This is a genomic window from Cohnella sp. GCM10012308 (assembly GCF_042649185.1).
Classification (GTDB): domain Bacteria; phylum Bacillota; class Bacilli; order Paenibacillales; family Paenibacillaceae; genus Cohnella.
Genome location: NZ_JBHRYU010000017.1, coordinates 115,344 through 156,100 on the forward strand (window position 1 = coordinate 115,344; position 40,757 = coordinate 156,100).

Below are 40,757 nucleotides of genomic sequence, written 5' to 3' on the forward strand. Positions count from 1 at the left end.
CAGGCGCTGCTCATGCAAGCCTATCAGGAGGCGTTCGCGCCTTACGGCATCGCGGCCGCGCAAATTCTGCTCACGCGGCCGGATTTCAGCCAGCGGCAGCGCGCGCAAAACGCGCAGCGCACGATCGAGGAGTTGCTTCGGCAGGGCGTCGTGCCGATCATTAACGAAAACGACACCGTCGCCGTCGACGAAATCAAATTCGGGGAGAACGATTCCCTGTCCGCGCTCGTCGCGAACCTCGTCAAGGCGACTGGCCTGTATATTTTAACCGACATCGAAGGCTTGTTTACGGCTGACCCGCGCAAGGACGCCTCGGCCGTCCGCATCGACCGCGTGGAGGTCATCTCCGAGGATCTGTACCGCATCGCGGGCGGCGCCGGATCTTCTGTCGGCACGGGCGGCATGCGGTCCAAGATCGAGGCGGCGCGGATCGCCATGGGCGGCGGCGTGCCGACTTTCGTCGGACGTTCGACCGAGCCCGGCGATCTGTCCGCCGCGGTCGATGGCCAAGGCAGAGGCACCTACTTCGCGGCCTCCCTCCACTCTTTGCCCGCAAAAAAGCAGTGGATCGGCTTTTTGTCGGTGCCCCAGGGCCGCGTTTTCGTCGACCCCGGCGCCGAAGCGGCGCTCCTGAACGGGGGACGCAGTCTGCTGCCAGCCGGCGTCACGCATGTCGAGGGCGAATTCCACCCCGGAGACGTGGTTGAAGTCTTGAGCGGCGGACGGACGCTTGGGCGGGGCGTATCGAATTACGACGCTTGGCAGGTGACCGCGGTGGCCGGACTGTCGAGCGATGAAGCCGCCCGCCGCGTAGAGGTCGGGCGCATCGAGATCATACACAGAGACGAATGGGTCACGACTTACGTACCCAAGGAGGCGAAGGGATCATGAGCGAAGCAAGAAATAAAGCGATCGCGGCCGGTACGGCGACGGCTGCGCTGAACAACCTGACGACTGCGCAAAAAAACGAAGCGCTCGCCCTGATGGCGGACGCACTCGTAGCCGACCGGGACGAGATCATTGCGGGCAACGACCTCGATATTCAGCGCGGGCGGGCAGCCGGTACGTCGGAGTCGCTTCTCGACCGGCTGCGGCTCGACCACCAGCGCATCGAAGCGATCGCGCAGGGTCTGCGCGAGGTCATCGCCCTGCCCGACCCGGTCGGCGAGAAGATCGCCGAGTTCGAGCGTCCCAACGGCCTTCGGATCGAGCAGCTGCGCGTACCGATCGGCGTCGTGGGCATCATTTATGAAGCGAGGCCGAACGTCACTGTGGATGCCGCGGGTCTGTGCCTGAAGACCGGCAACGCGGTCGTGCTCCGCGGCGGATCCGCCGCCATCGAATCGAACAAACGAATCGTGGCGTCGCTGCGCGGGGCACTCCGCAACAGCGCCATTCCAGAGGACGCGCTGCAGCTCGTCGAGGATGCGAGCCGGGCTTCCGCCAACGAGATGCTGAAGCTGAACGGCCTGCTCGACGTCATCATTCCGCGCGGCGGCGCCGCGCTTATCCGCAACGTCGTCGAAAACGCCACCGTGCCCGTTATCGAGACCGGCGCCGGCATCTGCCACACCTACGTCGACGCGACGGCCGACTATGACATGGCCGAGGCGATCGCCTTGAACGCCAAGGTGCAGCGTCCTTCCGTCTGCAACTCGATGGAGACGCTGCTGATCCACGCCGACTTTGCCGGCAAGCATCTGGAGCGCCTCGCCGAGCGCTTCCGCCAGGCAAGCGTCGAGCTGCGCGCCGACGCCGCGGCAAGGGCCCGCGTAGCGTGGGCAAGCGAAGCGACGGACGAAGATTTTGCGACCGAATACAACGACTATATATTGAACGTACGCGTCGTCGGCGATCTTGACGAGGCGCTAGCGCATATCGCGCGCTTTGGCACGAAGCATTCCGAATGCATCGTGACCGAGAATCAGGCGAACGCCGACCGCTTCCTTCAAGAGGTCGACGCGGCCGCCGTCTATCACAATGCTTCGACCCGTTTCACGGACGGCTTCGAGTTCGGCTATGGCGCCGAGATCGGCATCAGCACCCAGAAGCTTCATGCGCGCGGACCGATGGGCCTGCCTGCGCTGACCTCGACCAAATATCGCATTCGAGGCAGCGGGCAAACGCGAGGATAATATTTTGCTCCATTAATTATTAAAGACGTTAAATAAAAGACGGGAGTCGAACGACGATGACTGCAACGCAAGACATACTCGCTCATTCTAAAATTTGTTTTTACGGCGCAGGCTCGATGGCGGAAGCCATTATCCGCGGACTCGTGGACACCGGCACTGCGCCGGCCGGCAACATCGCGGTTTTCAATCGTTCGAACGCAAGCAGGCTCGCAGAGCTGCACGGACGCTACGGCGTCCTGACCGCTGACAGCGAGGCTGCGAGACAAGACGCGCTGCTCACCTCGGACGTCATCGTGCTGGCGATGAAGCCGAAGGATGCAGCGGCTGCGCTGAAGGCGCTCGCGCCAACGCTGCGTACGGAGCAATTGATCGTCTCCCTCATCGCGGGATTGTCGATCGAGACGATTCGCGGGCTGACAAGCGCGAATCAGTCCGTCGTGCGCACGATGCCTAACACGTCTAGCAGCATCGGCCTTGGCGCGACCGGCATTGCCTTTTCCGAAGGCCTGGCCGAGGAAGCGCAGCGACTTGCCCTCGATATGTTCGGTGCGGTCGGCATCGCGCAAGTCGTCGAGGAGCGCCTGCTGGAGGCGGTGACCGCCGTCTCGGGCAGCGGCCCCGCTTATATCTATTTCGTCATGGAAGCGATGATCGCCGCGGGCGTCGCGCAAGGACTGACGCCGGAAGCCGCGCACGAGCTGACCGTGCAGACGGTTCGCGGCGCGGCGGACATGGTTAGGCTCACCGGCGAGCAGCCCTCCGAGCTGCGCCGCAAAGTCACCTCGCCAAACGGCACGACCCAAGCGGCCATCGAGACGCTGCAGCGGCTTGGCGTCGACGAAGCGTTCTCGGCCGCAATGGATCGCTGCGCGGGTCGCGCAGGCGAGCTCGGTCGCGCGATCGCCGAAGAGGCGCTGCGCGACTGAATACCGCCTAACGATATTTAACAGCAACTTACAGCAACTTTTAGCAGAAAGAAGGTATCGCGAAATGAGCGCCAACAAAAGCCAAGCCACCTATCGCTTATTCGACGACAAGGCGGACTTCGCCAAAAAAGCCGAAGGCATCGCCATCGGCCTGACGGTCGGCAGCTGGACCGAGCTGCCGGAGGTCGCCAAGCAACAAATGGAGAAGCATCTCGGACGCGTCGTCTCCGTCGAAGCGCATGAACCCGAGGGCGCCGGGCCGGGCGAACGCTACGCCGACATTACAATCGAGTATCCCGACGTCAACTTTAGCCGAGACATTCCCGCGCTGCTCGTGACCGTGTTCGGCAAGCTGTCGATGGACGGCCGCATCAAACTGACCGGCCTTAAGCCTTCCGCCAATTTTCTGTCCGCCTTCCCTGGACCTAAGCTAGGACTGGCCGGCGTGCGGGATTATTTGGGCGTTCAGGACCGCCCGCTGCTTATGAGCATTTTCAAATCCGTCATCGGATACGACCTGGACGGCTTGCGCGAGCAGTTTCTCCAGCAAGCGCTCGGCGGCGTCGATCTGATCAAAGACGACGAGATTTTGTTCGAAAATCCGCTCACCCCGCTGGAACGCCGCGTCGAAGCCTGCATGTCCGTCGCCCGCGAAGCGGAAAACGTCACCGGACAAAAATTGATCTACTTCGCCAACCTGACCGGGCCGACGTCCAAGCTGCGCGAAAACGCGCTGCGCGCCATCGATGCCGGCGTCAACGGCCTGCTCTTCAACGTGTTGGCCTATGGCTTCGACGCGCTGGCCGAGCTGGCTGCCGATCCTGCGGTCAGCGTCCCGATCGCGGCGCATCCGGCGATGGCCGGCGCTTACTATCCGTCGCCGCATCACGGAATCTCGGCCTCCGCACTGCTCGGCACGCTCATCCGTATCGCCGGCGCGGACCTGTCCCTCTTCCCTTCCCCTTACGGCTCCGTCGTTATGCCGAAGGCGGAGAACCTGGCGGTCCAGGACGCGCTCGTAAACGCCGAACTGCCCCAGAAGGCCGTCCTGCCGGTACCGTCCGCAGGCATCCATCCGGGACTTGTGCCGCTGATCGTCCACGACTTCGGACGGGATGTCGTCGTGAACGCGGGCGGCGGCGTCCACGGCCATCCGCTCGGCGCGGCCGCAGGCGGACAAGCCTTCCGTCAGGCGATCGACGCCGTGCTCGCCGGACAGGACCTTGAAGCGTATGCGTCCGGTGGCGGCGAGCGTGAGCAGCTGAAGCTCGCGATTGAGCGCTGGGGGGTTCGCCGACCTTGAGCAAGCGAACCTTCAACAAGCCGCCTGTTTTGTTTTGCGACTTCGACGGCACGATCACGATGAGCGACAATATCGTCGCCGTCATGAAGCAGTTCGATCCGCCGGGCTGGCAGCCGATCGTCGAGGATATCGTCGCGCTTCGCAAATCCGTGCGCCAGGGCGTCGGCGAGATGTTCGCCTTGATCCCCTCCGCTCAAAGGCAGGAGATCACGGATTATATTCTGTCCACGGCCGGTATCCGGCCAGGCTTCCAATCGCTGCTCGATTGGTGCAGGGCCAGCGGCGTCGAGTTTTACGTGACGAGCGGCGGCATCGACTTTTTCGTCTACCCGCTGCTCGCGCCTTTCGACATCCCGCATGATCATATTTATTGCAACGGCAGCAGCTTCGAGGGCGAGCGCATCGAGATTTTGTGGCCGCATGCCTGCGACGACGCTTGCGACAACGATTGCGGCATGTGCAAAACGACGGTCATCCGCCGTTTCCCGAAGGACCGGTATACGCGGATTCTCATCGGGGACAGCGTCACGGATTTTGCCGGAGCGAAGCTGGTCGACCTTGTGTTCTCCCGCTCCCATCTGACCGAACGCTGTGCCGAGCTCGGACTGCCGCATGTTCCATTCGAGACGTTCCACGACGTCGTCAAACATCTGGATGAAGGAGAATGGTAAGCATATGAGCGACATTTTACTTGAAGACAAGCAGCGGGTTTACCGCGAACTGGACACGGTCAAGTCGGACTTCGCCTCCCGGGGCTGGTTCCCCGGCACGAGTGGCAATCTGTCGATGCGTGTAGGCGGCTTCGAGCCGGACCAATTCGCATTCGCAGTAACGGCGAGCGGTAAAGACAAGGCCGCGTCGACGCCGGAGGACTTTTTGCTCGTCGATCAGACGGGCGCGCCGATCGAGGCTACGCGGCTCAAACCTTCTGCCGAAACGCTGATTCATTGCGAGATTTACCGCCAGACGGGCTGCGGCGCCATTTTTCATATTCATTCCGTATACAACAGCATCGTCTCCGAGTTGTTCTGGGAGCGCCGCGCCGTTCCTGTCGAAGGTGTCGAGCTGATCAAAGCCTTTAACATCTGGGACGAGGAAGCCGTCATCGAAGTGCCGATCGTCTCCAATTTCGCGGACATTCCGCGCATCGTGCCGGAGGTCAAGGAACGTCTCGACAAACGGATACCCGGCATTTTGCTGCGCAAGCACGGCATTTATGCCTGGGGCCGCGATGCGTTCGAGGCACGCAAGCATCTGGAGGCGTTCGAGTTTTTGTTCGAATACGTCTACCGGATGGCGCTGCTGAAGCGCTGATCACCCCTCCCGTCGCAAGCATGCAAAGAGCCCGCCTTCCTTAAATGGAAGCGCGGGCTTTTTAATTATCGTATGAAGTTCGCTCATGACCTGCCTACGAGCCGCAAGCCCCTGTCTTTTTCCCGTTCGAAGCCGTAAAAACGCGTGCCCTGGTACGTAAGCATGCCGGCATCCTGCTCCGCCAGCAAACCGTACTCGCCGCCGCTCAGCTTGAACTCGATGCGGGCGCCGTCCGGGAGCTCGAACGTTGCGTAATAGAAAGTATCCGACTGGTGATGGGAAATGCCGTCGTCGTGATGATGGCGATAATGGACGAGCGAGCGTTTGGAGACGACGCGGGAGGCGACGGACAACAGCGGCTGCTTGTTGTTGTGGCTCCATTCTCCGATGCTACGGACGCCGAAGATCGCGATGATGCCGAGTACCACGCAGAACAGAACCGGAAGAATGACCTGCAGTTCGCCCAAAATGTCCAAATCGATCCGCTCCTCTCAGTTCCTGTCGCCGGCCTAGCCGCTTATACCTATATGTACGCGGCTCGGTCCGAAAACTTAACTGAAAAAAAAGGAATCGTCTTGGCATCTTGGAAACAAGGCTATTAGGGCTTCGTGGACTTGATCTTGCTGACATGGCGGAAGCGGAGCGCCGACCAGACGACATCGATGGCCACGTTGCTGACGACGCGGTAATCGGTGCGGGTCTCCATGATCCGCCATAGAAGATCGCGGTTCAGATCCGTCACGACCTTGGCCGATTGCTTCGGGTAAGAGATCCAGCAGACGGCGTCCGGCTGCAGCAGCGGGATGATTTTCGGCAACGTTTTCAGCACGTCTTCGGTATTTTTGACGAACACGAGCACGAAGTCGAATCTGCCCTCCGCCTCCGTCTCGACGTCTACGCCGAGGTCGAAGCCTTCCGGCGCCCCATATACGAGCGCCCTCCCCGTTTTGTAATAAAGTTTTTGATAAAGCGGCTTTTCCATCGTCGCATACTCCTTCTTGTGTTCTAATCGATACTGCCTGCCTTCGGTCAGCGTCCGGTACGGAAGCGTTGGGCGTGCGCCCTCGCATCTTCGACGCTGCGAACCCGATTGCGGCTCCATTCAAGCAATATTCTGTCCATGTACCGAAAAGAAAGCTTGCCCGCAAATACGGATTCCTTGAGGGCGAACAGGATCAATTCCTCCGCGTACTTGTCCTGGTCGAGCCAGCCGGCGATCGTCTCCGCCTCCATCGGCGAGATCGGGCGCCCGAATTCCCGCTCGAATACCGCGAACAGGCTGACCGCTTCGGCATTCGGACCATCCTCCGGGGCGGAGCGGGCGCCGGCTGCCGTGGCCGCGGCACTCTGTGCGGAAAACGAGCCTTGCGGACCGGCAGCCCGCACAGGGGCTTCGCCCGATACGATCAGTTGGGCGACGGCCTGGAACAGGCCGGCCAGATTGTACCGCTCGGCCCGGATGCCCGATACCGGGTCGCTTACCTCGTCGATCGCGATCAAGCCGCGGCGGATGAGCTTCTGAAGCGACTCCCCGATGACGGCGCCGGAAGCCCCGAGCCGCTGCTGCAGCTCCTCCATCGTGGGAAAATCGTTTTGCTCCAGCTGCCTGAAGGCGATCACCTGAATAAGCAGCATGCATTCCGTATCGGACAGACCGAGCATCCGGTAGACGCGCAACAGCGCGTAAGGAATGCTGGCCGCGCCGTCCATGTAGGCTTCGGCCAGGCTTGCAGCCATGCCCCCGGCATCATTCATCGACTGCCGCCTCCTTGGCTGTCACGACGAGCCTGTAGGTGTCGCGCGCGATGAGGAGCTCTTCGTTCGTCGGTACGACGAGCACCTCGATCTTGGAGGCATCCTTCGAGATCCGCCGCGGATCGCCGGAGCGGACGCGGTTGCGCGCTTCGTCGAGCTCGATGCCAAGGAACGTCAGCCCCTCGCAGACCGCCTTGCGCAGCACGTCCGAGTTTTCGCCGACACCTGCCGTAAATAGAAGCACGTCGATGCCGTTCATCGCGGCCGCGTAGGCGCCGACGTACTTGCGGATGCGGTAGACATACATCTCGAACGCGGTCTTCGCAGGCTCGCTGCCTTCGTCCATCGCCTGCACGACTTCGCGCATATCGCTGCTGATGCCGGAGATCGCGATCAGACCGCTATGCTTGTTCAGCATGGAGTTAACCTCGGACAGCGTCAGCTCTTCTTTGTTCATCGCATACGGCACGATCGCAGGATCCAGGTCGCCGCTGCGCGTGCCCATCATGAGCCCCTCGAGCGGCGTCATGCCCATGCTCGTATCGAACGACTTGCCGCCCATTATCGCCGTGCAGCTCGCGCCGTTGCCGATATGGCAGCTGACGATCTTCAGCTCTTCGAGCGGCTTCTCCAAATATTCGGCAGCCCGCTTGCTCACGTAATCGTGCGACGTTCCGTGAAAGCCGTAACGCCGAATCTGATGTTTGCGGTAGAGCACCATCGGAATCGCGTACAAGTACGAGGTCTTGGGCATCGTCTGGTGAAAAGCCGTATCGAAGACGACCGCCTGCGGCACGTCGGGCAGGTTCGACTCGACGGCGAGAATGCCCATCATATGCGCCGGATTGTGCAGCGGCGCCAGGTCGAACAGCTTGCGGACCTCCAGCTTCACGTCAGCGTCGATGAGCACGGACTCGCTGAACGTCTCGCCCCCGTGAACGATCCGGTGGCCGACGGCCTGCACCTCGTCGATATTGCGCAGCACGCCGAACCGGCGGTGCGTCAGCATATCGAGCACCTTGCGCACCGCTGTCGTATGCTCGAGAATCTCGCTGACCTCGCGCACTTCCGGCTGCCCCTCGACCTCGTGCGTCAAGATCGACGACTCCATGCCGATCCGTTCCACGCGGCCTTTGGCGAGCACGTTTTCCGTTTTCATGTCGTACAGCTGATACTTCAGCGAGGAGCTCCCCGCATTAATGACGAGTACGTTCATGACCTGCGCTCACCGTCCTTCGTATACTGGAAGAAGCCTTGTCCCGACTTCACGCCGAGCTGTCCGGCGCGAACCTTCTTCTTCAGCAGGATCGACGGCCGATACTTGAGCTCGCCGTAGTCTCTGAACATCCGGTCGAGCGCCGCCCACACCGAGTCCAGGCCGAACCGGTCCGCCATCTCCAGCGGGCCGTATTGGAACTGGTACCCGATGCGCATCGCCGAATCGATATCCTCTGGCGAAGCGACGCCTTCCTGGAGCACGTTCAACGATTCGTTGATGAGCAGGCAGATCAGCCGCGTCGTCACGAAGCCGGGCGATTCGAACACCATGACGCCTTTTTTGGACAGATCCCGCTCGATGAATTCCTTCGTCCGCTCGAACGTCTCGTCCGACGTCTGCAAGCCCCGTACGATTTCTACCACGTCGATCCGGAACGCGGGATAGACGAAATGCATGCCGATCACCCGCTCGGGATGCTTGGTCACGCTGGCCAACTCGGTGAGGCTGAGCGTCGACGTATTGCTCGCCAGCACGCGGCCTTCGGGTATAATATCGTCCAGCTGCTGGAAAACGGACTTTTTGCTTTCCAGATCTTCGCTGATCGTCTCGATAATCAAATCGCACTGAGCCAGATGCTCCAGCGAGGGCTCGGCATGGATTCTGTTCAATATGAGTTTTTTCTCCGCCTGCGTTATAGCCCAACGCTCGATTTGACGGTCGAGGTTTTTTTCGAGCGCGAGCTGCGCCTGCTTCAGGCGCGCGCCGGAGCTGTCGGTCATATGCACGTCCAGCCCTTTGCCGGCCAGCATCTCCGCGATGCTCTGGCCCATCGTCCCTGCTCCTACAACGCCGATCGTCCGAAACATCCGCCGTTCCCCTTCCCCATTGCACGTTCTGCGTCCAACCTGACTTTCCCATATTAACATACCCGCTCTCCGACATAAACCGACGGAGCTTGCGGAATCCGGGAAGGGTTTGAGGCAGTTTTGCGTCGGGAATGTGACAAGCGCAAATAACGGTTCCTTGCGGTTCAGCCGGTCAGCTTCAATGCGTATGTCCGGAGCGTTCGGTCGCCCTGGTACCGGATTGCAAAACGTCCGCCAAACAAGCGAGCAACCGGTCGATCTCTTCCGCTGTCCCGACCGAAATACGCAGACAGCCGGGCAGCTCCCATCCGGATCCGCTCCGAACGATGACGCCCCGCCTCAGCAGCCCGTCGTAAATATAGGCTGCCCGGCGGCCGAAGTCCGCGAGCACAAAGTTGGACTGCGACGGCACGGAGCGAATGCCAAGACGCCCGAGTCCCTCGCGAAGTCGTATGCGGCCCGCCGCATTCGTACGCAGCGTCGCTTCAAGATGCGCTTCATCGTCCAAGGCGGCTGCCGCGGCGGCCTGAGCGAGCGCGTTGACGTTAAATGGCTCCTTGACGGCGAGCATATGGGCGATGACGTCCGTCGGTCCCGCGGCGAATCCCGCCCGTATGCCCGCGAGTCCGTAGGCCTTGGAAAAGGTCTGCAGCACGACGAGCCGCGCTCCCTCCCGCAGCAGCTCGAATCCGTCGGCATAATCCCGGGCATCCGCGAAATGCGAGTAGGCGGCGTCCAGCACAAGCAGGCATCCGTCCGGGAGCCGCGATCGCAAATGCGCAAGCTCCGTCTTCGTCATGTAGGTGCCGGTCGGATTGTTCGGCGAGCAAACGAAGACCAGCTTCGTGCGCGCATCCACCGCAGCCAACAGGTCGCGGGCCCGCAGCTCGTAGGAATCGGGTAACGGAACTGCGATCGTCTCCGCGTTCATCAGCCTCCCGCCAAAGACGTATTCGCTGAAAGACGGCGCGAACGTAACGATTCGCTCGCCTGGCTCGAGATAAGCTTCGCAGATCAATGTGATGAGCTCATCGGCGCCGTTAGCGACAATAAATTGGGACGGGAGAAGGGATAGCTTCGATGCCAGCTTGCTTCTCAAAAAAACCGCGCGATCGTCAGGGTACCGGTGAATGTCGGGCAGCATCTCGCGCATAGCCTGAAGGGCGAGCGGAGACGGGCCAAGCGGATTTTCGTTCGATGCCAGCTTAATGACCCGTTCGAGTCCGAATTCGGACTTGATATCGGAGATCGAACGTCCGGGTACGTAGGGCTGCATAGCTGCGATCACCGCGCGCGGGGACGGACTTCGCGCGTCTTTCCCATCATTTTCCTGGACGTCATTTCCTGCGGTCTGATTTAACGGCTTCATGCTTGGATCATCTCCTGAATGTTTAATAACGTTATATTATATTAACGCGTTAATATAGTAAAGCATTAACGTAAAATAAAACTGCAATTCGCAATTAGGCTTCGAATTGCAGTTTCTTTAAACCAATTCCCTATTTCACGCTGGTCTCGGCCGATTCGTCCACAAGCACGGTAGCAAGCTGTTTTTTCCAGCTGTCCAAATATTTGTCCTCCTTCGCCCATTGCGCCATAATCAGGGACTCGTTCGATTGAAGCGGAATGCGTAGCGGATCCTGATCTCCGCCCAGCATATGATAGGGATAGATCACCAGCTCATCGTCAAGCACGATGACGAGCATGTCCTCGTTGGGCGAGGAATAAGCATCCTTGGCGCCCGGCTCGATCTGGAGAATCTGGGACCAGGTCGGATAAAGCGTGTCGAATTTGTTGATCGAATCCGGCAGCGGGGTCGACAGCTCCGTCAGCGTCTTGTTGGCAAGCGGCGCGTAGGACTGCCCGGCCGTGTCTGCAGCCGCCGCTACCCAACTGCCGGTACGGCGGATAATCGACCACTGTTCAGTGCGCTGGTCGGACGCGGCATCCTTTTGGGCGACAGGCGTCTCGGTGGCCTCCGCGGTTTTCATCGCCTCTTCCAGCGAAATATGCGGCTCGGCTTCAGGCTCGAACGTCGCGCGCTGCGCGCTTGCAGCCAACTGGTCCATATCTTTAACCCACCGATAGACGCGATTGGGTGCATCCGACGGATTTTGCTCTACTGATACATATTTGTTGCCGACGAACAGCAGCCGCTCGGTGAGCGGCGCCGCGGACGATTCGCGAAGCGCCTTCAGGTCGGTCTTGGCGGCATCCTTGCCTGTCACCGGATAAGCGATCAGCTTCTGGGCGGTTGCCGCGCTGCCCGCGTCGGACGATACGGCTTCGATCTTCCAGAAGTTCTGGCCGTAAGGCATAACGATGCCGTCGCCCTGCGCCTCCAGCTCGAACTGCCCGTCCGTCGGCGCGATAAAGAGCGTGCGGTAACTGCTCGCGACGCTGCCGTCTTCGCTCTTAGGGTCTGCGCGAAGGCCGAGCAGCAGCGCGGAGTGGAGCTCCGCATTGGCGTCCGCGAACAACGGGGATTCGGTGCCGGCGGTCTGTCCGGCCATCTGCAGGTTGATCGTGCCGGCGGGTCCGCCGGAGCCGAACGACCAATGCCACAAGCCTACGAACAGAAGCAGCATGGCCATCGCGGCGAGACCCGCGCCGTGCCAGCCGAACCGAAGAAACGGATGGCGGCGCCCCTCGGGGCGTTCGATCGCTTCTTCGATGCGGGCGACCAATCGCGCGTCAAAACCGTGCTTGATGAGCGGGCCCCGCGATAGCAGCTGTTTGAGGTCTTTGTCATTCGGTTCCATGGCCGTTGCGCTCCTTCATTTTCGCGATTTTGCGACGAGCGTGAAACATCCGAGACTTGACGGTCCCTTCTGTCACGCCCAGCACATCCGCGATCTCCTTGAGAGACAGCTGATGGTGCGCGTACAGGATCAGCACCTCGCGCGACTTGACCGGCAGCTTAAGCACTTGCTTCCACAGGTCGTTCACGGCGTACTGCTCGATGACGTCGTCCTCTACGGAGCGCCGTTGTCCGGTGTCCAGGCTCCAATCCGTAAGCGACACCCGCCGGATAAACGCGGAGCGCTGATGGTCGATCACCGTATTGCGCGTGATCGTAAGGAGCCAGGTGCGGATGGACGAGTCGCTCCGGAACGTGTCCAGGTTTTTGAAAACCTTGACGAATACGTCCTGCGTAATATCGTCCGCCACGTCCCACTTCCGCGTCAGGCTGTAGGCAAAGTTCCATACCTCTTTGCCGTAAGCGGTCATCAGCTCGTGGAGCACCGTTTTTTTGTCGTCGGAATCGCTCATATATTTTAAGTATTCGAAATTGGCGTCAGAGTTCTGCAAACAACCACCTCATTATTGGACGAAGACAAATGACTTCCGGTTCAAATTATTATGTTACCACAATTATTTGGATCGGTCATTTCCTGTCGCCTCCGGGCAAATCAGGCGCCGGTTCGCAGGAGCGGGAATGAAAAAAGACCGCCCCGCAGCCTTGCTCGGCTAAGCGGGACAGCCTCATGGCTGCCGGTCAGGCAGCAACGGCGCTCAGATGCATGCGGAGCTCTTCGCCCGACAGCGTCTCCTCGCGGATCAAAATGGCAAGCAAATTCGCGAAAGTCTCCATGTGACTCGAGAGCAGCTTCCTGGTGCTGTCCGTCAAGGCGTCCAGGATCCGCCCGTTTTCCTTGGACCACTGCTCCGCGGTAAGCGCCTCGGGATGAATGATGCCGAGTTCCGTCATGCCCGATTCGATCAGCGTCTTGACGATATTGGTCGCCTGGTCGAAGTCGCCGCGCGAGCCGGTGCTCCGGCCGCCGTAGTGCAACTCTTCCGCAACCGCACCGCCGAGCGCGATCTGGATCTGCGCCTCCAGATAGGTTTTCGTATACAGATAGCTGTCCTTGCGCGGATGATGGCGTACGTAACCGAGCGCCTGCCCCCGCGGCGTCAGCGACACTTGCGCGACGCTGCCCGGGCGCACGCTCTCGGCGACGATGGCATGGCCGAGCTCGTGAAGCGCCACGCGCTCCCGCTCCTCGCTCGTCGTCTCGCGGTCCATCCGCTCGCCCATCATAACCTTGTCGATCGCCTGAGCCAGATGCGCCGGCCTCAGGACCTCGCTCTCCTCGCGCATGGCGTAGATCGCGGCTTCGTTCATGACGCTCTCAAGCTGCGCGCCGGAGAAGCCGAACGTCTCCTCCGCGACCTTATCCAGTGACACTTCTTCGGCCAGCGGCTTATTTCTGGCATGCAGGCGGAGAATATGCTCGCGTCCGTGCCTGTCCGGCATATCTACTTGGATGTGCCGGTCGAAGCGTCCGGGACGGGTGAGCGCATTGTCGAGCAGCTCCTTGCGGTTAGTGGCCGCAATGATCAATACGCGGACCGACTCGTCGCCTTGGATGCCGTCCATCTCGGTCAAAAGCTGGTTGAGCGTCTGGTCGTACTCTTTGTTCTGGGAGCCGTCGCGCTTGCCGCCGATCGCGTCGATCTCGTCGATGAAAATAATCGCGCTGTCCCGCTTCTGCTTGGCTGCCATAGTACGCGCCTGGCGGAAAATATCGCGGATGCGGCCCGCGCCGACGCCGACATACATCTCGACGAACTCACTGCCCGAAGCCGCCATGAACGCCGAGTTGGTATGCTTGGCCGCGGCCTTGGCGAGCAGCGTCTTGCCCGTTCCCGGAGGTCCAGTGAGCAGAATGCCCTTGAGGGGGCGGATGCCGAGCTTGGCTATCCGCTCCCGCTGGACGAGGAAATCGAGCGCTTCTACGAGCTCGCGCTTGGCTTGTTCCTGACCTCCGATATCCTCGAACGTCAAGTAAGCGGGCGGGCGCGACGGTCCCTTGCGCATGGCGCCGCCGAACGCCATCCCGTTGCGCGATTTGGCCATGAACAGCAGGCCGCCGACGAGCCCTGCGCCGAGCAGCAGCGGAAGTGCAGGCACGCCGACGAAAATCATGAAGATAATGAATACGGGCACGAAGCCGATCGCGATCTCTTTGCCGTAGGATCTCCAATTACGCATTCGGCCACACCTCCAATTGCTCGCCCTGGCGAGGCAGAATGACGTACTTGGCGCTGCCGGAAAGGCGAAGGCTGATATACACGTTTTCCTCGTCGATATCCGTGGAAGCGGCAAGACCCGGCGTCTGCGACTGAAGCTTGGCCATCGCATCGCGGATTTCGGTGTATTCCTTGCGGTCCATCGCTTGCGCGACGTCGAACAAAGCCGAACGCCAAATTTTCTCCAGCGCTTCATTATCCGAATTCTCGGCGACCAGCTTCAAGCTCTTGGAGCCGATCGCGCGGGCGCCTTCTTCCTTAACCGTTCTATATACATCCGCCAGATCCGCGGAATCGCTAAGCTTGACCTTAATCGTGACGCCGTCCGCATTCATGTCCGAGCTGGCCGATTCGACGCCCGGCACCTTCGCCGCAGCGCGGTCCAGCGGCTGCTCCACGCCATAATGACGATAAGCAAACCAACCACCGAACAACAGCGCCACCGATACCACGGCCGTCGTCGCTATAGGCAGGATTCGCAATTTCATTTAGGCATTGGCCTCCTTTAGTCTGATATAAAGTGTTGTGTTAATGTCTCTGCTTCAACAATACATCAGCTAGTATATCATAATCTGATAGACTAAATATATATCAACGCTTAAAAAGTTGTGTCAAATATTTGCGAACGGGGTAAATGATAGGTCGCATCCAAAAAAAGACCCGCGCCGTAAGGGCGCAGGCCATAAATAATTGAATTTCGATTCTTTTTATTTTACGAGACCAAATTATAAGTTCTAAGCGCGTTTCCGTCCTTGAAGGAATAAAAGACGATCGCTTGGCGTTTCGAATCGGGATCGTCGATGTAGCGAATCTCCCAAGCCGGTTGTCCCGAAAACCACCCCGGCAGCAGACGCACGATTTTTTTGCCCGGATGGTCCGAATTAAAGCGGTCCCGAATGCCCTCTTCGCTATATCCGTCCCCGGACTTTTCCTTGATCGATCCGTCCTGCCTCAGCCATACGAACCAGTCCGTATCGGAAGCGTCCTTGCCCTCGACGACCCAGACCGAATCGTCCCATACATGCTTCGAAACGTTGCCGATCTTGATCAATCCCGCTTCTTGCTTGGCCTTCGCGACCGCTGCCCGCTCCTCGCCCCGGTATTCGGCATCCGCGCTCCGGATGTATACGACGAAGACCACCGCCACGAAAACGAGGAAGCCAAGGACGATTAACGTCAGTCGCCACCCTGTCCACGCAGACTGCCGTCTCCGCTCCGCAATGCGGCTTGGCGTCATCCCCGCAACCTCTCGAAGCATCGCTGCGCTTCGTAGCGGATCCGTTCGACGTCAAGCGTCAGCAGCTCGCGATCGCGCAAGATCCGCCGACCGTCTACCCACACGTGCGCAACGTCCGCCCCGCTGGCCGAATAGACAAGGTGCGAAATGTAATCGGTACGCGGCATGAAATGCGGCTTGTCGATCGAAACGGCGGTGATGTCGGCCTTGAAGCCCGGACGGAGGCTGCCGGTGACGTCTCCGAGACCGATCGAACGGGCGCCGTATAAGGTCCCCATGCGCAACGCTTCTAGCGCAGGGACGGCCGTCGGATCGCCGGACACGCCTTTGTGGAGCAACGCCGCAAGCCTGATCTCCTCGAACAGGTCGAGATTGTTGTTGCTGGCCGCGCTGTCCGTCCCGAGCGAGACGGTGACGCCTGCGCGCATTAATTCCGGCACTCTCGCCACGCCGCTGGCGAGCTTCAGATTGCTGACCGGATTGTGCGAGACGGCGACGCGGCGCTCGGCGAGCAGCGCGATCTCGTCGTCGTTCAGATGTACGGCATGGGCAACGAGCGAAGGTCGGGAAAAGAATCCGAGCTTGTCCAGGTGCTCGACCGGACGCGCGCCGTATTGCTTGACGTTCAGAGCCACTTCGGCAGCGGTCTCGGACATATGCGTGTGCAGCGGCAAATTGAGCTCGTTCGCGGCGGCCACGATGCGTTCTATATAGTCGGGCGGGCATGTATAGGGCGAATGCGGAGACATCATCACCTGAATGCGGCCGTCTTGCGCTCCTTGCCAGTCCTTCGCGAACTGCACGGCATCGTTCAGCTTCGCCGTCTGGACGTCGGGCGGGCAGAGGCCGATAACGCCGCGGGTAAGCGTAGCGCGCAGGCCAGCCTGGGCAGCAACCTCGGCGACTTTATCCATATGATCGTACATGTCGACGAAGGTCGTCGTTCCGCTAAGAATCATTTCCGCAGCGGCCAGGGACGTTCCCCAGTAGACGTCCTCGCCCGTAAACTTCGCTTCCATCGGCCACATATGATTTTCAAGCCAGTCCTGGAGCACCAGATCGTCCGCCAGGCCTCGCAACAGCGACATCGCCGCATGGCCGTGCGTATTGATCAGACCGGGCAGGAACAGCAGCCCCTTGCCGCTTACGATCTCCTCCGCTTGATCGCGAAGCTCCGCCGGAGGGGCGCCTTCGCCCGATGCGGAGATATACCCGTCTTCGACGTAGAGCCACCCTTCGAAAGTTTGCCGCTCCGCGGACAGCTCCGCAAAAATGCCGTTCTCGATTAGCCAACGTTTCATTGTTCCGCTCCTTCTTCGTCCCCGGATACGCCTGGCTCTTCCGCCCCGTCCGCATCCAGATCGTGATCCATATAATAAGCCAAGCTCAGCAGGTCGCTCGTAAAATCCGCGTGATGAATGCGGATACCCGCGGGAATTTTCAGCACCGTCGGCGCGAAGTTCAAAATCGCCCGGATTCCCGCTTCGACAAAGCGATCCGCGACCTTCTGCGCTTCGCTCGCCGGCACGGTGATGATTCCGATCGAGATCTCCTTGTCCTTCACTTCATGCGGAAGCATTTGAATCGGGTTAACGGTCAGATTGCCGATGGACACGCCTTTTTTGGCCGGATCGTCGTCGAACACCGATACGATTTTCATATTGTCCTTCAGGTACATATTGTAATTGCAAAGCGCGCGGCCGAGGTTCCCGGCACCCACGAGCGCCACGTGAATCGGGCGGTCGAGGTTGAGGATATGGCGGATTTTCTCGATCAGATAACCGACATTATAACCGACGCCCTTGCGCCCGAACTCGCCGAAATAGGCGAGATCTTTGCGAATCTGGGCGGGATTGAGATCGAGCTTGTCTCCGAGATCCTGCGAGGACACGGTCTGTACGTCGCTGATGCTCAGCTCGTTGAGGTAGCGCAGGTAGATCGGAAGGCGCCGGACGACCGCTTCGGAAATTTTGATTTGCTTCAACTGGAGACTTCTCCTTCCCACCCATCGGATTCCTGCTTCGGTTTTTTAGTTCTTGTCCGTTTGGTCTTGATCTTATCGGATGCCGGTGTCTCCGGAACGCCGGTCTCGCCGGACGGAGCGGGCGGCGTATCGCCGGCGGGCGCGGTTTCCGCATCCGATGAGGATTCCGTATCCAATGGGGATTCGGCGTTGGATGAAGCTTCGGCGTCGGATGCCGTTTCCGCGGCAGCGGCGGCATTCGCCGGATGCAGCCATTCCCGCACGCGCGGCACCAGGCCCGCTAGCGGCAAATGCTCCATCTTGGGGCCGGGCAGCGAATACAAAAAGTATTTGCCGTAGCTCGTATCGATGACGCGGGTATCGTACAAAACGACGATGCCCTTGTCCGAAGCGGTGCGCACGAGTCTGCCGAAGCCTTGCTTGAACTTGATGACCGCCTGCGGCAGCGACAGCTTCATGAACGGATTTTTGCGCTGCGCGGTCAATCGCTCGCTCTTGGCCTCCGTCACCGGATGGTTCGGCGGCTGGAACGGCAGCCGGACGATCGCGAGACAGGTCAGGGCATCGCCCGGAAGATCGACGCCTTCCCAGAAGCTGCTCGTACCGAGCAGCACCGAGCGCGGCTGTTCCATGAACTGGCTCGTCAGCCGGCTGCGGCTGCTGCCGTCCATCCCTTGGCCGAGCACTTGAATATCGACCGGCGCGAGCGCGGACTTGAGCGGCTCGTATACAGTTTTCAGCATTTTGTGCGAAGTGAACAGCACGAGCATGCGGCCGCCGGTCTCGGTCGCCACCTCTGCCAGCGATGTCGTCAGCGCCTGCAAAAACGCGGCTTCGCCGTCCCTTCCCTTGATTGACGGGAAGTCCCGGGGAATGAGCAGCAGCGCTTGCTGACGGTAATTGAACGGCGAGGGAAGCCGCGCAGTCCGCAGTCTTCCCTGCCGCTCCGCTTCGTCAAGACCAAGCTGCTCCTTGACGTACTGGAACGACTTGTCGACCGTAAGCGTAGCGGACGTGAGCACGATGCTTTCCTTTTGGCCGAACAAACCGTCCTTCAGCAAGCCGCTGACGTCGGCGGGGACGATATACATCCATAACGAGCGGCTCTTGTATTGGGTGTGTCCCTCGATCCAGTAAACGCATTCCGCCTCCGACATCGAGACGAACGTCTGCAGGTCGCCGCGAACGGAGGACAGCTCCTTGACCGTGCCGTTCATGTCGGTCAGGAGGCTCTGCAGGGCCAAATCCTCGCTTCGGTCGCGGATCTCCGCCAGCAGCTTCTCCAGCGGACGCACGAGATCCGAGAGCCGCAGCACGACATTGTCCCCGTCTACGCGGATCGACTCCCAATCCCTCGGCATCGCGTCCGGCTTAAGACGGTAGCTGAGCCCGCCCGTCTCGTCGGCGGCTGCGCCCGAGGCGAGCAAGCCGTAGAGCCTGTCCGTCCATTGTTCCCATGATTCCCGAAGCTCCTGCACGCGAGGCAGCAACTCCTCCAGCTTTTCGGCCCACGTACCGCTCGCGCTCTCCGCCGTGCCGGTCAACTGCGAGATCAGGCTCGGCAGTTGCCCCGTCCTGTTATCCTTCGCGAGTCTCGCGAGCGCGGAAGGCAATGCGCCGTAACCGATCCGGCGTCCGAGATGGTTGCTCGCCACCTCTTCCATATGATGTGCTTCATCGACGATCAGCCGATCGTAGGCCGGCAGCAGCCGGTGTTCCGCGCGCATGTCGGTGAATACCATCGCGTGGTTGGTAATGACCAGGTCCGCCTTGAGCGCATCCTGCCGCGCGCGGTGGTAGAAGCATTTGCGGAACCAGGGACACTGTCTGTTCAGGCAGGAATCCGCGTCGCTGGCGACGGCGTTCCACTCTTCCTTGGAGCGGCTGCCCAGATTCAGCTCCTCGGCTTCGCCCCGCTCCGTCTCCGACAGCCAGACGGCAAGCTGGCCGCGCGCCACGGCTTCTTCCCGGGACAGCGCGAACGCGGGGGTCTGCATCTGCTGCTCGAACTTGCGCAGGCACATGTAGTTGCTTCGCCCTTTGAACACCGCCGCCTTGAACGGAACGGGCAGCACGTCCTGCAGCAGCGGCAGATCGCGCTGGCGCAGCTGTTCTTGCAACTGAATCGTATGCGTCGTCACGACGATTTTTTTATTTTCTTTTAATCCATAATAAAGGGAAGGCAGCAGATAGCCGAGCGACTTGCCCGTCCCCGTTCCGGCTTCGACCAGCAGATGGGAATCGTCGGCAAGCGCCTGATGAACTTCGTCGTACATGATGCGCTGTCCTTCTCTGGGCTCGTAGCCGGGAAACAGCTCCTTCATGCGATCCGCGACGGTGTCGAGATAGGTCTCGAACGGCATATCGGCGAGCGAGCGCTCCGCCTGCAGACGCTGAGCCTCGCGGCCTTCGTCGTCGTCCGTCCAATCGGCGATCCGCATGGCGAATTGACGGTAGTATTGATAACCTTCCGGCTCTTCGAACCAAGTCGTATCGCGCTCCGCGCGAAGCGACGTCAGCAGCCAGCCGAGATCGCTGCGCTCGCCGTCGGTCAGCTCGCATAGCCGCTCGAGCGTGAGCGTCGGGAGCGCCCGGAGCCTGCCGATGCAGGCCGTCAGCACCTCCGCCGTCGCCAGCGCGTCGCTATCGGCCTGGTGAGGCCTGTCGTGCGCGATGCCTAGACCGTGCGTGATTGCCGTAAGCCGGTACGAAGGCAAAAACGGGAAGACCAGTCTCGCCAGCTCGACCGTGTCCAGCACGCGTCCGGAAAACGGCAAATAACCGCTCTTGTCGAGAGCGGCTTGCAAAAAGGCGGCGTCGAAGCCGGCGTTGTGCGCGACGAGGACGGCATCGTGAAGAAGCGGGACCATCTCGGCCACCGCATCCTCGATCGCCGGCGCATCCGCGACGTCCGCGTCTCCGATCCCCGTCAGCGTCGTAATAAAAGCGGGTATCGAACGGGACGGCTTCACGAGCGATTGAAATACGGAAGACACCGCGCCCGTGTCGTCCACGACCGCGATGCCGATTTGTATGATTTCATCTTGCTGGGACGACGTTCCCGTCGTCTCGAAGTCGAGTACCGCAAATTTCATGAAAGACTTCCTTTCTTGCACTTCGCCTTCATCGCGCATGCGAGCTTGCTGCGCGGGGCAGCTTCAGCCAAGCGCGAGCGCCGACAGTTCTGCGCTGCCGAAGGAGAGCTGTACGCTGGCGGCGTCGCAAATACAGGCGTCCAGATTATGCTTCGCATCGGCGAAGCCGGGATCGAGCTCCAGCGCCTTGCGGAAAAATTGCTGTGCTTGCGCCATATTCGCTTGAACCGCCTGCACGCAGCCCATCGCGTTGTATGCGATCGACTGCAGTTTGGGCTCGTCGGCCGTTCCGGCTACGAGCTGAAAGTGACGGTGCGCTTCCGCGAACTCGCCGAGATGCATCCTGCTCATCGCCAGATAAAGGCGGGCTAGGGACCATTCCGCATACAGGGCGAGCAGCTGTTCGAACTGGCACGCGCACTCGCGGAACATGTGAAGCTTGAAATATCCTTGCCCCTTGATGAACGGAACGGGCCATTCGGCCGGCATAGCAGCAACGGCAGGCTTGGCCTTGCAACCGTCGATATCGCCGGCTTGTCGCCGTCGCCTGTAATCGCCCATCTTTTCCTCGAGCGCAAGCCATGACTCAATGATATCATCACTCATCGATTTTAACACGTTCCATTGCTCTTCCAGCGCCAACTTTTCATCCGGCGATGAATTGGGGTAGCGTTCGATCATCTGGTCCAGCACGTCGTTCATGGCGGAGAAAAAGGGTTGAATCACGGAAGAAGGCCCCCAGTCGCAGACGATTTGTACTGCTCATTCTGCGTTTGCCGGAGGCCTTTCATACACTTCAGACGACGGTCGAATGAGGCTCCTGCGCCATCATTTGAACGACGCGGTTACCTTCGTCCAATATGGCGACCTTCGGCCTGTGCAGCTTCGCCTCTTCGTTGTCCATATAGCCATAAGCGATAATGATTACCTTGTCACCCGGCTGCACGAGACGCGCAGCCGCGCCGTTCAGGCAAATGACGCCGGAGCCGCGAGGCCCCGGAATCGTGTATGTCTCGAACCGCGCGCCGTTGTTGTTGTTCACGATCTGAACCTTTTCATCCGGCAAAATATCGACCAGATCCAGCAAATCCTCGTCGATCGTGATGCTGCCGACGTAGTTCAGATTCGCTTCCGTCACCGTCGCTCTATGAAGCTTGGATTTCATCATTTGTCTCATCATCAGGAATGCGCCTCCGGAAAGGAAATAAGAATATTGTCAATGAGGCGCGTGCGTCCGAAGCGGACCGCCGCCGCGACGATGATCCGCCCGCCGGACTCGGATTCGGACAGCGCGGCGTCCGAAGCGGGCGGCTGCAGTCCCGGATAAGTCAATACCTCGACGTAGTCGATATCGGCCAGCGGCGAAGCCGTTATGCCTTCTTTTACGGCTGCCGTCAATTGGGATGCGTTCATCCCCGATTCGATCCACGCGGGTGCCTTGGCGAGCGTGCCGGAAATAACCAGCGCCTCGCGCCGCTCGTCGGCCGACAAATAAACGTTGCGCGAACTCATGGCGAGTCCGTCCGCCTCCCGCACGATCGGACAAGGCACGATCGCGACAGGTTGATTGAAGTCGGCGACCATTCGTTCGACGACTGCAACCTGCTGCGCGTCCTTCAGGCCGAAGTACGCGCGGTCCGGCTGAACGATATTAAACAGCTTGGTCACGACGATGCCTACGCCGTCGAAATGTCCGGGTCGACTGGCTCCGCATAGACGCTCCGTGACGCCCGAGACGGTAACTTGCGTCGCCGCGGGGATCGGGTACATCTCGGCGACGCTCGGCAGGAAGACGAGATCGGCGCCTGCGCGCGCGGCGACGGCCAGGTCTCCGGCTTCGTCGCGCGGGTAGCGTTCAAAGTCTTCGTTCGGGCCGAACTGGAGCGGATTGACGAAAATACTGAGCACCGTCAGTCCGTTTTCCTGACTCGATTTTCCAATCAGGCTTGCATGGCCTTCATGCAAAAATCCCATCGTAGGCACCATTCCGACAGATGCGGCCGCGCCGGCCTCCTTCCGGTAGGCGCGGATCGCCTCGCGCATTTGTGCAATCGTACGAATCACCGTAGGAGCCGAAGTTATCTTAGCCGTCACTTTGGATCGCCTCCGTACAATTTGGTCGTTGGCTTTTCTTGGGGCTGGGCTTGCATCTGGAACGAATGGCTTTCTTCCGGGAACCGTCCGGTCTTCACTTCGTTCACATATTGCGATACGGCGGACCGGATCGTCTCGCCGACATCCGCATAAGGCTTCACGAATCGTTTATCGCGAATGCCCGAGCCGTACCTGATCAAGTCATGGTAAACGAGCACTTGCCCGTCGCAGCCCCTTCCCGCGCCGATGCCGATCGTCGGAATCGACAGCGCGCGCGATACGGCAGCCGCTGCAGGCTCGACGACCAGCTCCAGCACGACGGCTGCGGCCCCTGCTTGCTCGAGCGCCTTCGCGTCGGCCAGCAGCCGAGCGGCTTCGGCCTCGTCACGTCCCTGCACCTTGTAGCCGCCGATCTGCAGCACTGACTGCGGAGTAAGTCCCAAGTGGCCGATGACGGGAATCCCTGCAGATACAAGCAGCGCGACCTCATCTGCGAGCTCGGCTCCGCCTTCGAGCTTCACCGCGTGAGCGCCGCCCTCCTGCATAAGCCTGGCGGCATTGCGAAGGGTCTGCTCCTTGCTCCCGCGGTACGTGGCGAACGGCATGTCCGTCACGATCATCGTACGGGGAGCGCCTCGTACGACGGCTCTTGTATGATAGATCATGTCTTCAAGCGTTACGGGCACGGTCGTCTCGTAGCCGAGCACGACGTTGCCGAGCGAGTCTCCGACGAGCAGGACGTCCACGCCGGCCTCCTCGGCCAACCTTGCGGACGGGTAGTCGTAAGCGGTGACCATGGCGATCGGCGAACCCTGGGCTTTCATCGATTTCATTTTCGGCGGCGTTAACGGTTGACTCATTGCGTAGGGCTCCCTTCTGTGGGCGGCCAGCCATCCGAGCGCGCAAAAAAACCTTCGTTTGCCCATGAGCAAAGAAGGTGTCCATTCAGCAGGAACGCTTCACGTCCTTCTGTCTCGGTCCCTTGGGCTCAGAGCAGAATCCGCCGCGAATCATCACGGTTATTCGGTTCTTTTCGGCATAGCTCGTCATTGGTTAGCATGTCTCTCAGTGCGGTTCGTCATGATACCGCCCGAGAGCTATATTATAACAGACGGGCCGCGGATCGTAAACGGCCCGATTACCCGATGAAGCGCCGTTAGCGGCTATCGTGGTCCTTGGTACCCGGCAGCGGCGCCGCATCGCCGATCTCCGCCGAATAGATCGTCCGGACGCCGCCGTCCGGCAGCTCGACGCGAAGCCCTCCGCTCTCGTCCAGTCCTCTCGGTACGCCTTCGAAAAATCCTTGCCCGGCGTTCAAGGAGACCGTGCGGTTCAACGTCACCGAATAGGTCTCCCATAAAATGCGGATCGGCTCGAAGCCTTGCTGCTTATAAACGGCGTACAGCTGTTCAAATTCGAGCAGTACGGCGGCGATCAGGGCAGTACGGTCGAAGGCGCGCCCGGCCGCCAATTTTAGAGAGACCGCGCGCGACAGCAGCTCCTCCGGGTAGTCTTCAGCGTCCAAATTCACCGCGATTCCGAGCCCGACCGCGACATAACGCAGGCGCTCGTCCTCGGTTGCGGACTCCAGCAAAATACCGCTGATCTTGCGACCTTCCACGAGCAGGTCGTTCGGCCATTTGATCCCGATCGTCAGGCCGGTCTCGCGGCCAATGCTGCGGCACAGCGCGACGGCCGCAAGCAGTGTCAGTTGAGGCGCCAGCTGCAGCGGCACGTCCGGCCGCAGCAGCAGACTCATATACACGCCGCGTCCGGGCGGCGACACCCAGGAGCGGCCCATGCGCCCCCGGCCGTTCTCCTGCCGCTCGGCGATGACGAGCGTACCCTCGGGCGCCCCCTCTTCGGCGAGCTCGCGCAGCACGTCCTGCGTCGAAGAGACGACCTCGCGGATATGGAGGCGCCTGCCGAAGAAAAGCGTTCCGAGTTTGCTCTGAAGCTCTGCGACATTTAGACGGGAAGGCCTCCCCGTCAGTCGATAGCCTTTGCGAGGCACGGCTTCGATCGCGAATCCTTCGGCCTCCAGCCTGCGGATTTGCTTCCAGACGGCGGTCCGGCTGACGCCCAGCAAGCGGCTGATCTCCTCGCCGGATACGAATTCGCCCTCCTTGCCTTCAAGCAGCGTCAACAGCTGCGATTGTTCCATGGATGCTCTCCTTTCTGTTCGGGCGACATCGATCCGGACTGCACCGTGCCGAACCGTTCACTTTTAATTCGTTTGATGCTTTCTCAAAAATGCAGTCCGCAGCGAATCCGCGTCATTGTCCAGCTCGCCCAAGGCAACCTGCTCAAGCAGCTCTCTCAGCGCGATCGAGATCCATGGCCCCGGCGCTTTGCCTGCCGCGGCCGCCAGCTCGTCTCCCCGGAGCGCAAGGTCGACGGTCCGTACCGCAGGCAGCGCCGCCGTCCATTCGGGAACGGCAGCGTGCAGCTGGCCGGGCACGCCGAGTGCCAAACGAACGGCCTCGGTCTCGAACAGCGCATGCCAGTCCGCAGCCGCTTCGGTCCCCCGATCCAGCACCCCAAGCGTCCAATTTCGACGCCAAGACTCAGACGCTGACGATTCAGATAAATCTAGATGCAGACGAAGGAGGTCGACAATTCGCTTGCTTCTTTTCCCTGCGAAGTGAAGCCGCTTCATCGCTTCTTCAGCCGCTTCGGGGGACGCTTCGCCAGCGAGAAATAACGCCGTCCATCGCAAATCGGCGTCCTCGCCCCTCGGCAAATAACGAGCGAGACCGGACTCGCAGGCGCGGTCCGACGCTTGGATGGACCCGGCCTCCCTAACGGCCGTTCCTTCGATCTGTCGAAGGCGAGCCAGCCACGCCTCCGGCAGCGGCAGCTTGAACCGCTCGGGCAGCGAAGCCGCCAAAAGCAGCGCGAACGCGCGGCCCGGATCGCTGCCGGTCATCATCTTGTCGAGCTCCGCGCCGATGCGCTCCATCGCGACGAGCGGAAGCTTGTCCCGGCAAGCCAGCACGCCCCTCCAGGTCGGTTCGTCGATGGAGAGGCCGTACCTGGCCGCAAACCGCACGCAGCGGACGATTCGCAGCGCGTCCTCGTCGAACCGCCGAGCCGGCTCGCCGACCGCGCGCAGCCTTCGAGCGCGTAGATCGTCCATGCCGCCGAACGGGTCGACGACCGCGCCGTCAGGACCGGCGGCCATCGCGTTTATCGTAAAATCGCGACGCGCCAGGTCTTCACGGACATCTCGCACAAAAAAGACGTCGTCAGGGCGTCTTCCGTCGCTGTAGCCGGCTTCCTGCCGAAACGTAGTAACCTCAAAAAAAAAGCCCGAACGGCGAACCGTCACGGTCCCGTGCTTCAGGCCCGTCGGCAGCGCGTCCGGAAACAATCGCAGCACTTCGCCGGGGTCGGCCGATGTGGCGATATCGATATCGCTGGCTTCGATCCCGAGCAGGGCGTCTCGCACGCAGCCGCCGACGAAATACGCCTCGCCGCCCTGCCGGCTCAAGACGCGAAGCACCTCGAGTCCCGCTTCCCATTGCGCGCCTTCGTAGCTCATCATGACGATCGCCCCTCTTCGTCCGGGATCCGGATAATCGCTCCCCCGGTCAGCGGGGTTCGCAGGCCGGTTCGATGTTCGGGGCCGGAATGCCCAGGACTTTATAATAAATCTGTTCGTATTGCGCCGTAATCAGGTCGTTGCAAAATTGCGTGCGCGAGCGCATCAGGCAGGCTTCTCTGAACTGCGCGTATAGCGCTTCGTCCGAAAGCAGCCGCACGGCATGCGCCGCCATCTCGGAAGTATGGCCGATCGGAGCGAGATATCCCGTCTCTCCGCTGACGACCAGCTCCGGAATACCGCCGGCGGTCGAGCCGATCGTCGGCACGCCGCAAGCCATCGCCTCAAGCGCGACGAGACCGAAGCTTTCCTTTTCAGAAGGAAGCAGCACCAGATCGGCCAGCGACAGCACCTCGGCGACATCGTCCTGCTTGCCGAGATAATGTACGCGATGCTCAAGCCCCATCGACCGGATCTTGGACTGGATCTTCGGCAGGTCCGGTCCTTCGCCTACGAGCAGCAGCTTGGCGGGCAGTTCCGCATGAACCTTCGCGAAGATGTCCACGACGTCGGACGTCCGCTTGACGGGCCGAAAGTTGGAGATGTGCATCAACACTTTTTCGTGCGGCTCCGCGAAGTCTTTGCGCATGTCCGACACTTCGCGCGGGTAATACACGCGTTTGTCCACAAAGTTGTAGGTCAACTCGATCGGCGTCCGGATATCGAGCAGTTCCTGCGTCTCGCGGATCAAATCCTGGCTGACGGCGGTTACCGCGTCGCTCGCTCCGATGCCGAGCCGGATGATGTCCTTGAGCGTTTCGTCCTGTGCCAGCACCGTAATGTCCGTACCGTGCAGCGTCGTGACGATCTTGAGCTTGCCGCCGGACATTTGCTTGGCCAGCAGCGCGCAAATTGCATGCGGCACCGCATAGTGGACATGCAGCAGATCGAGCTCCTGCAGCTTAGCGACCTGATGCATCTTGCTCGCGAGCGACAGATCGTAAGGCGGATATCGGAACACGTAATAATCCGACACCTCTACCTCGTGATAATAAATATTGCGCTGGAACTTGCCGAGTCGAAAAGGCATGCTCTGCGTGATGAAATGAATCTCGTGTCCCTTCTCGGCGAGCAGCTTGCCGAGCTCGGTAGCCACGACGCCCGAGCCGCCCAGCGAAGGATAGCAAGTAATGCCGATCTTAAGCGGTCTGAACATTTGCGAATCCCTTCTTCCCGAGCGTGAGCGGCGGTTTGACATGCAGGGAATCCAGGCAGGAGACCATGCAAGGATACCGCCGGCGATGCGATGTAAATTTCAGGAAAGCTAGTATTAGAATCCGTCCAGCTTCAGCGAGCCTTTAGAAATGAAGCCTTCGGCGTAGGCGACCCGATGAGGCGCCCCGAACAGCCGATCGCGCGCGGCGACGTTGTCCAGATAGCCTGCCGTGAGCGGCGTCGGCACCCAGTCGGGCGTCTCCTCCATCGGAGCGAACTGGGACCGGTAAGCCGACAGCGCATCCATTTTGACAGACTGGTACGCCGTTATATCGACGACCAGCTGCGGTGCATGCATATCGTTAATGAAATAGTAACAAAAAGCGTCCGGCGTCCAAGCTTCCCATTCGGGCCGGTAGCGGCGCAGCTTCGCATTAAAAACCGCTTCCTCGGCAAGCCGGCTGCATGCCGTATGATCCGGATGCCGGTCTTCGAAGTAAGGCGCAAATACGATACGCGGACGATGCCGGCGAATGACCTCGACCAGCTTGTCCACCTGCTCGGAGCCTGCCTTCAATCCCCGGTCGGGCAGACCCAGATTGCCGCGCACCGCGAGTCCCAACAGCTCGCTCGCCATGGCCGCCTCGCGCTGGCGCGTCGCAGGATCCCCGTTGGAAGACATCTCGGCTAGGGTCAAATCGTACAAGCCGACGCGGCGTCCTTCTCGCGAAGCCTTGGCGATCGTGCCGCCCATGCCGATCTCGGCGTCGTCCGGATGCGCCGCGAATACAAGCAGGTCAAGCTGCAAAGCGTCGCTCATTCGTCAATCCCGGGCTTGTACTTATGCACGAGCTCGCGCCATGCGAAGTCGCCGCGTTCGAGACATTTTACCAGCAGCTCCGCCGTTGCCACATTGGTCGCGACCGGGATGCCCTGCACGTCGGAAAGACGAAGCAGCGCGATGATATCCGGCTCGTGCGGTTGGGCCATAAGCGGATCCCTAAGAAATATAATAAAGTCCATCTCGTTGGTCGCGACCATCGCGCCGATCTGCTGGTCGCCACCGAGCGGGCCCGACGCGAACCGGTGTACCTGCAGCGCCGTATTTTCCATGATCCGCGCGCCGGTCGTGCCGGTCGCGTAAAGCTTGTGAGGCTTAAACACATTTTCGTAAGCGATCGCGAAGTTCACCATCTCGTCTTTTTTGCGATCGTGGGCAATCAGTGCGATATTCAGCATCGTTGAACCGCGTCTCCTCTCCCGGGAGCGGGATAATAGGTTTGCAATACGGGTTGGATCAGTCGAGCAAATGTTCGAAGCCGTAAACCAGTCCGGTTACGCCTACGATCTTCTTGACGGCCGTTGCCACGCCGGGCATATAGCCTGCACGGTCGTAGCTGTCGTGCCGAATCTTGAGCGTCTGTCCGTGCCCGCCGAAGATGACTTCCTGCTGGGCGAAAACGCCCGGAAGCCGCACGCTATGTATCCGGAAGCCGCCAAAATAACCGCCGCGCGCCCCCTCGATCACTTCTTCCTCGTTCGGGTTGCCTTGGCGCAGCTCGCGCCGCGTCTCGGCGATCCGTTCGGCAGTCTTGATCGACGTGCCGGACGGCGCGTCCAGTTTCTGGTCGCCGTGGTATTCGATGATCTCGACATGCGGCATATACTTGGCCGCTTCGGCGGCGAACTTCATCATTAACAGGGCACCGATCGAGAAGTTCGGCGCGATCAGGCAGCCGATGCCGCGTTCGCGGCACTCGCGGTCGATCTCGTCCATCTGCTCCTGCGTAAACCCGGTCGTACCGACTACGGGCCTGACGCCAAGCTTGACAGCGGTCATCGTATTGGGCATGGCGGACTTGGGGTTCGTGAAGTCGACGAGCACGTCCGGTCGGCTGTCCCGCAGCGCCCGCTCCAGATCGTCGGTCATGGCGACGCCAGCTTCGGGCAACCCGACGAGCCGACCCGCATCCTCGCCGGATGCGGATCGGCCGATTGCGGCCACGAGCGAGAGCGACGGATCCTCCAGCACCATTTTAACCACTTCGCGCCCCATTCTTCCCGCTGCGCCGGCTACGGCGACTTTGATTTGCTGCGACATCCGCGATCACCTGTTCCTTCTTCTAGTATAATGGGTATAAATGAGCCGCCAGCGCCTCGCGCGCTCCATCTTCGTCTCCCGGAGCAGCCTGCCCGCTTCGAGCAGCATCGGGTTCATCTCCTTGGCGGCGCTCAGCGCTTCGATCGCCCGGTCGTATTCGCCTGCGAGCCGGCATGCGATGCCGAGCAGCAAATACGCGCCCGCATCGAGCGGATCGAGCTCGACCGCCTCCTGCAGCAGCTCGATCGCCGTATCCGGCTCGGGCTGCGGCTTAGCCAACAGCGCCTTGGCCTGCCGGGCGAGCTGTCGCCCCTCGACCAGCCGAAGATGCAAGCGATAGTCGGCCTCCTTCGGAGCAAGTCGTACGGCACTGCGCGCATAGTCGAGCGCCAAGTCGAGCTTGCCGCTCCGTGCGAGACTGATGGAACCTTTATAATAGTAGGAAGCATTGTCGGGCTCCGCCTCGACCGCCTGGCGGAACCAATCGACCGCGGCTTCGAAGTCCGAGGCCAGGATGGCTTCGTAGGCGCGGCGCAAGCAATTTTCCCCGTCCTTCACATGTACCATCCTCCTCGAATTGGGGATGATACAGCATATGTATCTACGGGGTATCCGTGTGCTTCTTCGTCCATCTGTCCGCGTCCCGCGTACCGAATTTGTGCAGGACGCGCTCGATGGCCCGGGTAAGATCGATCCCTTCCCGGTTGGCGAAGCACAGGACGATGAACAGAACGTCGCCGAGCTCCATTTCGATGGAATTGTCGGCTTCGTCCGCCTTCTTCGGCTTTTCGCCGTATTTGTGATTGACCTCCCGCGCCAGCTCTCCTGCTTCTTCGGTTAATCTGGCCAGCATCGCGAGCGGAGAGAAGTAGCCTTCCTTGAACTGCGAAATATAGGCGTCGACGTCTCGCTGTATATCTGACAAGTGCCGCTCGGCGAGAACAAGGTCCGCGATTTTGGATTCAGCCACGTGTGACGGTCCTTTCCATCGGTTTCTTCTTATGTTAGCTTAAGACGTCTGCAAAAATCAAATGAATTTCAGCATGGAGGTTTTGCGCATGACTCGGCAAAAGCTGTGGGCTTCGATCCGGACGTGGAGCATTTTGCTGCTCGGCACCGCGCTTTACGGATTCGGAATCGTTTATTTTATCGTGCCGAACCGGCTGATGGAAGGCGGCGTGACGGGCGTAGGCATCCTTTTGCTTTATGCGGCGGGGTTGCCTGCTTCGATCACGACGCTTGTTCTCAATCTGCCTCTATTCTGGCTCGGCTGGCGCAAACTCGGCTTTCGGGCGATGGTCTATACGTTCGGCGGCACGGTGTCGTTGTCGATATTTTTATGGCTATGGCAGGCGATGGTCGACCATGGATGGCTCACGCCTTTCACGACGCAGCAGGACTTCATTCTTGTCGTGTTATATGCCGGGGTGACGCTGGGCGCAGGGCTCGGGCTCGTCTTTTACGCCGGCGGCACGACGGGCGGGGTGGATATTATCGCGCGAATCGCCAACCGACGCGGCGGGGTCAGCATGGGCCAATTCATTTTGCTCATGGACGTTGTCATTCTCGGCACCTCGCTCATTTTTATTCCGAGGGAAAAAGTGCTCTACACGCTCGTCAGCGTTTTTATATCCTCGCGCGTCATCGATTTTGTGCAAGAAGGCGCCTATGCCGCCAAAGCCTTCACGATTTTGTGCCGGGAGCCGGAGAAGCTGGCTAAGCAAATTACGAGCGAGCTCGAGCGCGGCGTCACACTTATGAACGCGGTCGGCGCTTATTCGGGCGAAGCCAGGATGGCCGTTTACTGCGTAGTCAGCCGGTTTGAGGTGCGCAAATTAAAAAGCCTCGTCCGTCAGCACGACAGACAGGCTTTTATCGTTATCGCGGACGTGCACGACGTGCTTGGCGAAGGCTTCAGAGAAGAATAAACAGCCGGCCGCATGGCCGGCTTATTTTTTTCGCTGTTCTCCGCGATACTTGCGCCAGCCCGAGTAGGTTAGCACCGTGAGGATAAACGCGCCGATCGCCGAAAAAAATCCGGCAGGCGCCGCGGCGGCGAGCGGCCCCGAAGCGGGAGCCTCCGCTGCAGGCGGGTACAGCCCTTCGATCGCCGCACCGATCTGCGGCGCGAGCTTGGCTGCAAGCGACGGGTCCGGAGCAGCGGCGGACAGTATACGTCCCGCATAACGCATAACGGCATCCGCGCGTTCCGCTTGCGCCCTTCTTCCCGTGACGACGACCGCCGTCCTTATAAGCCCGTAATGGCCGTTCAGCGCGGCCAGCCGTTCCTTCGCTTCGGGGCTTGTCTTGCCTCCGGCGCTTGCGATTGCCGCTTGGAGCGCATCCGTATCTTCGCGCATCAATCTGCGATACTCCAGCCACAGCCCTTGGCCGTTCGAAGACACCGCGTCCGCGGCGAGACGCAGCGATGCCGATGCGCCATACACCTCTTCCGCATCCGGGGACAGCGCGGATACCGCTCGCCGCATCCGTTCCATGGCGGCAGCAAGCGCTGCGGCGGCTCCCGGCGCGGGCAGGCTCTCGGACGGGACCGCGTGCAAAGCTTCTTCGGCCAGCGAAACTTTACGCAGCACGACGAGCGGGTCGCCGTCGCTCACGGATCTGTATAGGCTCTCCGACGCCATCCGGAAACGGTCGACCGGATCCTGATAGGCCGTGTCGCTTGCCGCTGCAGCGGCCTGTCCGCCAAACAAGGCTTCTAGCCAAACAATCAATACGGCAGCCGCGAACACGCGGCGCGACCTGCGAATGCGTACACCGCTCATCGACATGGACATCCCTCCACTAAAAGCTATGAGGGGATGTCCAACTTTAGACCTTGCCTGTAAGCGAGGAGGTACGTCTGGCGCGCTGATTGGCGAACGATACGATCGCGGCAACGCCGACGCTGAAAACGGTCAAGGCAAAGGTAAATATCGCAACGCCAAGCAACCGGTCGTCGAGAGATTGCGGCAGGCTCGGGTAAACGCCGAAGCTGTAATCGACGATATCGTTGAGCAGCGTCCAGACGGCTGCGATGCCGAGCGCGATCGCTCCGTACAGAAAAAATCGGCCGTACAGGACAGCGCATACCGCCATGGACATGTGCGAGACAATAAGCATCCAGTCCTGCCAGACGATCGGGCTGCCATAAGCCGCGCTAGCAAAAATAATTATTGTCGCCCAAATGCCGTATTTAATTGAAGTAACGACCGCAAGCGCCTCGAAAACGCATCTCGCGCCTGTTACGACTTTGTTATCCCCATTGCCAAAAGGCGACAGCCACAGCCATAACGCCGCGATCGTAAAAAACAGCGAAGCCGTCGGACTGTCCGGCACGAAGGGGAGCTGCCAAGCGGGATGCGTATGCATCGTGTCCACCAGCTGGTTTTTGTACCAGTAATAGCCATAGATCGTCCCGAACACGTAAAAGACCATAAGCAGCGTCATTACCCAATTCTGCGTCAAAAATCGGCGCGACAGCAAAACATTCGGATCCATCCAAGCACCTCGGCCATCTCAAAAATCTGGAAAAGGGCCTGACCATGCCGGTCAGGCCCTTTGATCGTACGTCTTATTCGGTTGCGGCCTTTTGCTTCGCCAGCCAGGTCGCGACCTTGTCGATCTCTTCGTCGGACAATGTGCCCTTGAAGGACGGCATGCCGTCGCCCTTGCCGTTGGTGATGATCTCTTTGATCTGATCGTGGTTCAGCGTATCGCCGATTCCCGCCAGCATCGGACCGACTTGACCTTGAAGATCGGTGCCGTGGCAAGCGATGCACTGCGCCTTCATCGTGACGGAGAACGCTTCGTCCTCCGGCGCGACCAACGCCGGCACTTTTTCCTTGCCATAAATGTAACGGCCTTTACCCTCGGCGATCTGCTCTTCGGACTTCATCTCCCGCTCGATATGCTCGGGGATGGTGCCGTTCGCTTCAAGCTCCTTGGTGTAGTGATGCCACGATACCCAAGTCAGGTAGACGCTTGCGATCAACGTTACGAACATGAGCGAGCTTGCGATCGGACGGCGATAGAATCTGCGCTCCTTGCCCGTATCGAGGAACGGAGCGAGGAACAGCGCGCCGAACAAAATCGCCGGAAGTCCGATCGTGCCGAGCACGATGTAGTTCTCGGACGTGTACGGATACTTCAGCAGCTGATAAATGAAAAGGAAATACCAGTCCGGCATCGGAATAAACGCGCCGTTGAGCGGGTTCGCCGGATAGCCGAGCGGAGCGGGCTCCGCGATCGTCAGCGTCAGGAAACCTACGAGCACGACGACGCCCGCCATCCATTCCTTCAGCAGGAAGTTCGGGATAAACGCTTCGGACTTGCCGGGAAACGCCGTGTAATCCGGCGGTGCCGGCTTGTCCGGGTGCGGCTTGCGAATGCGCGAGTCGCCTACGAATACGATCTTCTCGTTAGAATTGCCTTTACCATGTGCCAATGCTTGCCACTCCTCTCTCTTACAGCGGCCCGGAAATGCCCTGTTTGCGAATCATGAAGAAGTGTGCGGCAAGCAGCGTCAGCAGCACGCCGGGCAGGAAGAACACGTGAATCGCGAAGAATCGAGTCAGCGTCTGCGCGCCGACGATCGTGCCGCCGGCCAGCAACTCCTTGATATATCCGCCGATCCACGGGACCGAACCCGCAATCTCCATGCCTACCTTGGTTGCAAAGTACGCTTTGTTGTCCCACGGAAGCAGGTAACCGGTGAAGCCCAGTCCCAGCATGACGAAGAAAATCAACATCCCCACGACCCAGTTCATCTCGCGCGGCGCCTTGTAGGAGCCGGTAAAGAAGACCCGAAGCGTATGTAGGAACATCATGACGATAACGAGGCTCGCGCCCCAGTGGTGCATGCCCCGGACGATTACGCCGAAGGCGACCTGGTGCTGCAGATAGTCTACGCTGTAATACGCGTTGATGATATCCGGCACATAGTACATCGTAAGAAACATCCCCGAAAGGATCTGGATGACGGTAATAAAGAACGTCAGTCCGCCGAAGCAATATACGAACGCGGAGAAATGGTGAGCCGGGTTAACGTGCTCAGGCACCTCGTGGTCCGCGATATCTCTCCACATCGGCGTAACATCGAGACGTTCGTCAATCCAGTTATACATGCCTTTAAACATGGACGAGACGCCCTCCTTCTATACCCGTGTGTTCGATTCAAGCGGTCCGAGATATACCCAGCCGTTCTCGACCTTGACTTGGTATTCGTCAAGCGGCTTCGGCGCCACCTTGAGATTTTTGCCGTCTTTTGTATATCTTGCACCGTGGCAAGGGCAGTGATACAGATCCGGCGCTTCTTCGCCGCTCCAGCTGATCGTGCAGCCCAAGTGCTTGCACACCGGGGACAGCGCGAAAATCTTGCCGTCCTCGCCCTTCGCTACGAAAGCTTGGAGCTTCGGGTCGCTCTCGTACCACCCGTCGACCTGGTGAACCTTGAAGTCGATGCTCTTCGGCTCCTTGGTCACGTCTTTCTCCTCGATCGCCTTAACGAAAGCGGTCTCAGCCTTCTTCTGCAAAAGCGGGTCTACGGCGAAGCGCAACATCGGGATGATCGCGCCGCCCGCCATGAATGCAGTGGCTCCGCCGAGCGTATATGACAGAAATTGACGTCTTGTCATTTCATTGCGCTTGATCGGCTTATGCGAGGTTTCGTGCTGCTTGTTGTGGTCCATTTTTTCTACCCCCTTTGCCCACCAAAATCGCGTCCGATACGGACTTTCACCTTTTGTTCACAAGGACATACCTATAATATCCCACGTGTCAAAGAGCGTCAAGAATGCCCGTTCCGGATTTGGACACATCTCGGAATTGCACGAACTAAAATGTTGTCATTTTGTCACATTTAACCGAGGACGAACATGCTTTTGTTATGCCCCGTTCCATCGATCCTATTCAGTTCGCCGTTCTCGCTCGGTTCAAGCTTGTACCGGCCGCTTCCACATGTCAGACACGCTCCGCCGCAGCGCTTCCGGCTCGGGCTCGCTCTCCTCGTCCGTCGGGCTGGCGAAGAGATCCGCCGACGGAACGCGCGTTTTGTCCCAGCCGGGCTTGCCCGACACGACGACGACAAACTTGAAGCCGGCGGACTTGAGCCGGGCGCACAATGCGTCAAGCGAGTCTTCGTCGCCGGGACCCGCGTAGTGATGGGCCGGATAGGTGACCGTCCTGCCCTTGAAAGCAGACTCGATCGGCGCTAGCCAGTCTCCGGCCGCCCCGACGAGCCCGGCCGCTTCCGGAGGCGACTCGACGCCCCGCAGTCCCGTCACGGGAACCAGCGCGGTGTCCAGATACGGCTGCAGGTCGCTCCAATTGTTTTCGTCAAACTCGCTGAATCGCATCGCTTCAACATCCTTCCATTCCGCACGCTTCCTCTATCCTACCCCATTCAGGCGCGCATGCAAGCCATTTTTTGTCCGTACCTCCGTTCAGCAAAAACAGGCTCGTCCCGTCGCGCGGGCGAGCCTGCCTGACAAACGGGCGGCTGTCCTAATGTAGAATGGCCTTGAGCTCTTCGGTCAACCGCAGGAACGATTCCGAATCCCCTTCTTCGAGCGCATGGTCGATCTCGCCGTACAACTGCTCCTTGCGGTATTTGCGCAGCGCCTCGTCAAGCGTCATCTCGGCCGCGAGGCCGAGCATCGTCTCGTATGCGATTCTAATGTCCATAGGTTGCCCTCCTGATCTTTCGCGAGGCATCCGGCGTTAACGCATGCCTCCCGCTTAATTAGCGACCTCCGTTGCATCATCGTTCGTTTCGCCATGGCTGATCCGCATTTTGGAAAAGAATGCTGCCGGACGCCAAGCCGGCTGTCAAACGGCCCCATAGGACCAGGGAAGCGTATCCTCGAACCCGATCTCGCTTCCTGCGACGAGCACGACGCCTTGCGGCGTCATCGTCACGACCGCCTCTCCGTCCGCCGTCTCGCCGAGCCTCAGCAAACCCAGATGGAGCATCATCGAAAGCGTGCGTTGTTCGAACACGCTTTTCTCCGTGTCATAATAGTATGACTTCACGAGCGGAAGCAGCGCAGCGCCCAGCGAAGAGACGGTTACCCACGAATGTCGCGACAGCCGCATGACCCACTGCGCCAGCGCCTGCAGATTCGGCACGGGCAGCTTGTAGAGCCGAAGCCAAAACCGATACAAATCCGCAGGGTCGCAAGCTGCTTTTCCGTCAGCCATCTCGCTTCCCCGCTCCGATAGCCGCAATTCGCCTTCTTCTTCAAGGAGCAAGCCAGAATAGTAGGCATAGTCATAGAGCAGCGAAAACCGTTCTGGATACTCCTTGAACCGACGACCGTATCCGAAGCGGAAAGCGGTCTTGCCAGGCGCCTGTTCCAGGACCGAAAACGTGTCCAGCATCTGCTGCAGCTGCCTCTTATAAAGATAGCCTTCGGCCGTGAGCGGCGTATCGTGGTCTCTGACGAACTTGAGCATCCGAACGAGATCTCCAGCCATCATGCCCCGCTCGTCGCGATACGCCTGCGGTTCTTCGCGAAGCTCGACGCTTGTGCGAAAATGATCTTCAATGGCGCCGCAAAGCTTTTTTTTCACATCCTCAGGCACATGAAACAAATAACGAGTCTGCTGCGTGATGCCTCCGAACAGCCAGCCGTAGCGCTTGAACCTCGCGATCGCGCTTCTGCGTTCGTCTGCCGGGCTTTGGGGTTCCTCCGGCCGCTTGGCTTTTTTCCGCCCGCCTGCCGGCGTTTTTTTTGCGCTGACGCTATTGGTCGCGCCGCCCGTTTTGGACACGCCGGTCTGCGCCGTTTGCTTCTGATCGTCTGCCTGCGCAGGGACCGATTCTGCCGCAAGCGCGGCTCTTGCGGTCAAGTCCTCCAGACTGTAAGCTTCCCGCTTTTCGAAAAGAAGGGAGTTTAGAAACCGGAGATCGCCGAGACTCATTTCTTCGACGCGCCGCGCCAGTACTTCGCGTCTCTGCACGGCGTTCAAGATCGATTGGATCAGCTCGTTTTTGGAATGGCTGCTGCATTCGCATTGATAGACTTCCGCGATGCCGGACAACTGCGCGATGTCCGCATAGCTGAGCATGTCCGCCAGATTCATCGGGATCCCTCCTAAAACCGCTGATAGGAGCAGTATCGTCGCGATGCCGCGCATTTAAACGTAATCAGATCGCGGGAAGGGCGCGCAAAAAAACCGACCGCATAGAGCCGGTCGGTTATAGGAGATAGATGTAAATGGATTTAAGCGGCAGCATAATAAAAATTACAGCGGGATCTTCTATCCAAATCTATCAAGGGTAAGACTGAGAAAGACGGAACGAAACGTTGTACTCGCGTCCTCAGGTCACGCCATTTCAAGATGCGCCGTGCAATTGTGGAGCGTCGGCACCCAGCCCGCATCTTCGCGCTCTACAATCGTCAGCGACAAGTTCGCGATCCGGCTGTCGTCCACACCGCTCTCAAGCGCCTGAAGCAGCTGTGCCAAAAAACTGCCGTGCGTCACGACCAGCCAGCTCTCGCCCGGATGTCTCGAGGTAAAAGCCTCTACGAATGCCAGGCCTCTCGCTTTCACTTGCTCATCGGACTCCTGACCGGGAACCTGCCCGCGCCAATCGGCGCCCCACCTCGCTACGCGCTCTTCCTCCGTCGTGCCCTCCGCCTCGCCGAAGCTGCGCTCGCGCAGCAAGACGTCGCTGACGAGAGGAAGCCCTAATCGCTCTGCGATCAATTCGGCTGTGCGTCTGGCGCGCATCAGGTCGCTGCAAACGATGCCGTCCCAAGTCGCCGGTTCTCTGCGAAGCCGGTCCGCGAGCAGCAGCGCTTGCCGTTCGCCCTCCGCGCTGAGCGGGATATCCGTCGCGCCTTGGATCCTCCCGGCTAAATTCCAGGAGGTGACGCCATGCCGAACCAAACCTAATTTCATCCTTCTGTTCATACTTTTTTCAACCTCGAATACCAGTTTACGATGAGGAAAGCCGCCAATATACCGAGCACCGACAGCATGATCCAATAACCGGGCATTGCCGGCGAAGAATTGAGTACGAACGGATCGCTCATGCGGGACACGGGCATGTCGATCTGAAGCGCGCCGCGCATATCGCCCGTGCCTGCCGCTTCCATAATGCCCGCAGACTTGGCAGTATCCGCATGCATACGGTCGTATAGCGTGAGCAAAACGCCGCTGCAGCATAGCGCCAGCAGACATGCGACGATCGTGACGACCCTGCGACGGAACGGACCGGTGAACGAGTACGCCCTGCGCGACGGCGGCAGAAGCCAACCGTCTTCCGCATAGATTCGGCTCATCACGCTGGCATTCACCGCTTGGGCGGCCTGCGCGGGCACCGTCTCGGACTCTTCGAGCGCAACCTCACGAATGAGCGCCGCGCTCTCCTCCCACCACCGAAACTCGGCTGCGCATGCCGGGCAGACTGCAACATGCGCGTCGATCTCCCGGCGCTGCGGATCGCCCTCTTCGAGATCCCAGTACGCTTCCATCTGCTGCTGAACGTGTCCGCACGTCAGGGTCATCTTGACTTCAACTCCTCGTAAACCTTCATCAATGCCGGCTCCGGCTCGTGAAAATACTTTTCCAACTGAATCTTCACGCTGGCTCTCGCGCGAAACAGCAGCGACTTGACCGCGCTTACCGTCTGTCCGAGGATGCCTGCGATCTCCTGGTAGTCGAGCCCTTCATACTCTCTTAACACCAGTGCGGAACGCTGCTTTTCCGGCAGGTTGTTGATCGCCTCGCGCACGAGCGCGACTTTTTCGTTGCGCAGCAGGGTCTGCTCCGGCGCCGCTTCGTAAGGCGCTAGCGGTACGTAGGTCGTATCGTCCAGAGACAGATGGGCGGCCTTTTGCTTGCGAAGCTCGCTCAGCACGGTATTGCGGGATATCGTATAAAGCCAGGTCGAAAACGACGCGTCTACCTCGCGAAACGAATGCAGGCTCCGGTACGCCTTGTAAAAAGTCTCGGAGCATAGGTCCTCGGCCATCATCTCTAGCTTGGCGCCGCGCAGCATATGATAAATAAAAGACAAGATCTTCTTCTGATACTTGGCCATCAACTCGGAATACAATTCCGCGTTGCCTTCCTTGATTTCCCGAATCAGTTGAGAATCGGTCATCATTTTAACGCGACCTCCACCTTCCGGGGGACGTCTTCGGCCTGCATAAAGTTATACCGGCACTCGGACATAAAGTTGCGATTGCAGCCAAAAGAATCATGGCTTCCCCAGTTTTTTACATAAGATATCATCATTGTATCATAGGACGCCTATGTAAAGAATTAAATTAGCCTTAAAAATTTCTCAATATTACGTTTGTATCGGCCAAAATAGCGCAAATCGTACAAAAATCCGTTCGTTAATCGTTCTGTCGACCTGAAAGACCGCATCATTAGCGAGAAAACGCAAGACGCAAGAATGTCACCAGAGCGGTTGTGTCGTTGGTCTGTCTTTGGTCTGTTGTCGCCCGTTCCGTTCTTTCGCCGCAATGCCTGCAAATATACAGCTTTTGTAGATGTTTTGGGCTCTTTTGAACAGGAAAGCAGGTGGTTTCTCCTAGGCCCCCTAATCAAATTGGAGTCCCTCCCTACAATGTTTTAAACTAGGGATAAGGGAGATGAGCGGGATGGGAAAAAGGTTAAAGGAAGAAACACGGCTTAGAATTGTTAAGGAAGCATTGGCTGGCGTTAAGGTGGGGGTGCTTGCTCGCATGTACGACATTCACCCCGAAACCATTCGTTTGTGGATACGTGAGCATCGCGACTTTATTCCACCGGAGGACATTCCTGCGGCAGACGAGCATTTGCAAGAAATCCAGCGGTTGCAGGAAGTCGAACAGCGGTACGACAGAGCGGTTAAAGCGCTTGGTGAAAAAGAACTCGAAATTGAAATTCTCCGTGAACTGTTAAAAAAAACAACCCCCGTTTATCCGAGAAATT

General features: G+C 59.5%; 45 protein-coding genes (1 of these 45 only partly in view). 8 read left to right on the forward strand and 37 right to left on the reverse strand.

Annotated features, from left to right (window positions below; translation table 11 throughout):
- The 6 genes from proB to mtnB all read left to right on the forward strand — a co-directional run.
- On the forward strand, positions 1–891 hold the 3' portion of the coding sequence (proB, locus tag ACFOTD_RS18785; protein WP_378121430.1) for a glutamate 5-kinase. The gene continues 228 nt to the left of window position 1, outside the view; only the last 891 of its 1,119 coding nucleotides appear in the window; its start codon lies off the left edge, out of view; the stop codon is at positions 889–891.
- Positions 888–2,135, forward strand: a complete 1,248-nt coding sequence (locus ACFOTD_RS18790) for a glutamate-5-semialdehyde dehydrogenase (RefSeq protein WP_378121432.1) — start codon at positions 888–890, stop codon at positions 2,133–2,135. The genes proB and ACFOTD_RS18790 overlap by 4 nt, the downstream gene beginning before the upstream one ends.
- Before the next feature lie 56 nt (positions 2,136–2,191).
- Positions 2,192–3,061, forward strand: a complete 870-nt coding sequence (gene proC, locus ACFOTD_RS18795; RefSeq protein ID WP_378121434.1) for a pyrroline-5-carboxylate reductase — start codon at positions 2,192–2,194, stop codon at positions 3,059–3,061.
- 64 nt (positions 3,062–3,125) lie between these two features.
- Positions 3,126–4,364: a 2,3-diketo-5-methylthiopentyl-1-phosphate enolase gene (locus tag ACFOTD_RS18800; RefSeq protein ID WP_378121436.1), complete on the forward strand. Its 1,239-nt coding sequence runs from the start codon at positions 3,126–3,128 to the stop codon at positions 4,362–4,364.
- Positions 4,361–5,035: a 2-hydroxy-3-keto-5-methylthiopentenyl-1-phosphate phosphatase gene (locus ACFOTD_RS18805; RefSeq protein WP_378121438.1), complete on the forward strand. Its 675-nt coding sequence runs from the start codon at positions 4,361–4,363 to the stop codon at positions 5,033–5,035. The genes ACFOTD_RS18800 and ACFOTD_RS18805 overlap by 4 nt, the downstream gene beginning before the upstream one ends.
- Before the next feature lie 4 nt (positions 5,036–5,039).
- Complete coding sequence (mtnB, locus tag ACFOTD_RS18810; RefSeq protein ID WP_378121440.1) at positions 5,040–5,678, forward strand: methylthioribulose 1-phosphate dehydratase; 639 nt, start codon at positions 5,040–5,042, stop codon at positions 5,676–5,678.
- A gap of 83 nt (positions 5,679–5,761) precedes the next feature.
- Here mtnB and ACFOTD_RS18815 read toward each other — a convergent pair whose 3' ends face one another.
- The 26 genes from ACFOTD_RS18815 to ACFOTD_RS18940 form a co-directional block, all read right to left on the reverse strand.
- Positions 5,762–6,154 (reverse strand): DUF2500 domain-containing protein, encoded by a 393-nt coding sequence (locus ACFOTD_RS18815; protein WP_378121442.1) that lies wholly within the window; start codon positions 6,152–6,154, stop codon positions 5,762–5,764.
- A 122-nt stretch (positions 6,155–6,276) separates the two neighbouring features.
- Positions 6,277–6,660, reverse strand: coding sequence for a hypothetical protein (locus ACFOTD_RS18820; RefSeq protein WP_378121444.1), 384 nt, complete (start codon positions 6,658–6,660; stop codon positions 6,277–6,279).
- A gap of 47 nt (positions 6,661–6,707) precedes the next feature.
- A complete protein-coding gene (locus ACFOTD_RS18825; protein ID WP_378121446.1) occupies positions 6,708–7,433 on the reverse strand; it encodes a DnaD domain protein in 726 nt (241 codons plus the stop codon).
- Entirely contained in the window at positions 7,426–8,649 is a 1,224-nt protein-coding gene (locus tag ACFOTD_RS18830; RefSeq protein WP_378121448.1) for an acetate/propionate family kinase, read from the reverse strand. Before ACFOTD_RS18830 ends, ACFOTD_RS18825 begins: the two co-directional genes overlap by 8 nt.
- Positions 8,646–9,518 carry a 3-hydroxyacyl-CoA dehydrogenase family protein gene (locus ACFOTD_RS18835; protein ID WP_378121450.1) on the reverse strand — a complete coding sequence of 291 codons (873 nt, stop codon included), beginning with the start codon at positions 9,516–9,518 and terminating at the stop codon, positions 8,646–8,648. Before ACFOTD_RS18835 ends, ACFOTD_RS18830 begins: the two co-directional genes overlap by 4 nt.
- A 178-nt stretch (positions 9,519–9,696) precedes the next feature.
- Positions 9,697–10,887: a histidinol-phosphate transaminase gene (hisC, locus tag ACFOTD_RS18840; protein WP_378121452.1), complete on the reverse strand. Its 1,191-nt coding sequence runs from the start codon at positions 10,885–10,887 to the stop codon at positions 9,697–9,699.
- Between the two features lie 130 nt (positions 10,888–11,017).
- On the reverse strand, positions 11,018–12,280 hold the full coding sequence (locus ACFOTD_RS18845) for a hypothetical protein (protein ID WP_378121454.1): 1,263 nt from the start codon (positions 12,278–12,280) through the stop codon (positions 11,018–11,020).
- On the reverse strand, positions 12,267–12,791 hold the full coding sequence (locus tag ACFOTD_RS18850; protein WP_282912795.1) for an RNA polymerase sigma factor: 525 nt from the start codon (positions 12,789–12,791) through the stop codon (positions 12,267–12,269). Before ACFOTD_RS18850 ends, ACFOTD_RS18845 begins: the two co-directional genes overlap by 14 nt.
- Positions 12,792–13,017: 226 nt before the next feature.
- A complete protein-coding gene (locus tag ACFOTD_RS18855; protein ID WP_378121456.1) occupies positions 13,018–14,517 on the reverse strand; it encodes an AAA family ATPase in 1,500 nt (499 codons plus the stop codon).
- Positions 14,510–15,043, reverse strand: coding sequence for a hypothetical protein (locus tag ACFOTD_RS18860; RefSeq protein WP_378121458.1), 534 nt, complete (start codon positions 15,041–15,043; stop codon positions 14,510–14,512). The genes ACFOTD_RS18855 and ACFOTD_RS18860 overlap by 8 nt, the downstream gene beginning before the upstream one ends.
- Positions 15,044–15,267: 224 nt before the next feature.
- Positions 15,268–15,792 (reverse strand): cell wall elongation regulator TseB-like domain-containing protein, encoded by a 525-nt coding sequence (locus tag ACFOTD_RS18865; RefSeq protein WP_378121460.1) that lies wholly within the window; start codon positions 15,790–15,792, stop codon positions 15,268–15,270.
- Positions 15,789–17,093 carry an amidohydrolase gene (locus ACFOTD_RS18870; protein ID WP_378121462.1) on the reverse strand — a complete coding sequence of 435 codons (1,305 nt, stop codon included), beginning with the start codon at positions 17,091–17,093 and terminating at the stop codon, positions 15,789–15,791. Before ACFOTD_RS18870 ends, ACFOTD_RS18865 begins: the two co-directional genes overlap by 4 nt.
- Positions 17,090–17,776: a redox-sensing transcriptional repressor Rex gene (locus ACFOTD_RS18875; protein WP_378121463.1), complete on the reverse strand. Its 687-nt coding sequence runs from the start codon at positions 17,774–17,776 to the stop codon at positions 17,090–17,092. The genes ACFOTD_RS18870 and ACFOTD_RS18875 overlap by 4 nt, the downstream gene beginning before the upstream one ends.
- Positions 17,773–20,871 carry an ATP-dependent DNA helicase DinG gene (dinG, locus tag ACFOTD_RS18880; protein ID WP_378121465.1) on the reverse strand — a complete coding sequence of 1,033 codons (3,099 nt, stop codon included), beginning with the start codon at positions 20,869–20,871 and terminating at the stop codon, positions 17,773–17,775. The genes ACFOTD_RS18875 and dinG overlap by 4 nt, the downstream gene beginning before the upstream one ends.
- A gap of 63 nt (positions 20,872–20,934) precedes the next feature.
- Positions 20,935–21,597 (reverse strand): hypothetical protein, encoded by a 663-nt coding sequence (locus ACFOTD_RS18885; RefSeq protein ID WP_378121467.1) that lies wholly within the window; start codon positions 21,595–21,597, stop codon positions 20,935–20,937.
- 70 nt (positions 21,598–21,667) lie between these two features.
- Positions 21,668–22,051, reverse strand: a complete 384-nt coding sequence (gene panD / locus ACFOTD_RS18890; protein ID WP_378121469.1) for an aspartate 1-decarboxylase — start codon at positions 22,049–22,051, stop codon at positions 21,668–21,670.
- Positions 22,051–22,965, reverse strand: a complete 915-nt coding sequence (gene panC / locus ACFOTD_RS18895; protein WP_378121471.1) for a pantoate--beta-alanine ligase — start codon at positions 22,963–22,965, stop codon at positions 22,051–22,053. Before panC ends, panD begins: the two co-directional genes overlap by 1 nt.
- Positions 22,962–23,825: a 3-methyl-2-oxobutanoate hydroxymethyltransferase gene (gene panB / locus ACFOTD_RS18900; protein WP_378121473.1), complete on the reverse strand. Its 864-nt coding sequence runs from the start codon at positions 23,823–23,825 to the stop codon at positions 22,962–22,964. The genes panC and panB overlap by 4 nt, the downstream gene beginning before the upstream one ends.
- A gap of 296 nt (positions 23,826–24,121) precedes the next feature.
- A complete protein-coding gene (locus tag ACFOTD_RS18905) occupies positions 24,122–25,129 on the reverse strand; it encodes a biotin--[acetyl-CoA-carboxylase] ligase (protein ID WP_378121475.1) in 1,008 nt (335 codons plus the stop codon).
- Positions 25,130–25,192: 63 nt separating this feature from the next.
- Complete coding sequence (locus ACFOTD_RS18910; RefSeq protein ID WP_378121477.1) at positions 25,193–26,512, reverse strand: CCA tRNA nucleotidyltransferase; 1,320 nt, start codon at positions 26,510–26,512, stop codon at positions 25,193–25,195.
- A 46-nt stretch (positions 26,513–26,558) separates the two neighbouring features.
- The gene (bshA, locus tag ACFOTD_RS18915) at positions 26,559–27,725 is read right to left on the reverse strand and encodes an N-acetyl-alpha-D-glucosaminyl L-malate synthase BshA (RefSeq protein WP_378121479.1); all 1,167 of its coding nucleotides are present in this window, start codon (positions 27,723–27,725) and stop codon (positions 26,559–26,561) included.
- Between the two features lie 114 nt (positions 27,726–27,839).
- A complete protein-coding gene (gene bshB1, locus ACFOTD_RS18920; RefSeq protein WP_378121481.1) occupies positions 27,840–28,544 on the reverse strand; it encodes a bacillithiol biosynthesis deacetylase BshB1 in 705 nt (234 codons plus the stop codon).
- Complete coding sequence (locus ACFOTD_RS18925) at positions 28,541–28,963, reverse strand: methylglyoxal synthase (protein ID WP_378121483.1); 423 nt, start codon at positions 28,961–28,963, stop codon at positions 28,541–28,543. Before ACFOTD_RS18925 ends, bshB1 begins: the two co-directional genes overlap by 4 nt.
- A 58-nt stretch (positions 28,964–29,021) precedes the next feature.
- Positions 29,022–29,825: a 4-hydroxy-tetrahydrodipicolinate reductase gene (dapB, locus tag ACFOTD_RS18930; protein WP_378121485.1), complete on the reverse strand. Its 804-nt coding sequence runs from the start codon at positions 29,823–29,825 to the stop codon at positions 29,022–29,024.
- A gap of 6 nt (positions 29,826–29,831) precedes the next feature.
- The gene (locus ACFOTD_RS18935) at positions 29,832–30,383 is read right to left on the reverse strand and encodes a tetratricopeptide repeat protein (protein ID WP_378121487.1); all 552 of its coding nucleotides are present in this window, start codon (positions 30,381–30,383) and stop codon (positions 29,832–29,834) included.
- A 43-nt stretch (positions 30,384–30,426) separates the two neighbouring features.
- The gene (locus tag ACFOTD_RS18940) at positions 30,427–30,795 is read right to left on the reverse strand and encodes a nucleotide pyrophosphohydrolase (RefSeq protein ID WP_378121489.1); all 369 of its coding nucleotides are present in this window, start codon (positions 30,793–30,795) and stop codon (positions 30,427–30,429) included.
- An 88-nt stretch (positions 30,796–30,883) separates the two neighbouring features.
- Here ACFOTD_RS18940 and ACFOTD_RS18945 point away from each other — a divergent pair, with 88 nt between their 5' ends.
- Positions 30,884–31,753, forward strand: a complete 870-nt coding sequence (locus ACFOTD_RS18945) for a YitT family protein (protein WP_378121490.1) — start codon at positions 30,884–30,886, stop codon at positions 31,751–31,753.
- Between the two features lie 21 nt (positions 31,754–31,774).
- On the opposite strand, the gene ACFOTD_RS18950 is transcribed toward ACFOTD_RS18945, so the two are convergent.
- The 11 genes from ACFOTD_RS18950 to ACFOTD_RS19000 all read right to left on the reverse strand — a co-directional run bounded on the left by ACFOTD_RS18950 (position 31,775) and on the right by ACFOTD_RS19000 (position 39,939).
- Positions 31,775–32,617 carry a sporulation protein YpjB gene (locus tag ACFOTD_RS18950; RefSeq protein ID WP_378121492.1) on the reverse strand — a complete coding sequence of 281 codons (843 nt, stop codon included), beginning with the start codon at positions 32,615–32,617 and terminating at the stop codon, positions 31,775–31,777.
- A gap of 40 nt (positions 32,618–32,657) precedes the next feature.
- A complete protein-coding gene (locus ACFOTD_RS18955; RefSeq protein WP_378121494.1) occupies positions 32,658–33,326 on the reverse strand; it encodes a DUF1405 domain-containing protein in 669 nt (222 codons plus the stop codon).
- A 73-nt stretch (positions 33,327–33,399) separates the two neighbouring features.
- Complete coding sequence (locus tag ACFOTD_RS18960; RefSeq protein WP_378121496.1) at positions 33,400–34,272, reverse strand: menaquinol-cytochrome c reductase cytochrome b/c subunit; 873 nt, start codon at positions 34,270–34,272, stop codon at positions 33,400–33,402.
- A gap of 19 nt (positions 34,273–34,291) precedes the next feature.
- Entirely contained in the window at positions 34,292–34,963 is a 672-nt protein-coding gene (gene qcrB / locus ACFOTD_RS18965) for a menaquinol-cytochrome c reductase cytochrome b subunit (RefSeq protein WP_090112781.1), read from the reverse strand.
- Positions 34,964–34,981: 18 nt separating this feature from the next.
- Complete coding sequence (locus ACFOTD_RS18970) at positions 34,982–35,515, reverse strand: Rieske (2Fe-2S) protein (RefSeq protein WP_378121498.1); 534 nt, start codon at positions 35,513–35,515, stop codon at positions 34,982–34,984.
- Positions 35,516–35,758: 243 nt separating this feature from the next.
- The gene (locus ACFOTD_RS18975) at positions 35,759–36,181 is read right to left on the reverse strand and encodes a DUF2487 family protein (protein WP_378121500.1); all 423 of its coding nucleotides are present in this window, start codon (positions 36,179–36,181) and stop codon (positions 35,759–35,761) included.
- 148 nt (positions 36,182–36,329) lie between these two features.
- On the reverse strand, positions 36,330–36,509 hold the full coding sequence (locus tag ACFOTD_RS18980; protein WP_090112787.1) for an IDEAL domain-containing protein: 180 nt from the start codon (positions 36,507–36,509) through the stop codon (positions 36,330–36,332).
- A 144-nt stretch (positions 36,510–36,653) separates the two neighbouring features.
- Positions 36,654–37,910, reverse strand: coding sequence for a hypothetical protein (locus tag ACFOTD_RS18985; protein WP_378121503.1), 1,257 nt, complete (start codon positions 37,908–37,910; stop codon positions 36,654–36,656).
- Positions 37,911–38,153: 243 nt separating this feature from the next.
- Entirely contained in the window at positions 38,154–38,744 is a 591-nt protein-coding gene (locus tag ACFOTD_RS18990; RefSeq protein WP_378121505.1) for a histidine phosphatase family protein, read from the reverse strand.
- On the reverse strand, positions 38,741–39,340 hold the full coding sequence (locus tag ACFOTD_RS18995; protein WP_378121507.1) for an anti-sigma factor family protein: 600 nt from the start codon (positions 39,338–39,340) through the stop codon (positions 38,741–38,743). The genes ACFOTD_RS18990 and ACFOTD_RS18995 overlap by 4 nt, the downstream gene beginning before the upstream one ends.
- A complete protein-coding gene (locus tag ACFOTD_RS19000) occupies positions 39,337–39,939 on the reverse strand; it encodes an RNA polymerase sigma factor (protein ID WP_378121513.1) in 603 nt (200 codons plus the stop codon). Before ACFOTD_RS19000 ends, ACFOTD_RS18995 begins: the two co-directional genes overlap by 4 nt.
- Before the next feature lie 505 nt (positions 39,940–40,444).
- Here ACFOTD_RS19000 and ACFOTD_RS19005 point away from each other — a divergent pair.
- Positions 40,445–40,757: transposase (locus ACFOTD_RS19005; RefSeq protein WP_378121509.1), on the forward strand; the 313-nt coding region annotated here is incomplete at its 3' end.

What these genes read in the sequence shown, in the direction of transcription:
- ACFOTD_RS18790 (WP_378121432.1), top strand. Translation starts at nt 888, where the DNA reads ATGAGCGAAGCAAGAAATAAAGCGATCGCGGCCGGTACGGCGACGGCT.
- proC (WP_378121434.1), top strand. Translation starts at nt 2,192, where the DNA reads ATGACTGCAACGCAAGACATACTCGCTCATTCTAAAATTTGTTTTTAC.
- ACFOTD_RS18800 (WP_378121436.1), top strand. Translation starts at nt 3,126, where the DNA reads ATGAGCGCCAACAAAAGCCAAGCCACCTATCGCTTATTCGACGACAAG.
- mtnB (WP_378121440.1), top strand. Translation starts at nt 5,040, where the DNA reads ATGAGCGACATTTTACTTGAAGACAAGCAGCGGGTTTACCGCGAACTG.
- ACFOTD_RS18820 (WP_378121444.1), bottom strand. Translation starts at nt 6,660, where the DNA reads ATGGAAAAGCCGCTTTATCAAAAACTTTATTACAAAACGGGGAGGGCG.
- ACFOTD_RS18825 (WP_378121446.1), bottom strand. Translation starts at nt 7,433, where the DNA reads ATGAATGATGCCGGGGGCATGGCTGCAAGCCTGGCCGAAGCCTACATG.
- ACFOTD_RS18830 (WP_378121448.1), bottom strand. Translation starts at nt 8,649, where the DNA reads ATGAACGTACTCGTCATTAATGCGGGGAGCTCCTCGCTGAAGTATCAG.
- ACFOTD_RS18835 (WP_378121450.1), bottom strand. Translation starts at nt 9,518, where the DNA reads ATGTTTCGGACGATCGGCGTTGTAGGAGCAGGGACGATGGGCCAGAGC.
- hisC (WP_378121452.1), bottom strand. Translation starts at nt 10,887, where the DNA reads ATGAAGCCGTTAAATCAGACCGCAGGAAATGACGTCCAGGAAAATGAT.
- ACFOTD_RS18845 (WP_378121454.1), bottom strand. Translation starts at nt 12,280, where the DNA reads ATGGAACCGAATGACAAAGACCTCAAACAGCTGCTATCGCGGGGCCCG.
- ACFOTD_RS18850 (WP_282912795.1), bottom strand. Translation starts at nt 12,791, where the DNA reads ATGAGCGATTCCGACGACAAAAAAACGGTGCTCCACGAGCTGATGACC.
- ACFOTD_RS18855 (WP_378121456.1), bottom strand. Translation starts at nt 14,517, where the DNA reads ATGCGTAATTGGAGATCCTACGGCAAAGAGATCGCGATCGGCTTCGTG.
- ACFOTD_RS18860 (WP_378121458.1), bottom strand. Translation starts at nt 15,043, where the DNA reads ATGAAATTGCGAATCCTGCCTATAGCGACGACGGCCGTGGTATCGGTG.
- ACFOTD_RS18865 (WP_378121460.1), bottom strand. Translation starts at nt 15,792, where the DNA reads ATGACGCCAAGCCGCATTGCGGAGCGGAGACGGCAGTCTGCGTGGACA.
- ACFOTD_RS18870 (WP_378121462.1), bottom strand. Translation starts at nt 17,093, where the DNA reads ATGAAACGTTGGCTAATCGAGAACGGCATTTTTGCGGAGCTGTCCGCG.
- dinG (WP_378121465.1), bottom strand. Translation starts at nt 20,871, where the DNA reads ATGAAATTTGCGGTACTCGACTTCGAGACGACGGGAACGTCGTCCCAG.
- panD (WP_378121469.1), bottom strand. Translation starts at nt 22,051, where the DNA reads ATGATGAGACAAATGATGAAATCCAAGCTTCATAGAGCGACGGTGACG.
- panB (WP_378121473.1), bottom strand. Translation starts at nt 23,825, where the DNA reads ATGAGTCAACCGTTAACGCCGCCGAAAATGAAATCGATGAAAGCCCAG.
- ACFOTD_RS18905 (WP_378121475.1), bottom strand. Translation starts at nt 25,129, where the DNA reads ATGGAACAATCGCAGCTGTTGACGCTGCTTGAAGGCAAGGAGGGCGAA.
- ACFOTD_RS18910 (WP_378121477.1), bottom strand. Translation starts at nt 26,512, where the DNA reads ATGATGAGCTACGAAGGCGCGCAATGGGAAGCGGGACTCGAGGTGCTT.
- bshA (WP_378121479.1), bottom strand. Translation starts at nt 27,725, where the DNA reads ATGTTCAGACCGCTTAAGATCGGCATTACTTGCTATCCTTCGCTGGGC.
- bshB1 (WP_378121481.1), bottom strand. Translation starts at nt 28,544, where the DNA reads ATGAGCGACGCTTTGCAGCTTGACCTGCTTGTATTCGCGGCGCATCCG.
- ACFOTD_RS18925 (WP_378121483.1), bottom strand. Translation starts at nt 28,963, where the DNA reads ATGCTGAATATCGCACTGATTGCCCACGATCGCAAAAAAGACGAGATG.
- dapB (WP_378121485.1), bottom strand. Translation starts at nt 29,825, where the DNA reads ATGTCGCAGCAAATCAAAGTCGCCGTAGCCGGCGCAGCGGGAAGAATG.
- ACFOTD_RS18945 (WP_378121490.1), top strand. Translation starts at nt 30,884, where the DNA reads ATGACTCGGCAAAAGCTGTGGGCTTCGATCCGGACGTGGAGCATTTTG.
- ACFOTD_RS18950 (WP_378121492.1), bottom strand. Translation starts at nt 32,617, where the DNA reads ATGTCGATGAGCGGTGTACGCATTCGCAGGTCGCGCCGCGTGTTCGCG.
- ACFOTD_RS18955 (WP_378121494.1), bottom strand. Translation starts at nt 33,326, where the DNA reads ATGGATCCGAATGTTTTGCTGTCGCGCCGATTTTTGACGCAGAATTGG.
- qcrB (WP_090112781.1), bottom strand. Translation starts at nt 34,963, where the DNA reads ATGTTTAAAGGCATGTATAACTGGATTGACGAACGTCTCGATGTTACG.
- ACFOTD_RS18970 (WP_378121498.1), bottom strand. Translation starts at nt 35,515, where the DNA reads ATGGACCACAACAAGCAGCACGAAACCTCGCATAAGCCGATCAAGCGC.
- ACFOTD_RS18975 (WP_378121500.1), bottom strand. Translation starts at nt 36,181, where the DNA reads ATGCGATTCAGCGAGTTTGACGAAAACAATTGGAGCGACCTGCAGCCG.
- ACFOTD_RS18980 (WP_090112787.1), bottom strand. Translation starts at nt 36,509, where the DNA reads ATGGACATTAGAATCGCATACGAGACGATGCTCGGCCTCGCGGCCGAG.
- ACFOTD_RS18985 (WP_378121503.1), bottom strand. Translation starts at nt 37,910, where the DNA reads ATGAATCTGGCGGACATGCTCAGCTATGCGGACATCGCGCAGTTGTCC.
- ACFOTD_RS18990 (WP_378121505.1), bottom strand. Translation starts at nt 38,744, where the DNA reads ATGAACAGAAGGATGAAATTAGGTTTGGTTCGGCATGGCGTCACCTCC.
- ACFOTD_RS18995 (WP_378121507.1), bottom strand. Translation starts at nt 39,340, where the DNA reads ATGACCCTGACGTGCGGACACGTTCAGCAGCAGATGGAAGCGTACTGG.
- ACFOTD_RS19000 (WP_378121513.1), bottom strand. Translation starts at nt 39,939, where the DNA reads ATGACCGATTCTCAACTGATTCGGGAAATCAAGGAAGGCAACGCGGAA.